Source organism: Conyzicola sp., from assembly GCF_046714715.1.
GTDB lineage: Bacteria > Actinomycetota > Actinomycetes > Actinomycetales > Microbacteriaceae > Conyzicola.
This window is the reverse complement of the sequence record NZ_JBKKAD010000018.1, coordinates 1-55987: the sequence shown is the minus strand read 5'-3', so window position 1 is coordinate 55987 and position 55987 is coordinate 1. Positions and strand designations below refer to the sequence as shown.

The window sequence follows — 55987 nt, the reverse complement described above, 5'->3', positions numbered from 1 at the left end:
CGAGCTGCCGCACGCCGCGCGCGTGCGCCGCGCTCCTCGCCGACGCGGCGGGGTCGGCGAGCGCTGACCCCGTGAGCAGCCGCACGAGCGGGTCGATCACCTGCGCGGTATTGCGCGCGTACGACTGGTGGTCGGTGAAGGGATTCGCGGTGTTGTGCACCGGGTGCTCCTCGGGCCCTGTCGCCTCGGTGGCGGGCCCGCCGTTGACCTCGCGCCAGCGGAGCTCCCTCGCCCGCATGCTGGTCGAGACAGTTCCGGCCGTGAACGGATCCCAGACGGCCCAGAGATTGAGCCAGCGCGGCGGGCGATTCAGTCGCGCCCACTCCTCGACCGGGCTGAATCGTGCGCCGGAACCCGCGGACCCCGAACCCGGGCGCCGCACCCCGGCGACGGCCGCGCGCACGCCGGCGAAGCGCCCGCTCGTCCAACGCGGGGCCCCCAACAGCGTCAGCGTGCTGCCCACCGTGACGAACGCGTCGACCGGTGTGCGCGGCTCCCCCGTTGCCGAGTCGAACAGGGTCTGCGCGGCGATCGTCGCTCCCTGCGAGTGGGCGAGCAGCACGACCCGCGTGGCGTCGACCTCGACCCCCTCCGCCCGAGCGAGCAAAGCCGCCCGCACACTCGCCGCCCGCACGCCGTCGCGCACCACCGCGCGCATGGCCGCGGCCCGCACGGGCCGTCTCGTCCACACCGCCACGTCGCCGACGAACTCGGCGAGCCCGCTCGTCACTCCCCGCACCAGGGCCGACAGCCCCGGTACGAGCAGCAGCAGCCCGAGCAGCGGGAACAGCAGTGCAAGCACCAGGCCGACGGCGAACAGCGCCACCCAGAGCGCCGCCACGAGCGGGGCGCTCGCCACACGCCACCACGGATTGACCCAGAGGATGCGGGAGAAGTGCACGCCGAGGCGCAGCAGGGCGCGCCACGCGAAGGAACCTCCCCACGAGAACACCTCGCCGGGCTGCAAGGGCAGGAACGACTCCGCCCAGCGGGCCTCGGTCACCACGAGCACCACCTCGTGCTGGGCACCCTCGTCGCCGCGGAACCGCACGCGTGCATTGACCTCGTCGGGGGAATCGCCCGCCAGCGCCACCCGTTCGAAGGTGACCCCGTCGCCGCCGGACCCGCGTGACAGCCAGTCGAGCCGCCGCAGTAGGGGTTCGGACCACTGGAGCAATGTCTCGCTGCGGCGCTGGGCACCCATCCCGTGCACAACGACGAGGGCGACGACACGTTTGTGCACGGGGCTCATCTCCGACACGCTACGCCCCGGCACGTGCGCGGGTTGGGCTATCGGCTCCCGTGTTCCCATTCCCGCTCCTGGGCGCGCATGGCGGGCGAACGGTACCCGGTCGGACTGCGCACCCCGCCCAGCCACGAGGTCAGGCGTGACGCCTGGTCGTTGAGTGCTTCCCTGGCGCCGGTGGACACCGGCTCGAGCAGGCGGACGCTGACGACCGCCTGCGCGTCCTGTATCCAGCTGCCGACGACCCGCCCGTCGGCCCAGGCCGTGGTGCCCGCGTTGCCCCGGCTGTCGAACAGCTGCGGGCCGCGCCCGCCGAGGTAGAAGGCGCGGCCCTTCCACCCCATGACCGTCGGGTCGAGGGGTGGGAGGAGGGCGGTCCAGGGTGCGGGCTCCGCGACCGCGTCGACGTCGTCACGCAGGATCCAGCCGCGCTGCTCGCCGTCGAGCGTCGCCTGCACGGCGTCGAGCTCTCGGATCGCGAGTCGCACGGCGGCCTTCGTCGCACCGAGCCACCAGACGATGTCGTCCTCCGTTCCGGGGCCGAACGCGCGCAGCCACCGGTGCACGAGCTCGCGGTACCCGTCGGCGGGGTCCATCACGGCCACCTCAGACCCCAGCCATCGCGCCGGCAGAGTCCACAGCGGCCGCGCGGTGGGGAAACTGCCGCTCGACGGTCCGCGCACGATGGTGCCCTCGGCGCCGAGGAGGGTGAGCACCTGCGGTGCCGACCAGCTCTCGTCCGCCGTCGTCGGCACGGTGACGTCGATGAGCGGCACGGCACGGCGCAGCTCCGCCGCGAAGAACGCGCCCGGGCCGCCCGAGAGCGCCGACGTCACCCCCGCCCGCGCGTCCTCGAGCCACGCGCTGCCGTTCGGGGCGATGCCCGCGCGCTCGACGTCGCGAGCCATGCGGGTGTGTTCGGAGGTCGCGACGCGCGCCGCCGCGCTGCCGAGCACGGCGGGCACGAGGTGGCGCGGGAACGCGAACAGCGTGCGCCGCATCGCGAGCTGCGTGACCACGACCCGGTCGTCGTAGAGCGCCCGGTCGATGTCGGCGACCGTGACACGCGCCATCCTCGCCCACGCCGACAGGTAGACGCTCGGGGCGTCGGTCGCGTGCAGCGCCACGACGGCACCCGCTGCCTCCTCGAGCGTCTCGACGCGCGAGTCGCTCGTCAGCGCGTGCCGGGTCGCGAGTCGAGCGCGTCGTTCACCGTCGGAAATGTGCCGCATGATGTCATCCGCCCGTCTTACTGCGTGGTCTCGGTCTCGTCCCGGGAGTCGGCCGAGACGGGGGTGCGGCGCGGGTTAATCGTCACCCGCGCCGCAGGTGTTACTCGGCGGTGTTGGCCGCCGCGACGTCGAGGATCCAGGTCACTCCGAAGCCGTCGGTGAGCATGCCGAAACCGGGGCTCCACGCGGACGCGGCCAGAGGCTCGACGATCGAGGCGCCGGCGGACAGCTTCTCCCAGTAGCCCTGCACCTCGTGCAGGGTCTCCCCGCGCACCGAGACGAAGAACGGCTGGTCGGTGACGGTGGCGCCGTTCTCCCGGTGCGTCGACCCCGCGCTGGCGGCCGACCCTCCCGACTGCCCCGGGATGTCGTAGGCCATGACGCGGAAGCCGTCTTCGCTCTCGACCTGCCCGAAGACGACGCCGTCGGCGCCGGGAAGGTCCTTGGGCATGCCGAAGTCGCCATAGGTCGCGATCGTGACGCTGCCGCCGAAGACGGACTGGTAGAACTCCAGCGCCGCCCGGGCGTCGCCGCGGAAGTTGAGGTGGGTGGTCGTCGTGATGCTCATGTCTGCTCCTAGTGAGAACGGCGCCGGGGTTTTCCCCGACGCTGTCCAGTCTCACAGCCGTATAGGACAGTTTCAGTCCTAGACCTCGCTAAACTCGACGTCATGACGACGACCACCTCGCGCCTGCTGAGTCTGTTGTCTCTGCTGCAGACACGACGCGACTGGCCCGGCGCCGTGCTCGCCGAACGGCTGGGCATCAGCCACCGCACCGTGCGGCGCGACGTCGACCGCCTGCGCGACATGGGATACAGCATTCAGGCGACGATGGGTCCGGATGGCGGCTACCGGCTCGACGCCGGAAGCGAACTGCCGCCCCTGCTCTTCGACGACGACCAGGTCATCGCGCTGGCGGTCGCACTGCGCGCGGCAACCCTCTCCGGAGCGGGCATCGAGGAAGCGGCCGTGCGTGCCCTGACCACCGTGCGCCAGGTGATGCCTTCGCGCCTGCGCCACCGGCTCGACGCCCTCGAGTTCACGACCATCGCGGCCCGCCCGGGTGACGGCGTGCCGGATGCGGTCGCCCCCGACGTACTCGTCGCGCTGTCCACCGCGGCGCGCGCCCACGAGGTGCTGCGCTTCGACTACGCGGGCCGCAGCCCCGACGACGAGCCGGTGCGGCGCAGGGTCGAGCCGCACCACCTCGTGACCTCGCACGGACGCTGGTATCTCGTCGCCTGGGATCTCGAGCGCGACGACTGGCGCCTTTTCCGCGCCGACCGCATCACCCCGCGCAGCCCCGGCGGCGGCCGATTCCGACCGCGCGACGTGCCGGGCGGCGATGTCACCCGGTTCGTGGCCGGGCGCTTCAAGGGTTCCGACGAGACCGACCGGTGGCCCTGCGTCGGCAAGGTCGTGCTGGGGCTACCGGCGTCCGAGGTGCTCCCGTTCGCCGGCGACGGCATCGTCGAGGACCTCGGCCCCGACCGCTGCAGCCTCGAGGTCGGCTCCTGGTCGTGGGTGGCCCTCGCCGCCTCGCTCAACCGCTTCGACACCGACCTCGTCGTCGTGCACCCGCCGGAACTCGCCACGGCATTCGGCTTGCTCGCCGCGCGCAACGCGGCAACAGCGGGCGCGTAGCCCGGGAGGGCACGTGCGCTCGCGTCAGCGCGCCGCCCCCGCGAGCGAGCCGTCGATCGTACCCGCCGGGTCGTAGACGGCGCACGCTATGTCCCGGTCGGAGTATGCGGTCCACGACGACACCGAAGGGAAGTAATAGACGAGCTGCAGGGTGCTCTGACCCCACGGGACCCCGACATAGGCCGAGAACGCCTCCGAGCAGTGCGCGCCCATGGCTCCGTCGAAGTAGTCCTCGCCGGGGCGCACGCCGCTCCAGGCCGGCTCGTCGACGGTGCCGGCCCAGACGACCTCCGCTGCGTGCGTCGTATCGCACGCGACCGGCCGGTCGCGGAGCGACTCTCCCCCGTCGTCGGCCTCGGCGATCTCCCGACTCTCGGGGAGGCAGTCGCCGACGACGTAGGGCAGTGTGGTCGTCGGCGCCGAGAATTCGTTTGCGGGCACGACCACAAACGACCAGACCCCCGCGACCGCCAGCACCAGGGTGAGCGGGATGAGGAAGACACTGACCCTGCGCCCGGCCGATTCTCCGCGGAACGCGCGGGCGAGCGTGGGAGCGACGCCGAGCAGGCTGAGCAGGAGAGCGAAAACGAGGTTCAGCAGCCATGGCGCCCACACGTCGCGCTGAGGGAGGTAGAGGGTGACGAACCAGTCGCCGAAGGCGGGATCCGCAAGCGCCCTGCCGAGCACGAGCATCGACGCCGAGGGCTCGGCGAAGTAGCCGCGCGCGGCGTCGTAGACGAACGCGGCGGTCAGGCTGGCGAAGATGGTGACGATCACGATGGTCAGGACGGCGACCGCGCCCCTCTGTGCCGGCGGCCACCCGGATCCGTAGCGGTAGAGCCGCACGGCGAGCGCGGCGGCAGCCCACGCGACGACGGAGGTAATGAGTCCGAACTGCCAGACGAACAACCAGACCACGATGGTGAGCGGGATCGCGAGACAGGCGTAGGCGATTCCCCGGCGGTAGTTGTCGAGGTGGTGGACATTGTTGTGACGGGAGGAGGTCGACACCGGGCGCTCAATTCTTCGGAAGGTGGTACATCTTCGCGACGAGTCGACCCATTCTCACGTCTGTCTGGCCGACAGCACCTGAACCGACGGTGAACATTGCCGCCTGGCTGCGCGCTGCGATCCGGGGCGGCCCGGGCGGGGGCTTGGCGTCTTCGTTTAGAATCGTGTGTGCCTTCCCAGCCTGACTCCCCCTCCGTTCCCGACGACGCCGCAGCCGCGCCCGGCAGCGCGATCGATCCCGCCGACCTGGCCGTGACGCTGCGCGTGCTCGAGTCCATGGCGGCGATCGACGAGGAACACCCCGACTTCGTCACCGTGCGCCGCGCCACCGCGAAGATGTTCAAGTCGGTCAAGAAGGAACGCCGCCTCGACAAGCGCGCCACCATCGCCGACGCCGACCGCGCCGTCGTCGCCGCCACCGCCACGGGTGCCCCCGACCGCATCGACGACGAGACCCGCGGTGTGCCGATCGCCGCGAGCACCACCGCCCCGACCGCGGGAACGCTCATGAAGCCCCGCAACTGCTACATCTGCAAGCAGCCGTACACCCGGGTCGACGCGTTCTACCACCAGCTCTGCCCCGACTGCGCGGCCATGAGCCACGAGAAGCGCGACGCCCGCACCGACCTGACCGGCAAGCGCGCACTGCTCACCGGCGGGCGCGCGAAGATCGGCATGTACATCGCCCTGCGCCTACTGCGCGACGGAGCGCACACCACGATCACCACCCGCTTCCCGCGCGACGCCGTCAGACGGTTCACGAGCCTGCCCGACTCGGCCGACTGGATCGACCGGCTGCGCGTCGTCGGCATCGACCTGCGCGATCCCGCCCAGGTGATCGGGCTCGCGGAGTCCGTCGCCGCACAGGGGCCGCTCGACATCCTGATCAACAACGCCACGCAGACCGTGCGGCGCTCCCCCGGCGCCTACCAGCCGCTGGTCGACGGCGAGCTCGCCCCGCTGCCCGACGGCCCGCTGCCCGAGCTCGTCACCTTCGGCCACACCAACGACCCGCACCCGCAGGCGCTCGCCCAGTCGGTGACGGCGCACCCCATCCTCGCCGCCGCAGCGTCGCGCGCCGAGCAGCTCACCGAGCTCGCCATGACCGCGGGGTCGTCGTCGCTCGAACGCCTCGCCGCCGGCACCGCGATCGACGCGGGCGGGCTGCTGCCCGACCTGCACGACGCCAACTCCTGGACCCAGCACGTCGACGAGGTCGACCCGCTCGAGATGCTCGAGGTGCAGCTCGCCAACACGACGGCGCCGTTCATCCTGATCTCGAAGCTGCGGCCGTCGATGGCCTCGTCGACCGCGCACCGCAAGTACATCGTCAACGTGTCGGCGATGGAGGGTGTCTTCGGCCGGGGTTACAAGGGTCCGGGTCATCCGCACACCAACATGGCCAAGGCGGCCGTCAACATGCTCACCCGCACCAGCGCACGCGAGATGCTGGAGACCGACGGCATCCTGATGACGAGCGTCGACACCGGCTGGATCACCGACGAGCGTCCGCACCCGACGAAGGTGCGCCTCGCCGAGGAGGGCTTCCACGCCCCGCTCGACCTCGTCGACGGGGCGGCCCGCGTCTACGACCCGATCGTGCGCGGCGAAGACGGCGAAGACCTGTTCGGCATCTTCCTCAAGGACTACAAGCCCAGCTCATGGTGACCCCGGTCGAGTTCCTGAAGGGGGCCGGCGACGGCACCCGCGTCGTCATCCGCTATGCGCTGCACGACGACCCCGCCGGCTCGGCGACCGACGCGCTCGGCTACCTCTCGGGCACAGACGCCACCCACTGCGTGGTCGCGACGGTACGCGGGCTCACCACCATCGCGTTCGCCGACGTCATCGCGGCGAAAGAGGTTCCGCCGCCCCCCGCTCCCCGGCCGCGCTGACGGGAATACCCGTCGCTGCCCGGGGGTTGCCAAGTCCATACGTTTGAATTGACTAGGAGACAGACCATGGAGATCGAACTCGGGCTCGACACGTTCGGCGACGTAACGGACGACGCCGAAGGCCGCCCCCTGCCGCACGCGCAGGTGCTGCGCAACATCGTCGACCAGGGCGTTCTCGCCGATCAGGTCGGCATCGACTTCATCGCCATCGGCGAGCATCACCGCCAAGACTTCGCGGTCTCCGCCCCCGAGGTCGTTCTCGCGGCCATCGCGGCGCGCACCTCGCGCATCCGTCTCGGTTCCGCGGTGACGGTGCTGAGTTCGGATGACCCGATCCGGGTGTTCCAGCGCTTCGCAACGCTCGACGGCGTCTCGGGCGGCCGCGCGGAGGTCATCCTCGGGCGCGGATCGTTCACCGAGTCGTTCCCGCTGTTCGGATTCGACCTGTCGCAGTACGAGGAGCTCTTCGACGAGAAGCTCGACCTGTTCGCCGCGGTGCGCCAGCAGCAGCCGGTCACCTGGCAGGGCAGCACGCGCGCACCGCTCGCCGAGCAGTCGGTCTACCCGCCGGTCGAGAACGGACTGCTCAAGACCTGGGTCGGCGTGGGCGGAAGCCCCGAGTCGGTCATCCGCGCGGCCCGCTACGGCCTGCCGCTGATGCTCGCGATCATCGGCGGAGAACCGCTGCGGTTCGCGCCGCTCGTCGACCTCTACCACCGCGCGCTCGAGCAGCTGGAGCAGCCGACGCAGCCCGTGGGCGAACATTCTCCCGGACACATAGCCGAGACAGACGAGCAGGCGCGCGAGGAGCTCTGGCCGCACTACCGCACCATGATGGCGCGCATCGGAGCCGAGCGCGGCTGGCCGCCCATGACCCGAGCTCAGTTCGATGACGCCGCCTCGCCCACGGGCGCGTTGTTCGTCGGCTCGCCCGAGACCGTCGCCGCCAAGATCGCCTACGCGGCCAAGGGCCTCGGCCTCTCGCGGTTCGACCTCAAGTACGGCAACGGCGGCCTGAGCCACGACAAGCTGATGAAGAGCATCGAGCTGTACGGCACGCGGGTCATCCCGCGCGTGCGCGAGCTGCTCGCCGACTGAGCCTCCGGGGCGACTGCCGGCCGGGGCTTACCGACGGCCCGGCCGGCTGTCACCTCCGGCGGGTGATTCTGGTGCTCGCGAAGTGGACGCACAATGTGCACCACCGCAGGCACAGGGAGCGGGCGCAGACAGCGGGCACGGAGGGGAGCACACGATGGGTCCGGTCGACGTCGTCGTTTTATCGTTCCCGGATCCCGGTCTGATGCCGGGTGTCGCCCCGCTGCTCGAGCAGCTCGCCACGGGCGGCGCCCTGCGGATCGTCGACGCCGTGATCGCCACACGCGACCCGGGCGGAGCGATCACGGTCACCGACCTGGAAGACGACATCGTGCCGCGCTGGTCGACGATCAGTCCCCACCCCCGCCCACTGCTCAGCAGCACCGACGCGCAGCTCGTGGTCGACGGCATCGAGTCCGGCCGCGCGGCTCTGCTGCTGGCGATCGAGCACACCTGGTCGCGCTCGCTGGCACAGCTCGCCGCCGACGTGGGCGGGGTTCTCGAGCTGCACGTGCGCGTCGAGCCCCGCACCGTAGCGGCCGCCTCGCTCGTCGACAGCTAGGAAGCACCGTGCCGCTGTTCAGGAGATTCGGAAGGCCGGGCCTGCTCGGCGAGCTCACCAGCGTCGGAGTGGTCGCCGGTACCGCGTCCATGATCGCCGTCGCCGTCGGCCGGGACCCGGAGGATCGCGCCGTCCCGGAGCAGGTTCCTCCCGTGCACGACGAATCGATCCCGTCGCAGCTCGCGACCCTGAGTTCGCTGTACCGATCGGGAGCGATCAGCGACGAAGAATTCACCCGCGCGAAGAACCGGGTCCTCGGCTGGTAGGCGGCTGGTGAGACCGCGGGTGAGCCGGTGCGGGTGCCAGCGGGTGAGGTTCATCCGTGGCATCTCACCCGTTGAGGGCGAGACACCATCGCCCCCTACCGCGCCGCCCGGGCCCGGTCGTATATTCATCGCATGGTGACGGCGAGCGGTGCACGACTTATCCACGACACACCGGCGACCAAGGTCAGCGTGCCGGTTCTGGTCGGAGAGCTCGTCGACCGCCCACGGCTCTACGACGCGTTGTCCACCGGACTCGACTCCCCCGACGCGACCTTCATGATGGTGAATGCGCCCGCCGGCTACGGCAAGACGTCGCTTCTCGCCCAGTGGTCTGCCGCCGCGAAGAAGGAGGGCGTGGTCGTCGCCTGGTGCGACCTCGACACCGACGACCGGGATCCGCTCGTCTTCTGGGGGTCTCTGCTCGCGGCGCTCGGTGTCGCGGCGGCCGGCAACGACGCGGCCGAGCGCGCCCTCGGCTCGCTCGAGGTGAGCATGGCCCCGCGCCGCCACAGCGAGTTGCTCGCGGGGCTCACCCGGGCGCTCGACCTGCTCGGCCCGCGCACTGCGCTCGTGTTCGACGACACGCACCTGCTCGCCGACGGCCCGTCCGAGGCGGAGTTCATCCGTCTGCTCGGACTCGTTCCGGCGAGTGTCTACGTCGTGTTCGCCACCCGGTCGTCGCTGCTCGAGCAGCGCGCACGGCTGACCAACCGGCTGCGCGAGCTCACCGCCGACTCGCTCTCGTTCACCCGCGCGGAGGCGTGCGCGCTGTTCGACGACGACATCGACGACGACGGCGTCGAGGCCCTGTACGCCGCGTCGGACGGCTGGCCCGCGGCGCTCAGCCTCGCACACGCCGGGGTGGCTCGATCGACCGGCACCTTGGACACCCGGCTCGGCCTGCTCGACCCCGACGTGGTGCACCAGTATCTGCAGCGCGAGGTCTTCGACGATCTGAGTCCGCTCGACCAGTCGACGATTCTCACCGCGGGCATCTGCCCGCTCGTCACGGCGAGCCTCGCGAACGCCGTCTGCACCTCGCTCGACAGCGCCCACGCTCTTCGGCGGCTGGCCAGCAACAACCCCATGCTGCGCCGAGTGTCCACCGACGACCGGGGACGCATCTGGTACCGGGTGCAGCCGCTCTTCCGCTCGTTCCTGCGCGAGAAGATCGTCGAGCTCTCCCCGACCGCCCTGCGGCAGATGACCACCAGCGCCGCGCAGTGGCACATGACCAACGGCGACCCGCTCGTCGCTCTGCGGCTGGCGCTCGACGTGCTCGACGCCGAGCTCGTCGACACGGTCCTGCGGCGCTGCGCCTACGCGCTGGTGGCGGAGGGCCACGGGGTCGAGATGCTCGCGCTCGCCGGCTCCACGACCGGACGCGCGACCGCCGGCCCGTTCGCGAGCCTCATGCTGGCCTGGGCGTCCGCGGACTGCGGCGAGGCCGACCGAGCATCCGAAGCGGTCGCGCGTGTGCGCCCCACGGGTCTCGACGTCGACGACCTGTTCGAGTGGGACTGGCTGCTGTACCTGGTTCAACTGCGCATCGCGCTGCTGCGGGGCGAGTGCATCGACGGGCTGTCGTCGGGGTGGGCCGACAGCACCATGCTCGCGCTGCCCGACGACCTGCGGGAGGCGCTGCACCTCGGCCGCGGTCTCGCCGAGACGCGGGTCGGACAGAACGTGCGCGCGACCGAAGAGCTGGAGGCGTCGCGGGCGATCGCCGAGAACATCGGCGACCTCTCCGTGCAGACGATGAGCGCCGTCGGCCTGGCCGCCACCCGTCTCGCCGCTACCGACCTGCGCGCGTGCCTGCGCCACGCCCTCAGCGCGCTGGAGATCGCCGACCGGTCGCCGGGGCGAGCGTCGAACACCGCCCTCGCCCACGCCCACACACTGGCCGGCTGGGCGAAGTACCAGCTGCTCGACGAGTCCGCCGCCCGCGACCACCTGAGAGCGGCCTCCGATTTCGCCGGCAGGCAGCACATCGACGAGGTCGCGATGGGAACCAGGCACGCTCTGCATGCGGTGACCTTCGATTCCCTGCCCGACAAGCGACGGGCCGCGCAGGACTTCACGACAGCGTGGCCCCCTCCCTACCTCCTCGGGGCACCGCCGTCGGCCGTCGTGTCGTCGTTGCACTTCGGCATCCGCATGTCGCTCACGATCGGCGAGCACCGCTGGAGCGAGCGGCTGCTCGACAGGGCGCGGCACCTGATCGGCGAGGGCCACGACTGGAACGTGGCGTATGCCCTGCTGCTGTACTCGACGGGGCGCCAATCGTCGGCCCGCAGCATCCTGACCCCGCTCTTGCACGAGTCGCGGGGGCCGCGCACGCCGGTCTCCGAAATCGTCGAGTGGTCGCTCGAATCGGTCTTCGAGCACGAGTCCGGCAACGCGTTTCGCGCGCACGCCGCCATGTGCCGGTCGCTGGAGCGGGCGGATGACACGGGGGCACTGGCCGAGGTGGTGCGGCCGGGCGGCGATTCGGTGCGCGCGGTGCTCGCCCACGGGCTGCACCGTTTCGGCAAGCACGATGCCGTCGCCGCGCAACTCCTGGCGCGCGGCCGCGAGACTCTCGAGCCGACCCAGGCCGCCGGGGCCCTGACCCCGAAGGAACGAGAACTGCTCTCCGAGCTGAAGACCCTGCGCACGGTGGGCGAGATCTCCGACGACATGCTGCTCTCGATCAACACGGTGAAGACGCACATGCGCGGCATCTACCGCAAGCTCGGGGTCACGTCGAGGCGCAGCGCCATTGCGGAGGCCGAGCGGCTCGGGTTGGTCTAGCCGCCCCGCCGCAGCGGATCTCGTCCCCCGCCCGGGCTGATAACGTGTCGATCACCCGTGCACGATCTGAGACCCTGGGGGCGCACCACCCGTGAAGCTGTTTTTCGACTGCAGAGCCGTGCGCTGGGGAACCCACGACGGCATCAGCCGCTACTCGGCCAACCTGGTGCGTGAACTGGCCAAACTGACGCCCGTCACTATGATCATCAACGACGAACGCCAGCTCGAGATGCTGCCCGACCTGCCGTGGATCATGGCACCAGCGATGACGAGCCCCAAGGACTCCCTCATGTCGCGCTACCTCAATCCGCTGCATCCGGATGTCGTCTTCTCCCCCATGCAGACGATGGGCTCGCTCGGCCGCAACTACAAGCTCGTGCTCACCGTGCACGACCTGATCTACTACACGCATCGCACCCCGCCGCGGAACCTGCCGCAGGCCGTGCGCGTGCTGTGGCGCCTGTACCACCTGGTCTGGTGGCCGCAGCGGATGCTGCTCAACCGCGCGGATGCCGTCGCGGCCGTCTCACGCACCACCATGGACCTCATCACGCGCAAGAACCTCACGACGAAACCGCTCATCCTCGCGCCGAACGCCAGCTCGCTCGCCGCGGCGCCGGTCGAACCCGCCGCCGCCCGGCCGCGCGAGAAGAGCCACGTCTACATGGGCTCGTTCATGCCGTACAAGAACGTCGAGACCCTCGTGACGGCGATGAACGACCTGCCCGACTACACGCTGCACCTGATGAGCCCCATGCCGGCCGAGACGCAGCAGCGCCTGCGCGCCCTCAATACCGCGGACAACCTGGTCGTGCACGACGGCGCGACCGACGCGCAGTACGTCGAGCTGCTGCAGCGGTCGACCGCCCTCGTCAGCGCCTCGCTCGACGAGGGCTTCGGCATCCCGCTCGTGGAGGCCATGGCGTTCGGCGTGCCCGTCGTCGTGTCAGACATCACGATCTTCCACGAGATCGCCGGCGAGGCCGGTCTGTTCTTCAGGCCGACGGATGCCGCGGCTTTCGCCGCCGCCATCGGATCCCTCGAGGCGCCCGGCGCTTGGGCCGCCCGGTCGGAGGCGAGTGCCGCCCAGGCGGCCACCTGGAGCTGGGAGAACTCGGCCGCACAGCTCTGGGCCGGCCTTCAGGCCGTGAACGCCTGAGATGCGGAGGGGTTTCTTCGGCGCGCGCCAGACGCAGGGCGACCCGGACGCCGGGCCCGCGGCCTCGATCGCCGCGCGCGCCCGAGCCGCGCAGGCACGGGAGTCGGCCGAGACCCTGCGCACGGCCAAGCGCTCGGGCGAGGCGGCACGGCTCGCACTGACCCGCACGGTGGAGCAGAACGAACGCGAGCTCGAACTCGCGCTCGACACCGTCGTGCGGTTCGAGCCGACCACGCTGGGCTTTCTCGCCACCGAGATCGACTCCACCGACCCGATCACCCAGTGGTCGACGCTCGGCCGGTCGCCGACGGCCGACGCCGGGCTGCCGGGCTGGCTGCGCGACCGGTGCCTCAGCGCGAACGCGGAGAGCGTGGTGCTCGACTGGCTCACCTTCCGCGACGTCTTCCGCGCGCATAAGGAGTTCTCGGCGCGCGGCACCGACGACCCGCTGCCGCAGATCTACGAGGCGCTGTCGCTGCAGCCGGGCGAGAGCCTCGCCGTGGAGGGCGTGCTGACGGCGGGCCGGCACGAGTGCGACCGGATCCTGCGGGTGTCGCTCGCGCTGCGCACCGCGCAGCGGGCGGCGGTGGCCCGCGACATCCGCTCGCTTACTGGCTATGCGGCCGCGGATGCCTGGCACGCGTTCGACCGCGCGAACCGGTTCGTCACGGCGCAGTTCGCCGAATGGCTCGTGGCGGAGGCCCCGAACGACGACGAGGTCGCCGCCCAGATCGTGTGCGGGCGGTTCGCGACCGACGAGTTCACGGCAGCGGGACGCAGCACCGGTATCGCGCCGTTCGACCTCGACCCGGCGGCCCTCGTCGCCGACCTGCGGCGCACCGGCGGGCCGGCGCGCTGACGGTCTGACTAGTCGGTCGCCGGTAGGTTCTCGCGCGCCCAGGTCGCCAGTTCGCGCATTGCCGGAACGAGGGCCAGACCCGCAGGCGTGAGGCTGTACTCGACGGCGACGGGAGGACCGTCGGCCACACGGCGTTCGACCAGGGTCGCGCCCGTCAGTTCGGTGAGGCGTTCCGAGAGCACGGAATCGCTGATGCCGCCGATCGCCCGGCGCAGTTCGGAGAAGCCGGCCGGACCGTCGATGAGCGTGCTCAGGATGACACCGTTCCAGCGCTTGCCGAGAAATCCGAACGCCCGAACGATCGCCCCGTCGCAGGCACGCGGCTCGTGGATTTCGATCGGCGTCGTCATCGGCCCAGCATACCGTGCTACCTTCACACTAGTCACTTCGTTTTACCTAGTAGCGACAGAAATGGAAGCACAATGACCGACATCGTCGACCTGCCCACGCACCTCCCCCACCGCCTCGACGATGAGGCCCGCGCCCAACTGTTCACGGACGCCCGCACCGCGAGCTCCTTCGCGCCGACCCCGGTGACCGAGGCCGAACTGGCCGAGATCTGGGACCTCGCGAAGTGGGCGCCGACCGCCGCCAACTTCCAGCCGCTGCGCGTGACCTACGTCAACAGCGAGAGCGGCCGAGCCCGGCTGGTCTCGCACATGGCCGAGGGGAACAAGGCAAAGACCCTGGCTGCGCCGGCCGTCGCCGTGCTCGCCTTCGACAGCAGGTTCCACGAGCACATCCCGACCGTCGCGCCCTTCCGAGCCGCCCTGGTTCCGGTCATGGAGGAGAACGAGGAGATGCGCATCGCCTCGTCCCGCTTCAACTCGGCGCTTCAGGCCGGCTACTTCGTGCTGGCGGTGCGCGCCCTCGGCTTCGCGGCCGGTCCGATGGGCGGCTTCGACGCCGATGCACTCGACGCCGAATTCTTCCCCGACGGACGTTTCCGCTCGACCCTCGTCGTGAACATCGGGCACCCCACCCACGACTCGTACCGCGATCGCGGCCCGCGCCTCGACCACTCCGACGTGGTGCACTGGGCGTAGCCGCGCCTACTCGAGGCGGGTCATCCCGCCGAGGCGCGAACCGGCCGAGGCGGCTTCGTCGTGGGCGAGCGCCAGGTCTTCGCGGCCGCGGTCGATCTGGTCGGCGAGCTCGGGTACCGCCTCGGCGAGGGTGAGGCTCGTGGTGATCACGGTGACCGGCATGCCGAGCGACGTGCCGAGGATCAGCTGCAGTGCGGGCACCGCGTGGTCCCAGCCCGCGGTCGGCGTCCCCTCGTCGTAGGAGACGCCGCGGCTGGTGACGACGACCGCGGGGCGGCCCGCCATCGGCCGCTTATCGCCGGCGGTGACGCCCGGCACGTGGATGTGGTCGATCCAGGCCTTGAGCGTCGACGGCATCGAGTAGTTGTAGAGCGGTGCACCGACGAGCAGGACGTCGGCCGTCAGCAGCTCCTCGATGAGGGACGCCTGCAACGCGACCGCGTCGGCGGGCGGGCTGGAACCCTCGGGCCGGGCGTGCGCGGGCCAGTGCAGCGAGGAATCCGCGAGGTGCGGCAGTTGCGCCCGGTGCAGGTCGCGGTGCGTCACCGTGTTCTGCGGGTCGGCCTCGAGCCATGCGTCGACGAAGGTCTGCCCGATCGCGCGCGAACGCGACGTCTCGAGGTCGGCGGAGGAGTCGAGGTGCAGGAGGTGGGGCATAAGGCCACGCTAGCCGCTCGCGAGCACCGGTTCGCGGCGCGACGTGATCGCCACCCGCACGATCAGCAGGTTGGCGACCACGAGCACCGAGGCGATCACGGCGACGGCCGGCCAGACCCCCGCGGCGTCGAACACGCCGAAGACGAGCAACGGGCCGACCACGGCGCCCACGTCGCCGGCGGTCCTCGTGGCCCCGACGACGACCCCGCTGAACTCGGCGGGCACCCGCTCGCTCATGATCACCGAGGGCACGACTCCCGCGATACTCGAGGCGAGCCCGTAGACGACGATGGCGGAGGCGAAGAACCACGGTCCCTCGGCCACCGCGAACAGCAGCAGCGCCAGCGCGGCGCCGACCGTGGCCGGAACGAGCACCGAGACGCGACGGCCACGGTCGATCACGGCGCCGATGAGCGGCATCGCGGCGAGGGAGGCCAGCGTGGCCGCGGCCAGGGCGATCCCGAGGGTGAGCGGGGTGAGACCGCCCTGCTCGTAGGCGAGCAACGGCACGAGCCCCTGCTCGCCGCCGAACCGGGCGAAGAACGCAGCGAACGAGCCGAGCGCCAGCGCGACGACCACAACGAGCAGGCCCGACGACGCGACGCTTGCGCCACCGCCGGCCGACGGTTCTGCCGGCCGTGCGACCCGGTCGCCGACGCGCAGCGACCGCCAGTAGTGCGCGGCGGGGCGTGCCGCGTCCCACGCGAGACAGAGGGCGAGCGGCACGCTGGCGGCCACGAAGGCCACCTCCAGCGGGAACCACGTGAGCGTCAGACCGCCGACGAACGCGCCGAGCGCGCCCGCCGACATCTGCACCGCGGTGGCCGTGGCCATAACGCGCCCCCGCCGGTCGGCCGGAGCCCCCGCCACGAGCACGGCGAAGCCGATGGTGACCGCGGCGCCGCCCAGTACTCCCGCCACGAGGCGGGCCGCGATCAGCGTGCCGGCATCCGGACTGAAGCCTGTCGCGGCCGTCACCACGACCAGCAGCACGCACACCGCGCGCAGGTACGGCCGCGGCCGCCACCAGCGCAGCGCGAGCCCCGCCGGGATGTTCGCGATCACCCGGCCGAGCCCGAACGCGGCGACGATCACGCCGAGCGTCGCCGCGGTCACGCCGTACCTGTCGACGTAGAGCGGCAGCGCCGGCACGATCGTTCCCCAGGTCATCTGGGTCGAGCCGATGAGGCAGCAGAGCAGCATCGTCTGTTCCCACTGCGACGACGCGGGTCGCGAGCGCGGGGCCCGCCGGCTCACGACGCGAGGTTCTCGCGCAGGGTCCGGCCGGGGTAGGCCTCCCCCATCGTTCCCCTGCGGCGCAGCTCGGGCACGAGCAGTTCGATGATGTCGACGTACGAGCTCGGCATGCTCAGCGGGTTGCCGATCATGTAGCCGCCGCGCGACCCGGTGGCGGCGAAGTTCTCCTCGAGCTGGTCGGCCAGCTGCTCGGCCGTGCCCGACATGGTCGTGTCGAAGCCGACCGCGTGCTTCCAGCCGCGCTCGAAGAACTCCGCCCGGCTCATGTCGTGGTCGGCGCCGAGCTCGGTGACGAGCTGCCCGACGAGCCCCGAGGGCGACGCGCCCGTCGCGACGATCGTCTCGTTCAGGTCGCCGAGGTTGACCGTCGACCCGACCGTGGAGAAGTCGTAACCCGAGTTGTACGACAGGTAGGCGCCCACCGCCTCGTCGCCCCAGTAGGCGAGCATCTCGTTCTTGCGGGCCGCGGCCTCCTCCGCCGTGCGCCCGATCACTAGCTGGGTGGCCCACAGGATCCCCACGTCGGCCGGATCGCGGCCGTTGGCGGCGAGTTCGGCGTCGAGCATGCTGCGGTGCCGGGTCTGCGACGCCAGGTTGCCGCCGAAGCCGAAAATGAGGTCGGCGAACTTCGCGCTCGTCGCGATGCCGCGGGGCGAGTTGCCCGCCTGCACGAGCACCGGGTGGCCCTGGGGGCTCGGCACGCTCGTGAGCGGGCCTTTCACGTCGAAGAACGCGCCGTGGTGGTCGATCGCGTGCACCTTGGCCGGGTCGGCGAACCGGCCAGTCTCGCGGTCCATCACGATCGCGTCGGGCTCGACCGAGTCCCACAGCCGCTGACACACGTCGATGAACTCGTCCATGCGCTCGTAGCGCTGGCCGTGCTCGGGCAGCCTGTCGTAACCGTAGTTCGCAGCATCCGACACTCTCGTCGACGCGACGACGTTGAAGGCGATGCGTCCGCCTGTCACGTGGTCGAGCGAGTTGAGCAGTCGCGCCACATAGAACGGGTGCATAAACGTCGACGAGTACGTGAGCCCGAAGCCGATGTGCTCGGTGACGGCCGACATCGCCGCGATGAACGGGCTCATGTCGTGCCGCGGCCACTGCACGCCCCACTCGACCGCCGCGTCGGTGGATCCGCGCCAGGTGTCGGGCAGGCCCGTGCCGTCGCCGAAGAACAGCATGTCGATGCCGCCGCGCTCGGCGGTGATCGCCAGTTCCTGGAACATGCGCACGTCGGGGAAGGTGCGGCCGGCCCACGAGCCGGGGCGCGCCCAGCGGCCCTCGGTGTGGGTGAACGACAGGTCGAACGCGAGGTGCAGGTGCTTCGGGTCTGATTCGAAGGCTGTGTCGGGGTGGTTCATGCGTGCACGGGCTTTCCGGTGAGGGCGGTTCGCGCTGCCGCAGAAGCGGGGGCGGATGTCGCGAAGAGGGTGTCGAGGTCGGCGCTTGTGACGATCTGGCCGACATTGAGTGCCAGCTGTTCGAGCGCGTTGGTGTTGATGCGCACGTCGTAGGCGGCTGTCGCGTCGGACGGGATGACGACGGGGAAGTCGAGCTGCATGGCGTCGGTCGCCGTCGCGGCCACGCAGCACTCGCTCGTGAGGCCGGTGACCGCCACCCATTCGACGCCCGCGTCGCGCAGCAGCTCCGCGAGACCGGTCTCGAAGAAGCCGCTGTAGACGCGCTTGACCACCCGGATCTCGCCCTCAGCGGGTTCGAGGCCGTACCACTCGGCGCCGGGGGTGCCCACGACGCACGGCTCCTCCGGCGACATGGCGGCGTCGAGGGTCGCGCCGCGCAGCCAGCCGCTCGACCGCCACACCCGGTCGGGCTGGGAACCGAGCTCGATCCAGACGACCGGCACGCCGAGCGCGCGGGCCGAGTCGACGAGACGGCCGATGGTCGCGATCGCGTCGACGATCGAGGCGGATGCCGCCGCGTCGAGACCGTAGTCGCCCAGGTAGGCGGGGTCGGCGAACGAGCGCTGCACGTCGACGACGAGCAGGGCGCCGGGGAGGTTCTCGAGGGCGGCGAGGTTCGTCGCGCCGGTCATGCCTTGGACGACCACGTCTGGGCGGCCCTGGCCGAGTCCTGCGCGCGCAGCACGGGCAGCACGCTCTCGCCGAAGGGAGGCAGGTCTTCGAGGTAGTCGGGGAAGATGATCATCAGGCCGTCGAGTTCTGCGCCCTCGACGACGGTGTTGATGTGACCCACGATCGTGTCGGGCGAGCCGAAGACGTAGGGCGTCTGGAACGCGTCGTGGCCGGTGGCCGACTCCGTCCACGAGCTGACGCGGTCGCGCGGCATGCCCCACGACACGCGCATGTTCGCGAGGGCCTCCCGGTCGACGCCGACGCCGATCTCGTCGACCCGCTTCTCGGCGAGAGCGTCGGTCTCGGCCATCACGACGGTGAGCATGCCGTAGGTCTTCACCTCGCGGCCGAGAGCGGCCGCCCGCTCGTGCACGTCGCGCGAGGAATCGCGCAGCTCCTCCATGGTCGCGCCGGAGAGGAACGCCCCGTTGCTGCGACGGGCCTGGAAGTCACGGCCGGCGGGCGAATTTCCCGCGCTGATGATCGTCGGCGGCTTCACCGGGTGCGGCCGCGATTCGGCGTCGGTGAGGGTGAAGAACTCGCCGTCCATCGTCACGGAGTCTTCGGTCCACAGCCGCATGACCGCCTCGGTCCACTCGTCGACCATGCGGTAGCGGGCCTCCTTCGAGAGCGACGCGTCCCACTCCCCCATCTGCATGAACTCCTCGGCGTAGGCGCCCGACACGATGTTCATGCCGGCCCGGCCGCCCGAGATCTGGTCGATTGTGGTGAACATCTTCGCCGCGACGACGGGGTTGTGCACGTTGGCGTGCACCGTGGCCCAGATCTTGACGCGCGACGTGGCCTCGGCGATGCCGGCCATCATGGTCATCGACTCGAGCGTGCGGCCCCAGTGGTCGGTGGAGCCCCCGAATCCCTTCCACTTGCCCATCGACATCACGAAGTCCATGCCGGCGTCTTCCGCCATGATGGCGGCCTTCTTGTTGTAGTCGTAGCTGCCGTCGGGGTGCGGGGCGGTCTCGGAGACCAGCCAGCCGCCGTTGGCGATGGGGAGGAAGATGCCGTATTCGCGTTCAGTCATGGTGCGTTCTTTCTGTGACTCGGGAGCGGGAGTGTGCCCTTCGACGGGGCTCAGGGACCGGGGTTGCCCCAGGGACCGGGGTGGGCCCTGCGACCCTTCCGTCCCTGAACCCGTCGAAGGGAGGTCGGACGGCTACGGGGCCGGCCAGATGAGCGTCGTGCCGTCGTAGATGTTCTCGATGAAGGTGGTGTCGAAGTACGACTGCACGTCGGCGGGCGCCTTCGTGATCTGGTCGGTTTCGACCAGGAAGTCGCTGATCGCGTCGACGTTGGCGGTGTCGACGAGGCCGACCGGGCGGTCGGCCGGCTGGTTCTCGGTGATGATCTCCGACTCGGTCTCCCAGATCTTGATGTTGTGGGCCACGTCGTAGCCTTCGCCCGACAGCACCGACGCGTACTCGACGCACTCCTCGGTGTTCTCGTCGCAGTAGTCGATGGCGTGCAGGCTCGCCCGCATGAAGTCCTCAACGGCCGTGGGGTTCGCCTCGGCGAAGGCGGGATTCACCGCGACGGTTCCGAGCGAGCTCGGCACGCCGAAGTCGAAGGGCCGCCACACTGTCACGTCGAAGTCGGCGGCTTCGAGCAGGTTGGGCTCGTTCGAGATGAAGCCGGTGAGCGAGTCGACTTGGCCGCGCGGCAGGATCGTGGGGTCGTAGCCCACGACGACCTGCTGGATCGACGCAACATCGACGCCGGCGTTGGTGAGCATCGCCTCGACGGCGGGCGGCATGTTGCCCTTCTGGCCGAGGATGGTGCCGTCGAGCTCGGTGAGGTCTTTGACGTCGGTGTTGGTCATCAGGATCTCGAGCCCGACGTTGGAGAGGGTGGAGATGCCGAGGATGTCGATGCCGTTGTCCTGGGCCTGGATGAGGTTCTGCTCGCCGACGCCGGTGAACGTGACCTGGCCGGAGGCGAGCAGCTGGGCGTTCTCGCCCGTGTCGCCGGTTCCCGGCTGGATGTCGACGTCGAGGCACAGGGCGTCGAAGTAGCCGAGTTCGTCGGCGGCGACGGTGTTCAGAATTGACGCGGACGCCTGGTAGAAGTAGCCGGTCAGGAAGTTGATCTTCCCGGCCGCCTTGTTGAGTTCGCAGCGTTCGGCCGAGATGGCGCTGCCCTCGGATGCCGCGTCGGCCGAGGTCTCGGACGGTGCGGATGCGGTGGGGCTGCAGGCGGTGAGGCCGATCGCGACGGTGGCGATCACCGTCGCGGCGATGGCCAGTCTGGTGCGTGCGGGCATAGCTGTCTCCTTGAGATGGGTGTGAAGGGATGCAAGCGGTGGTGCGGGTGGGAAGGGTGCGGCGGGTGTCAGTTCTTCTCGCCGATCATCGACTCGTGCCAGTGCAGAACGCGGCGCTCGACCGCGGTGATGATGGCCAGCAGCACGGAGCCGAGGATCGCGAGGCAGAAGATCGCCGCGTAGACGACGGGCAGGCGGTTGTTCGACGACGCGATGCTGATGACCGTTCCGAGTCCCTCCGCCGCGCCGGGGGCGGCGAGTTCGGCGACGACGGCGCCGATTATGGAGAGCGGGAACACGATGCGCAGCGACGTGAACAGGAAGGGCAGCGCGCTCGGCATCCGCACGTGCCAGAGCATCTCGATGCGCGAGGCGTGCAGCGTCGAGAAGACCTGCACGACCGACTGGGGCACCGAGCGCAGGCCGGTCGACACGTTGATGAGGATCGGGAAGAAGCAGATGAGCGCGGTGACGATGAGTTTCGGCTCGGGGCCGAACCCGAAGGCGACCACGAGCGCGGGGGCGATGGCCACGAGCGGCGTCACGTTGAGCACGACCGCCACCGGCATGATGGCGCGGCGGGCGATGGGCAGCTCCGAGATCAGGATCGCGAGCACGTACGACGCGACGAAACCGATGGCGAGACCCATCAGGGCCACCGACAGCGTGACCCACGCGTTGTGGAGGTAGAAGCCCGGGTTGCCCGCGAGCGCCTCCCCCACCGCGGCGAGGGGCGGCAACAGGTAGGGATTGTCCTTCGCGACGAAGTTCCAGGCGAGCCCGAGAACGACGACGAGCACGACCACGGGGAGCCAGTAGGCCGGCTTGACGAACGAGAACCGCGCGGGGATCGCCGCGGTCTTCTTGCGTGGGAGGTCGCTGGCCGCCGGCGTCGGATCGACGCGGGCGGGGACGGTGGGGGTTGTGAGTGTCATTGGTCGTTTTCCCGTCGCTAGGCCGCGCTCGACGCCGGATTGCCCGCCGGGCTCTCGCGCCACGCGGCCTGGAGGTGGTCGCGGATCGTGTCTTCGAAGTAGTGGAATTCGGGCGTCTTCAACATCGCCTCACTGCGCGGGCGCGGCAGCGTGATGTCGACGGATGCCGTGACCCGGCCGGGACCGGACGACATCACGAGAACCTTGTCGGAGAGCCGCACGGCCTCGGTCACCGAGTGGGTGACGAAGACGACCGTGGTGTTCATCTGGTCCCAGATGTCGAGCAGTTGCCCCTGGATCGACTCGCGGGTGAACTCGTCGAGCGCCGAGAACGGCTCGTCCATCAGCAGCACGTCGGGCTGCACGCCGAACGCGCGCACGATCGCGGTGCGCTGCTGCATGCCGCCGCTCAACTGGGCGGGCAGCTTGTGCACGGCGTCGCCGAGCCCTGCCTTCTGCAGCAGGTCGCGCATATCCGGCGCCGCCTTCGCGACGTGGCCGCCGATCTTCTGACGTCTGCGGTCGGCGCCGGTGTTGACCTTCGCCGGGAGGCTCACGTTCTTGAGCACGTCGAGCCAGGGCAGCAGGGCCGGCGTCTGCGGAACGAGCCCGATCATCTTCGCGGCGCACGCCCGTTCGGGCGTCACACCGAAGACGCTGACGTCGCCGGCGTCGGCCTCCTCGAGTCCCGCGATGAGGCGCAGCAGTGTCGACTTGCCACAGCCGGAGGGGCCGATGATGCTCACGAACTGACCGCGCTCGATCGTGACGTCGACGCCGTTGAGGGCGACGTGCTGGCCGGCGCCCGCACCGTAGATCTTCACGGCCTTGTCGATGCTGATCGTGTCGCTCGCGGGCGCGGGGATGTGTGTGGACATGGCGTTAGACCAACTTCCTGAACTCGCGGTTCTGATAGACGAGGGGTTCGACCCCTGAACGCAGCACGTCGTCGACGTGCACGATGATCATGAGGTGGTCGCCCACGGTCCACCGTTCGTGTACGCGTCCGACGATGGATGCCGCGGCGCCCGTCACGACGGGAACATGGTCGTACTCGTGGTGCAGTTCGACCGCGGCGAACTTGTCGACGCCCTTCGTGGCGAAGTGCTTGGCGATGTCTCCCTGTCCGTCGGCCAGGATATTCACCGCGAGGTGCGTCGTGCGGGCGAAGGCCGGGTAGCTCTCGGCGGTCTCGGCGAGGAATACGGCGACGAGCGGCGGCGACACCGAGACGCTCGTGAAGCTGTTGGCGGTGAATCCGTAGGGCGTGCCGTCGATCTTGGTGGTGACGAGGGTGACCGAGGTCGCCATGCCCGCGAGGGCCCGGCGCAGTTCGCCCGCGTCGAATCCGGGAGGTGATTCGAGATAGCTGCCGGATGACTCGGCTATCGCGGTGTCGACGTTCGTCATGCCACCACCGCCGTGAAAGCTCCGAGGATCGCCGAGCGACGGTCGATCCACTCGGCGATCGCGGCATCCCGCTGCGTCTCGTCCGCGGCGACCGCGTCGGGCAGGAACAGGCCGCCGAGCGGGCTGAGCGCGCCGAGCTCGTCGAGTACGGGCTGCAGGTGCGTTCCACCGGCGAGCGAGTGCTGCGGCGACGCGGCGATCGTCAGCGGCACGGTGAAGGTCGAGGTGAGCGCGCCGGGGCCGTACCCGTCGAGGAACGCCTTGAGCAGGCCGGTGTACGAGCCCTTGTAGACCGGTGTGGCGACCACGAGCAGCTGCACCGTGGCGAGCCGGGCCCGCACGTCGGCCACTTCGGCATCGGCCTGGTCGAGAACGCGGCCGCCGAACTCGGCGAGGTCGACCACGCCCGAGTCGGTCGCGCCGATCACGTCGGCACACTGCGCGACGAGCGACCGGGTCGCTGCCAGGGTCTTCGATCCGGCACGTGGGTTGCCCACGAGACCGCTGATCAGGAAATTCACTTGTGCCTCCAGGGCTCAGATCCGTCGATGAGAGAAGGAGAGCGAACGGGTGAAGAGGTTCCGGTTGCGAGAGAGTGTTCTCGAGACTGGAAGCTAATGGCCCGCGGAGGTCCGTAAGTGAGACAGTACAGAAGGCGTGTTACGCGAAAGCGACGGATTCTGTTTCGCGCGCGTAAACACTCGCCCTAGGCGGTGAGCAGGTGCAGCGAGCCGTCGGTGTGGAACGAGTAGACGTCGACCTGCTGTGCCTTCGCGGCGCCGAGCGGCCACGAGGCCGCCGTGAAGAACCGCGCCTGCGGCTCGGCGACGCAGAGAACCAGCCGGGGCCTCGTGGGCAGAACCCCGCGCAGCCAGACGAGTTTGAACATGTCGGCGAGTGCCCCCATGCGGTGCGTGGAGCGAGCCTCGCCGAGATAGGGGACGAGCTGCACGAGCACGCTCTCCGCGGTGTCGATGCCCTCGACTTCGACACGCAGGTTTCCGGGCAGCTGCAGGGTGCGCGGCTCGAGCTCGACCTTCAGCAGGGCACCGAGAGCCCTGAGCATGGCGTGCTCCGTCGACTCTTCGGAGATACGGCCCGTCGTTCCGATGTGCCCCACCCTGTCACCTCGCAGTCTCTCGGGTCTTCGAGGCACGAGCGTACGCCGCCGACGTTTCGCCGATGTTTCCCGCGGGGATTCGAACCCCTGACCCCCTGGTGCTTCCAGCGGATTTGAGATTCATCAGCCTCGAACCGACAGTTCGACATTTATCGGACGAATTATTGGTCAAACGGTTCTTTCACAATCACGTTTTTATGTTGCGATGCCCGATTACGTCGCCATCGGTGGATTTAGACCATCCTCGACAGCGCTGAGCGGTCGAATAAGCGTCGACCACTCACACGGACTGCACGTAGCGGCTCGCGCTTCGGTTACGCCGCGAGCCTGAGCTATGGGACCAACGACCACCAACTGCCCACGAGTGCGGCGCACTAGAACCACGCAACCTTGACCTTCTTTCAGTTCGTGAGTGTGGCCCCATATTCGGTTGGCGATGACAGCACCTTCCTGAGACAGAGTCCGGAGCCCTCCACGGCCTTCGTGCACCCGGCAGAATAGTGAGATGAGTCGCGCGCAGATGATCGTAGATCGCCTAGTTGGCGTCGCCACGGAGGACGGGTTCGATGCGCACTCAGTGCACGTCCTCATTGATGATGAGACTGCCGAGTATCACTGGAGCGACGATGTTCGCCGAGATGTTCATTCGGTGACCAAAGGCGTGTGCGTTCTTGCGGTCGGGATTGCGGCAGACGACGGAGCTCTCGATATTGATGCGCCGGTAGCCAGCTATTTACACGACTTCGCTCTTGGAGAGGGCGTCGACAGCGTTACTGTCCGGCATCTGCTCAACATGACGAGTGGCATCGACTTTCCGTGGTCCGAGACGATGATGACGGACTGGCCCGATCTCGCACGCGAGTTTCTTGCCCGTGCTTCGCGTGGACGGGTATTCCAGTATTCGAACGCGAGCACATACACCGCGATGCGGGTGCTGGATGCCGTTGTCGGAGACGTGCCTCAATGGCTCGATCGGCGACTGTTCGGGCCGCTCGCTATCGAAGCGCCCGCCTGGGAGCGGTGTCCGAACGGCTGGATTGTTGCAGGCGGGGGGCTGCACTTGCGCACGACCGAGCTCGCTCGGATAGGGCGGCTTATCCGCGACCACGGAGTGTGGCGATCAGAGCGCCTCGTGTCCTCGGACTGGGTTAAAGCGATGCACGCTGACTGGTTTGAGCGTGGACAAGGGTATGAGTCCTCATACCGCCGCTATGCGCTCGCCGGCTGGGATGGGCCCGGCGCCGCATGGCGTCTGCACGGTGCGCATGGGCAGTTGCTGGTATTCCTCGGCGATGCCGTGGTCACCATCACCGCGAATGATCATTTCAAGGCAGACAGGATGGCCGAGCGCATCGTAACGACGCTGGAGCAGTTGGGAAGCTGACACCGCCCGCGTGGCTCCCGGGGCGCGAGCGCGGCACGGCGGATGGATCAGAGCGTCAGAGACGCCGCCCGGCGCATCGATATCCTCTAGCTCTCAACGGACGTGATGTCTTCCGAGGGGCGTGACCATTGGCTTGCCTGACACCGGGTCGGTGATGATTGTGCTGCGCAGGCCGAAAACCTCTTCGATGAGCGTGCTCGTGACGACCTCTGACGGAGCGCCCATGGCGAGGACTTTGCCATCCTTGACCGCTACGAGGGTGTCCGCGTAGCGGATGGCGAGGTTCAGATCATGCAGCACTATAACGATCGTTGTGCCTTGGCGGCGATTGAGGTCGGTGAGCAGGTCGAGCACCTCTACCTGGTGTGCGATGTCGAGGAACGTCGTCGGCTCGTCCAGCAGCAGAATGTCGGTCTGCTGAGCAAGCGCCATGGCAATCCAGACCTTCTGGCGCTGGCCACCGGAGAGCTCGTCGACGCTGCGGTCGGCGAGGTCGGCCACGCCGGTCGCCTCCAGCGCTTCCACGACGGCCCTGTCGTCGTCGGTCGTCCACGACCGGAACAGCTTCTGGTGCGGATGCCGTCCGCGCCCGACGAGGTCGGCGACGGCGATTCCCTCCGGCGCGATCGGCTGCTGAGGGAGGAGGCCGAGGGTGCGTGCCAGCTGCTTGGTGTGCACCTCGCTGATCTGTTTGCCGTCGAGCACGACAGCGCCGCTGGTCGGTTTGATGAGCCGCGCCAGCGTCTTCAGCAGCGTCGACTTACCACACGCGTTCGCCCCGACGATCACGGTGATCCGCCCGGCCGGCAGTTCGAGGTCGACGCCGTCGACGATGGTCGTGCTGCCGTAGCCCGACACCAGGGCGTCGGTGGTCAGGCGATGCTGGGCACTCATGAGGATCCTCCGCGGCGGGATGTGCGAATCAGTAGGAAGAGAAGATAGGGGGCACCGAGGATGCCGGTGATCACTCCGACCGGGAACCGGGTGTCGAACGCGAACTGGCCGATAAGGTCGGATGTGAGGACCAGGCAGGCCCCCATGAGGGCCGCCGGGATGGTCAGCGAGGAGCCGTGACCGACCAGCCTGCTCACGATGGGGCCGGCAAGGAACGCCACGAAGGCGATGGGTCCCGTGGTCGCGGTCGCGAAGCAGGTGAGCGCGACCGCGGCGAGGATGAGCAGGATGCGGACGTGGTCTACCCGCACGCCCAGCGATGTCGCCGCGGCGTCGCCGAGTTCCAGCGCTCGCAGCTGCCGTGAGAGTAGGGCGAGTAGTGGCAGCAGCACTGCTACGGCGATGCCGAGAGGGAGGACGTTCTCCCAGCGGGAGCCGTTGAGGCTGCCGGTGAGCCAGCGCATGGCGACGGCGACGTCCCATTGGGCGGCCCGCTGGATCGCGTAGGAGACGACCGCGTCGAGCATCGCGCCGATGCCGATGCCGATGAGGATGAGTCGGCCCCCGGTGGACTCGCCGCCTCGGGCGGCGAAGTAGATGGCTGCGGCCGTGGCAACGCCCGCGATGAGAGCGGCGAACATGGTGGCGGTGCCACTCCAGTGCAGCACGACCAGGCAGAGCACGGCGGCCGCGCTGGCTCCGGCGCTGATGCCGATCACGTCCGGGCTGGCGAGGGGGTTGCGCAGCATCGTCTGGAACGTCGTGCCGGCGGCGCCGAAGGCGAGGCCGGCTAGGGCTCCGATGAGCGCGCGCGGGATGCGCAGGGTGCCGACGGTGAAGGATGCTCCGGGCACGCTCTCTCCGCGGAGGACGGCGAGTATGTCCGAGACCGGGTAGATCGTGTTGCCGACCATGATCACGGCGGCCACGAGCGCCAGTACAGCGACGGCGAGGACGAGGATGACGATGACACGACGACGGGAGCGGCGGATGCGGCCGGCACGGACCAGCGCCGTGCGCGCAACGAGATCGGGAGTTGTAGGGAGAGTGGTCATCAGATCGCCCTCATCCGGCTGCGGCGGGCGATGATGACGAGGACGGGAGCGCCGACGAAGGCGGTGACGATGCCCGCTTCGGTCTCGCCGGGGTAGCCGACAAGGCGTCCGATGGTGTCGGCGAGCGTCAGCAGGATGGCGCCGCCCAGTGCCGAGAGCGGCAGCATCCATCGCTGATCGGGGCCGACGAGCATGCGCACCACGTGCGGAACCATGAGACCGACGAAGGCGATGGGACCGGCGACCGCGGTGACAGCGGCGCAGAGTACCACGCCCGCCACCGCGGCGAGTAGCCGGGTGCGACCGACGCGCACGCCGAGCCCCACGGCGACGTCGTCGCCGAGTGCCAGTGCATTCAGAGCGGGTGCGCAGACGAAGGCGACCAGGCTCCCCGCCACGAGCAGGGGGGCGATGACCGCCATCGTTCCCCAGTCGGCTCCGCCGACGCCGCCGACCTGCCAGAAGCGGAAGGTGTCCATCGCTGCGGTGCGGGGCAGCAGGACCGCGCTGACCAGGGAGCCCAGCGCTGCCGTAGTCGCCGCTCCCGCGAGCGCCAGTTTGATGGGGGTGGAACCGCCGGGTCCGACCGAGCCGACGTTGTAGACGAAGATCGCCGTCAGGATGGCGCCCCCGAGGGCGAGCCAGAGGAACTGGTAGGGCGAGGTGATCCCGAAGAATGCGATTCCGCACACGACGGCGAGAGCGGCGCCGGTGTTGACTCCGAGTATCCCGGGGTCGGCGATGGGGTTGCGGGTGATCGCCTGCATCAGCGCACCCGACAGCGCGAGCGCTGCCCCGGCGATGATGGCGAGCACAGTGCGAGGGATGCGTTCCTGCACCGCGATCGCCCCGATTTCCGCCGACGTGCGCCCCTGCGCCCAGGAAGTCAATCCGTCGAATATCTCTGCCGTCGAGACGGTCCGCGATCCGAATGCTAGGGAGAGCAGGAGTGCGATGGCAACGCCGAGGATCAAGCCGACTACCGTCAATGCGCGCCGCCGCGCCGGCACCTGAGTGGCGGCGCGGCGGGGGTCCTCGCCCTTAGCTTGTACTGAGGTCACTTCGCGAGCGCGACGGCACCGTCCAGGAGGGCGACGTAGTCCTCCAGCATCCACGGGATCGACAGCGCGGTTGGGGTTACGGCGCCACTGAGCGCATCGCCGGATCCGACCGAGACGACAGCACCGTTCTGTACAGCCGGCAGCGTGTTCCACAGGGGGTCTGCCTGCAGCGCTTCGAGCAGCTCGTCGCCGTCGCCGTAGCTCACGATCACGTCGATGTCCGCCAGCTGATCGGCGTTCTCGGCGCTGATGTCCTGGTAGAAAGTGTCGACGTCACCGGCAAGCTCGGGAAGGTCGAAGCCGAGATCGGAGAGGAAGGCAGTGCGCGAGTCACCCTGACCATAGATCGAGATGGTGGAGAGGTCGGCGGCGCTCATATAGAAGAACGCCGCCTTCTTGCCCTCGAATGTTGAGTCCGCAGTCGCGTCCGCGATCTGCTGGTCGAGGGAGTCGACAAGCTCCTGGCCCTCCTCGGCGAGCCCGAGGGCAGCGGAGTCGGTGAGGATGACGTCGCGCCACGGGGTGAGCCACGCAGCATCGGGGTAGGCGACGGTCGGCGCGATCTCGCTCAGAGTCGCGTATTCTTCCTCGGTGACGCCTGAGTAGCCCGCAAGAATGGCGTCGGGCTGGGTGTCGGCGATGGCTTCGAAGTCGGTGCCGTCTGCGGTGGAGAACACCACAGGCTCGTCAGCGCCGAGTGCGTCATAGGCGTCCAGGGTCCATTCGTAGACGCCGAGTCCGTCACTACCGTCCATCGACCAGGTCTGGTCATCGACGCCGACGGGGGCGACACCAAGCGCGAGCGCAACGTCCTGGTTTCCCCAGCCGATCGTGGTGACACGTTCGGGCTGCTTCTCGATCGTCGTCTCACCGAGCGCGTGCTCGACGGTCACGGGAAAGGCTCCGCTGGCGCTCGAATCCGGGTCGGTATTCTCCGCAGCGGAGGTGGAGCAGGCGGCAAGGCCGATGGTGAAGACGACGGCCGCGCTGAGGCCGAGAAGTCGGGAAATTGGCATAGGAATCCAAAGTTCGTGTTGGTAGGCGGTGGGAACCGAACGCGAAAGCGTAGAGGTATTGGTAAGCCTAACCTAACAACTAGCTCGCCCTCGACCGACGCGGAGACATCAGTAGACGAGACCTTGCCGAAGCTGGCGGCCGCAGTTTCTGCCGTTCGGTGGCGGTATCAATTGCCTTTCAGAGGCGGGCGAGGGGGCGTCCTGACCCGGTTCTCGTCACCTCATCCTCGCAGGATCGACCGAGTCCGCGAATCGCCGCCTTGCAGCAAAAACCGGAGGCTTTCCGAAGTCACGATCCTTGGCCGTGCGGCCGGAGCCGCGGTACTGCGTCATGGGCAACGTGAGCCGTGCGTTGCTTTTGCACGATGGGCGGAATTGCGTTTCACACGTATCTACGCGTGCCAAACTGTCGCCCCATACAGAAAACGGCCATTTCATCATCCTCTCGGATTTTGAAATGGCCGTCTGACCTGTACTTTATGTGGATCCAAGGGGATTCGAACCCCTGACCCCCTGCATGCCATGCAGGTGCGCTACCGGGCTGCGCCATGGACCCATTGTTCAGTTCGTGTTTTCTTCTCTCTCGAAAAGGCAACTTGTAAAGATTACTACATAACTCGACCACTCCAAACCGTCCCGACGCGAATCCGAAACATAGACGAGGCACACTGGTCGGATGAGTGCCACACCGATCACCGTCTCCGTCACGCGAACCGTCGCCCCCGAGCGTGCGAAGGAAGCCGCGGCGTGGGCGCGGGCGGGGCAGGAACTGGCGAGCGCTAGCCCGGGTTACCTGGGTTCCGGCTGGATTCGCCGCGACCCCGAGTCATCCGAATGGCACATGCTCTATCGTTTCGCCGACGAACCGAGCCTGTCGACGTGGGAGAAATCCGCCGAACGCGCCTGGTGGGTGGAGAGCGCGATCGGGTTGGTCGAGGAGTCGTCGGTCGAACGCCGCACCGGTATCGAGGGCTGGTTCGACCAGCCGGCGTCGGTCGAGGTGATCGCGCAGACCCCGCCCTCTCCCCCGCGCTGGAAGCAGATGGTCGCGATCTTCGCGAGCTTCCTGCCGCTGAGCCTCGTGGTCAACTGGCTGCTGTCGTTCGTGAGCGACGGGTGGCCGCTGCCCGTGCGCGTTCTGGTACTCACGGTGATCGTCACGCCGGTCATGACCTACCTGGCGCTGCCCGCGGTCACTCGACTGCTCCGGCCGTGGCTGCTCAAAGGCGGCGCCCGGCGCGCTGGTTAGGGTGGAGGGATGACCAGGTTGTCGAGAACACCTCCCCTTATCGGTCTCAGCCTGCTCGCCGCAGCCGCTCTCGCCGGCTGCACGCCGGGCGCCCTGTCGAGCGACCCCGGGCCTACCCCGAGCGCGACCGACGACGGATCGGCTGATCTGCCCATCGACGTCGACGACATACCCACGTGGGCCGCGCAGGCCGTTCCGCAGGCGGGCGACCCCGGCTACGTCGGCGGCTATTCCGGCTGGCTCAGCCGGCAGACCTCCCCCGCCCTGTCGTCGTTCGCGAGCCAGCTGCCGGCCGGCGACTACACCGTCACCGTCGCCTGCAACGGCGACTCTGCCATCGAGGTCACGCTGCTCGCCGACAGCAACGCCCAGATCGCCACCCAGGCGATCGACTGCGCTGGCGCCACGACCAGGTCGTTCGCCGCGACAGTGCCGCCGGCGGGCTTCAGCACCGAGATCACCCTCGATGCCGAGCCCGTGATCTACGCCATCGCCTTTCAGGCCGCTCTGTAGAGGTCTCGACGCAACGAACGGATGCCCGCCCCGCCGAAGCGGGACGGGCATCCGTCGTACAGAGCGATCTACTTCGCGACGGGTACGACGAGGCCGTCCCAGGTCTCGTTGATGTAGTCGGCCGTCTCCTGCGACGTCAGCAGCTCGTAGAGCTTGGCGACGCGGGGGTCGCTCTCGAGCTCCTCGGTGGTGGCGAGCACGTTCACGTAGGGGCTGTCGCTGCCCTCGATCAGGATGGCATCGTCGGCGGTGAGGCCGGCGGGCAGCGCGAACGAGATGGTGACGAAGGCCGTGTCGACATCGGGCACCGACTGCGCCAACGTGGCGTTCTCGATCTCGACGAACTCGAAGTCGCGCGGGTTGTCGGTGATGTCGCCGAGCGTCGTCGGCGCCTCGGTCGTCTCGATGAGCCCCTCGGCGGCGAGGATGAGCAGCGCGCGGCCCTCGTTGGTCGGGTCGTTCGGGATGGCGATCTTCGCGCCGTCCTCGAGGTCGTCGAGGCTCTCGATCTTGTCGCTGTAGAACGCGGCGCTCGGCAGGTAGACGTCGCCGACGCTCACGAGGGAGTCGTCGGACGCCTCGTTGTAGGTCGCGAGGAAGTTCGCGTTCTGGAAGAGGTTGGCGTCGGTCGACCCGTCGCTCACCGACAGGTTCGGCGTGTTGTAGTCGGTGAACGGCACGAACTCGATCGTGAGCCCGGCGTCTGCCGCGAGGTTCTCCTGCACCCAGGTGAGGATGTCGCCGGCGGGCGTCTGCAGGGCGCCCACCTTGATCGTGCCGAGGTCGTCCACGTCGGGGTTGGTGGAGGCCGGCGCGGCGGACGAGCAGGCGGAGAGGCCGATTGCCAGAACTGCGGCGGCAGCGGCGGCACCAGCAAGGCGCGCGCTGCGGTGGGTGATACGCATGTGATTCTCTTCTCTTGGATGTCGGGTGTTGCGATCGCGGCCGTGATGCTGACTTCGGCCGCTGGGGAAAACTAGTCGGTGCCGACGACGGGCCGCAGGTCGGCTCTCGCGGCGACGGCCTTCGCCCTGCCGGTGTCGGACGCCGTGCGGGCGTACTTCTTCGCGAAGTGGGTGGCGATGGCCGCGAGCGACTGCACGATGATGAAGATGATGATGATGACGGCCACGATGTGGATCGTCGAGTACCGCTGGTAGCCGTAGCGGAACGCGACGTCGCCGAGACCGCCGCCTGCCACGGTGCCCACCATCGCCGAGAAATTGATGATGGATGTCACGGTGGTGGCGAGTCCGAGCAGCATGCTCGGCAGCGCCTCGGGCACGAGCACCTTGCGCACGATCTGCCATCGACTCGCGCCCAACGAGTTCGCGGCCTCGGTCAGGCCGGGGTCGACCTCTTTGAGGGCGATCTCGACCATACGGGCGAAGAACGGGATCGCCACGAGCGACAGCGGAACGATCGCCGCGGTCGACCCGATGAAGGTGCCGACGACGAGGCGGGTGAACGGGATGACGGCGATCATCAGGATGATGAACGGGATCGAGCGTCCGAGGTTCACGATGAAGTCGAGCACCCGGTTGATCACCCGGCCGGCCGTGCGCGACCCGAACGGGGTGGCGAACAGCCCGCCCCTCTCGGTGCCGACCAGCAGGACGCCGAGCGGGAGGCCGACGATCACGGTGACGACCAGCGCGATGGAGACCATGTAGAGCGTCTGGCCGGTGCCGATGATCAGCACGTCGACGAGGTCGCTCCAGAACTTCGGGTCGGAGGTGTCGTTCATGCTGCGTCCCTTACGAGTTCGACCAGGAGGCCCTGCGCGCGCAGGTCGGCGATGGCGGCCGCCGTCGTCTGGGGCGACCCGGGAAGCTCGAGGCGGGTGCGGCCGGCCTGGTTGCCGGCGATCGTCTCGATCGTGGCCCCGAGGATGCTCACGTCGATCGCGTGGTCCCGCGCGAGTTGCGCGATGACCGGCCGGTCGGCGGAGCCGCCGCTGAAGGTGATGTCGACGACGGTGCCGGTCGTGCCGGCCGGGATCTCGCCGAGCGGGAAGAGATCGTGGGCGAGCCGCGAACCCGGGGCGGAGATGAGCTCGACGAGCTTTCCCTGTTCGGCGATGCGGCCGCCCTCGATAAGAGCCGCAGAGTCGCACACCGTCTTCACGACGTCCATCTCATGGGTGATGAGCAGCACGGTGAGGTCGAGTTCGCGGTTGATGGTCTTGAGCAGCTCGAGGATCGAGCGCGTCGTCTCCGGGTCGAGCGCGCTCGTGGCCTCGTCGGAGAGCAGCACGCTGGGGCGGCCGGCGAGGGCACGGGCAATGCCGATGCGCTGCTTCTGACCGCCGGAGAGCTGCGCCGGGTAGGCGTTCTCCTTCTCGGCGAGGCCCACGAGTTCGAGGATCTCGCCGGCACGCGCGCGGCGTTCTCGACCGTCGACGCCGATGACCTCGAGCGCGAGCTCGACGTTACCCCGCACCGTGCGGCTCGACAGCAGGTTGAAGTGCTGGAAGACCATTCCGATGCTCTGCCGGGCGATGCGCAGGTCGCGGTCAGTGAGAGACGTGATCACCCTGCCGTCGACCGTTATGGTGCCGGCATCCGGCCGTTCCAAAAGGTTGACGGTGCGGATGAGAGTGCTCTTGCCCGCACCGCTCTGCCCGACCACGCCGAAGATCTCTCCGCGGCCTACCTCGAGGCTGACGTCATCGAGGGCCAGGGTGCGACCGTCGCCCGTGCCGAACGACTTGCTGACGTGGCTGATCGATATCATGCGCTACCCGGGTTCGTATGGCGGAAAATCGCCACGCACCTTCGAGCGACGGAGGAGATCAGTGTGACCCGAGCGGGCGCGCCGGGCAAATTCGTGTTACGCCGTGTGTCTGCCCGCGCGCTAGTGGGGGCGGACTACTCCGCGGTCTCGGAGACCGGCTCGTCGACCGCTGCGGCACCCGCGACGTCGAGGGCGATCGTGGGGCAGTCTTTCCACAGGCGCTCGAGCGAGTAGTACATGCGGTCTTCCTCGTGGAAGACGTGCACGATGACGTCGCCGAAGTCGAGCAGAATCCACCGGCCCTCAGCGCGACCCTCGCGGCGGATGGTCTTCGCACCGGCCTCGAGCATCTTGTCTTCGACCTCGCCGGCGATGGCGACGACGTTGCGCTCGTTGCGGCCGGTGGCGATGAGGAAGACATCGGTGAGGGGAAGCGGGCCGGACACGTCGAGGGCGACGATGTCTTCTGCCTGCTTGGAGTCGGCGGCGGCGGCCGCCACGTTGACGAGTTCGCGGGCGCGAGGAGAAGCGGTCACTGGGTCCTTAAGAGTGGGGTGTGTGAAGAGTGATTCACGGCTAGAAGATGCGGAAGACGAATCCGGCGATGAGCAGGCCGACGACGGCGACCGCCATAACGGATGCGGTGACCAGGAGCACGTTGAGCATGCGGTTGCTCTGCTTGCGTCCCAGTTCGATGCCACCGCGGGTGGCGGTGTGGCTGCTGACCGCGGTGATCGCACGCACGGGAGCAGAGTCGGTGTTCGCGACCTCGTTGTCGAAGGCGTCGAAGAGGTGATCGACCTCGGGGTCGTCGTAGTGGCGCGAGTCGCGGCCGGTGGTGCCGACGCTGCCGGGCAGGTTGATCGTGCCGGTGACCATGATCTCGCCCGTGGCGTTGAGCACCGAGGAGAAGTCGTCGCGCTGCGGGATCATCGGCAGCACGAGGGCGTTGGTGGTCGTCGCGACGTTTCCGCCGCCGACATCGCGGCTGAGGGTGTTCTCGAACGGCTGGTTCTCGTCGTCGAGCTCGGCCTGGCGCGACCAGTGGCCGATCGGGGGCGTGTAGGCCGCGTCGGGGTCGGACGAGGGGCTGGGAGTCGACGGGGCGCTTGCCGGGTTCACGAGGAACGAGAACGGGGTGGGCTTCGCGGCCTCGTCGGCGGGCTTCGCGGGCGCGTCGGCCTCGGGCGCGGAACGCTCGATGTCGACGGGTGCCTCGGCCTGCGGGGAACGGGTGAGGGCCTCGAACTCGGCCATCGCGTCGGACAGCGCGGACTGCGGCGCCGCAGCCGGCTCGACGAGCGGCGGGATGAAGACGGAGCCGATGGGCGTGCTGGCGGCGGGCTGCTCGGCCTTCGCCTCCTGCTCTGGCTCCTGGTCGTGCTCGGGCTCCTGGAAGCGCATCTCGACGTCGGAGGTCTGCGGTTCGAGGGCCGAGGTTGCGGAGTCGGTCACGTCGGCGGCCGCTTCGGGAGCGGCCTCGGGGGCCGGCTCAGAGCTGGATGTCTCGGCGTCGGGTGCCTCGCTGGTGGACGCTTCGGCGGATTCGGCAGCTTCGGCGGCGGCACGCATCGCACGCCACTCGCGGCGGCTCAGGGTGCGCTCTTCTTGGGCGATCGCTACAGGAGCGACGGGGGCAACAGGCTCGTCGACCTCGACCGGCTCGCCGAGGGGAATCTCGGTCTCGTCGGCGACAGGTGCCTCGTCGGCGGCAGGCTGCTCGTCGGCTGCAGGCTGCTCGTCGGCTGCAGCGGGCTCGGGCTCGAGCAGATCGGAGAAGAGCGAGTCGAACGAAGGCTCGGCCGCGTCGGCGGGTTCGTTCTCGACGGGCGTCGTTTCGGGGCGGAAATCGCTCAGCTGAAATCCGGTGTGACCGTCGTCGTCGTTGGTCGCCTCGACCTGGCCGGCGAACGGGAATGCCTTCGGAATCGCGGAGTCGGTGAGCGCGGGCGTCTCGAGCGAGTCGCTGTGCTCTGCGGAGTCGTTGTGCTCTGCGTCGCCGTGCTCTGCGTCGTCGTCCTGCTCCACCGGAGTCACGACGGCGTCGGTCTGGGAGGTGTTCGTCACCTCGACCAGACCCCCGGCGGCTGCGGCGCGGGCGCGGCGGCCCGAGGGCGCGCGGTCGGCCTCGGCGGAGTCGTCGATTTCCTCCGCGTGGGAGAGCTGCTGGCGAAGTGCACGCCTCGACAGTGGAGGCTGATCCTGAGAGCTGGTCATTAAATACTCCGATACAAGTGGTGTTTGGAGATGTACTGAACTACACCATCGGGAACCAAATACCAGACCGGGAATCCCCGGCTCACCCGGCTTCTGCAGTCTGTAGAAGAGATAGCTAGCGCCGGAACTTCTAGCAAGCTTACGCCCTGCTCAGGTAAACCGGAAATGGTCAGGGGGTGTCCCGGACGCGACACGGCGACGAAATGCGCGAGCGGCCAGACCTGTTCGACGTCTTTCCACTCGAGGATCTGCGCGATCGCGTCGGCGCCCGAGATGAAGAAGATGTCGGCGTCGGGCCGGGCGGCGTGGATATCACGCAGCGTATCAATCGTGTAGGTGGGCCCCGTGCGGTCGATATCGACCCGGCTCACCGTGAATCGCGGGTTCGCCGCGGTGGCGATCACGGTCATCAGGTAACGGTGCTCGCCCTCGGTGACGGCGTAGTCCGACTTCATCCACGGCATGCCGGTGGGCACGAAGATCACCTCGTCGAGGTCGAACTTCTGTTGCACCTCGCTTGCGGCGACGAGGTGGCCGTTGTGGATGGGGTCGAATGTCCCACCCATTACACCGACGCGAGCCCGGCGCGCAGCGCCCTCGACCACGCGCGGCCCCTAGTGGCCCGGCGTGTGCTGGTCGTCGTGCGCGGCGTTGAACTTGTCACTGTGACGGTTCGCGACGTCGCGGTAGCTCCACACGACGACGCCGAGTGCCACGAACACCGCGACGGCAATGCCGGCGTATCCGAACGGGCTCATGGGCAGCTCGTTGTGAGCCGACTCTTCAGCGGCGGTAATCAGGCTGGTGATCAGCGACATGTGGTTCTCCATTCACGACGTTCTAAAGCTTAGCCGCGTGCCTGACCGCTGCCGCGCACAACCCACTTGGTGCTGGTCAATTCGCCGAGCCCCATCGGGCCGCGAGCGTGCAGTTTCTGCGTCGAGATGCCCACTTCGGCCCCGAAGCCGAACTCGCCTCCGTCGGTGAACCGGGTCGACGCGTTGACCATCACCACCGCAGAATCGACCTCGGCGAGAAAACGTTCGGCGTTGCCGAGGTCGTTGGTGATAATCGACTCGGTGTGGTGGGTGGAGTAGTCGCGGATGTGCTGCATCGCCTCGTCGAGGTCGCCGACGACACGCACGGCGAGATCGAGCGACATGTACTCGGTCGACCAGTCGGCGTCGGTGGCGGGCACGACGTCGGCGAAGATCGCGCTCGTGCGCTCGTCGGCGTGGATGGTGACGCCGGATTCGCGCAGTTTCGCGAGCACGGGGGGCAGCAGTCGAGATGCGGATGACTCGTGGACGAGCAGTGTCTCGAGGGCGTTGCACACGCTGGGTCGCTGCACCTTGGCGTTGTGCACGATGTCGACGGCCATCCGCTCGTCGGCGCTGGCGTCGAGGAAGACGTGCACGACTCCCGCGCCGGTCTCGATCACGGGCACCTTCGACTCGGCGACCACCGCGTTGATGAGGTCGGCGCTGCCGCGTGGGATGAGCACGTCGACATACCCGCGCGCCTGCATCAGCTGCTTCGCGCCCTCGCGACCGAACTCGTCGATCGTCTGCACCGCGTCGACCGGAAGGCCGGCCTCGGCCAGGGCTCCCTGGATGACGTCGACGAGAACGCGGTTGGTGTTCTCGGCCGCCGACCCCCCGCGCAGCACCACGGCATTGCCGCTCTTCAGCGCGAGCGCCGCGATGTCGATCGTGACGTTGGGGCGGGCCTCGTAGATCGCGCCGATCACCCCGAACGGCACGCGCACCTGAGTGAGCCCGACGCCGTTGGGCAGCGTGCTTCCGCGCACCACCTCGCCAACGGGGTCGGTGAGCGCGACGATCTCACGCACGGCGTCGGCGAGCGAGGTCAGACGGGCGACGTCGAGGCGCAGCCGGTCTTGCAGCCCGGCGGAGAGCGCGTTCTCCCGGCCGTTGGCCAGGTCGAGGTCGTTCGCCGCGATAACACGGTCGGCGTTGGCGACCACGGCCCGGGCGATCGCCTCGAGGGCCGAGTTCTTCAGGTCGGCCTTCGCCGTGGCGAGCACCACGGATGCGCGGCGTGCGGCCTCGAGCTTCTCGGTGAACGATGTGGTTGCGACGGCGGTATCGGTCATAGCGCCCAGTGTACGACCGGCGGCAAGGCGCTGGCGCGGCCTGCGTCTCGGGCCGAAACAGCGCTAGATGCGCTTGGCCTCGAACCAGGTACCGACGGCGGCGCCCGAGAGCGCCGGGCCGACGTCGCCCGTGGAGGCGAGCAGCACGGGTGTACCCGAGGCGGCGGCGAGCTTCGCGGCTGCCACCTTGGTGCCGGCTCCCCCGGTGCCGACGCCCGCGGCACCGATGTCGCCGAACTCGACCTGGCCGAGGTCGTCGTCGAAGGCCACCTCGGTGATCTTCACGGCGCCGGGGTCGAGCGGCGGGCGTGTGTAGAGCGCGTCGACGTCGGACAGCAGCACGAGCAGGTCGGCGTGCACGAGCTGGGAGACGAGCGCCGCGAGCCGGTCGTTGTCACCGAACCGGATCTCGTGCGTCGCGACGGTGTCGTTCTCGTTGACGATGGGCAGGATGCGCAGGTCGAGCAGGCGCTCCATGGCCCGTTGCGCGTTGCCGCGGTGGGTGGGGTTCTCGAGGTCGCCCGCCGTCAGCAGCACCTGACCGGCCACGATCTTGAAGCGCCGCAGGCTGTCTTGGTAGCGGTAGATGAGCAGGTTCTGCCCCACGGCCGCCGCGGCCTGCTGGGTCGCGAGGTCGGTCGGGCGGGAGTCGAGGTTGAGAAACGGGATGCCCGTGGCGATGGCACCCGACGAGACCAGGATGACCTCGCAGCCGCGACCGTGCGCCGCCGCGAGAGCGTCGACGAGCGGAGTTATCTGCCCGACGTTCTCGCCGCTGATCGACGATGATCCGACCTTGACGACGATGCGCTTGGCCGTGGCGATCTCGGCACGGGTGTGGATCTGATTAGTCACGGTCGTCCGCGGCGTCACGCTCGACGGCGAAGCCCTCGTCGTCGTTCCAGACGCCACCCTCGCGCTCGCGGTCGAGCTCGGCGCGTGCGGCCGTCTTGGCGTCCATGCGTTCGAGGTAGTTCGCGCGACGGGTCTTGCTCGTCAGGCGGCGGCCTTCTTCAAGGCGCGGGTCGGTACCGCGCGGGCTCGCGACGAGTTCGGCCGCGGATGCCACGGTGGGCTCCCAGTCGAAGACGACGCCGCCTTCGGCACCGATCATGACGGTGGAGCCGGGCACGGCACCCGACTTGAACAGCTCGGTCTCGACGCCGAGCTTGGCCAGGCGGTCGGCCAGGAAGCCGACGGCCTCGTCGTTGGTGAAGTCGGTCTGCTGCACCCAGCGCTCGGGCTTGGTGCCGATGACGCGGTAGACGTTGCCGAACGACCCGCCCTCGACCTTGATGACGAACTCGACCTCGTTGACGGCGCGCGGGCGGATGACGATGCGCGGCTTGGCGATCTCTTTCGCCTTCTCGACGCGGTCGGCCTCGACCAGTTCGGCGAGGGCGAACGAGAGCTCGCGGAGTCCGGCGCGCGAAACCGCGGACACTTCGAAGACGCGGTAGCCGCGGGCCTCGAGGTCGGGACGCACGAGGTCGGCGAGCTCTTTGCCCTCGGGAACGTCGGTCTTGTTGAGCGCGATGAACTGCGGGCGGTCGAGCAGCGGAACCTGGCCCTCGGGAACGGGGTAGGCGGCGAGTTCGCCGAGGATGATGTCGAGGTCGCTCATCGGGTCGCGACCCGGGTCGAGCGTTCCGCAGTCGAGCACGTGCAGCAGCGCCGAGCAGCGCTCGACGTGACGCAGGAACTCGAGGCCGAGGCCCTTGCCCTCGCTGGCGCCCTCGATGAGGCCGGGGACGTCGGCTACCGTGTAGCGCGTCTCGCCCGACTCGACGACTCCGAGGTTGGGGTGCAGGGTGGTGAAGGGGTAGTCGGCGATCTTCGGCTTGGCCGCCGACATTGCGGCAACCAGGCTCGACTTTCCGGCCGAGGGGTAACCGACGAATGCGACATCCGCGACGACTTTGAGCTCGAGACGCACCGCGCCCTCGAAACCGAGGGTTCCGAGCAGTGCGAAGCCCGGCGCCTTGCGCTTGGTGGAGGCGAGGGCGGCGTTGCCCAGACCGCCCATTCCGCCCGCGGCAGCGACGTAGCGCATGCCGTGTTCGTTCATGTCGAGGATCTCGTTGCCCTCGGCGTCTTTGACGACCGTGCCGACGGGGACGAGCAGAACCATCTCGTCGCCGGAGGTGCCGGCCTTGTGGTCGCCCTGTCCGGGCTGTCCGTGGTCGGACTTGCGGTGGGGCGAGCGGTGGTAGTTCAGCAGCGTGGTGGTCTGCACGTCGCTGACCAGCACGATGTCGCCGCCGTTACCGCCGTTACCGCCGTCGGGGCCCGCGAGCGGCTTGAACTTCTCGCGCTTTACCGACACACAGCCGTTGCCGCCGTGCCCTGCGCGAAGGTGCAGGGTTACCTGGTCGACGAACGATGCCATGAGATTTTTCCTTGATAAACCACGTTAGGGGCGAGCCGAAGCTCGCCCCTAACGCTAAGTTGCAATGCAGCTGACTACGCAGCCACCACGATGTTGACGACCTTGCGGCCACCCTTCACACCGAACTCGACCGCACCGGCGGTGAGGGCGAACAGCGTGTCGTCGCCGCCACGGCCGACGTTGGCGCCGGGGTGGAAGTGCGTGCCGCGCTGGCGGAGGATGATTTCGCCGGACTTGACGACCTGGCCGCCGAAGCGCTTGACGCCGAGGTACTGCGCGTTGGAGTCGCGACCGTTACGAGAGGAGCTTGCGCCCTTTTTGTGTGCCATGAGTTGTCAGCCCCTTAGTTAATCGAAGTGATCTTGATACGAGTCTGCTCCTGGCGGTGGCCCTGGCGCTTCTTGTATCCGGTCTTGTTCTTGAACTTCTGGATGACGATCTTCGGGCCGCGGAGGTCGTTCAGGACCTCGGCGACGACCTTGACGTCCGCAAGCGCTTTCGCGTCGTGCGTGATCTTGTCGCCATCAACGAGCAGCACCGGGGCGAGCTCGACATTGCCGTCTTTGTCAGCCTGGATGCGGTCGAGGACGACAATCGTGCCGACCTCTACCTTTTCCTGCCGACCACCGGCGCGCACAACTGCGTAAACCACTTGGTAACCCTTACTTTCGGAAGCTTATGGCGATCTTTCGCGGCCTCAGGCCAGCGCACACCAAGGGCCAAGACTACTCGATCTACATAGCCGCGGTCAAACCGTGATTATGGCGGCGAGTCATCGCCGGGTTTCAGACTCGAGAATCGTGGCCGAATTGAGTGTTAACACTAACCTGCCCGGAGCGCGAGCGGGTCGAAGACACACGCCGTGTCTGTGAATTGCCGTGTTTGTGAATTAGAGAGCGGATGCCGCGGGTCGGCCCTTCGAGACCCAGAACCAGGCGAGGAATCCGGCCAGAATCACGAGCGGGGTCACATTGATGAAGGTGTAGAGACCGGCCTGGGCCGTTCCGAAGACCGCATAGGCGAACGACTGCTGGCCCGAGAAGATGCTGCTGCCGGAATAGACGGCGGTGAAGACCAGCACCAGGGCCGCGGCTATGGCCGCGGCCACGAGAGAGCGCACGACGACGCGGGGCACACGCAGCTCGGGCACGAGGGGAACGAGGAGCCAGAAGGCAAGGAACACGCCGATGGCCGCGGGGATCACTGTCGTTCCGAGTTCTACGAAGAGCTGCCCGAAGGGCGCTAAGACGTTGCCCGGGTCGTACCCGGTGTTGATTCCACCGGCGCTGGAATAGGCGACGTTGCTGAAGACCGCCACGAACGTTCGCAGGATCGCCTGAACGAGCATGACGATCCCGACGATGCCCGCCGCGACCCCGGCGGGAACCGCGTTCGCCCTCGTTGCCCGTGCCTGTAGCGACTGCGCCATCCGATGCCCCCGTTGTGTTTAGAATCAGCCCATGACCGTGCTGATCGACCAACCCATCTGGCCGGCACACGACACTCTATGGGCACACCTGGTCAGCGACCACTCGCTCGACGAGCTGCACGCGTTCGCGGCGCGTGCGGGCATTCCGCGGCGCGGCTTCGACGGCGACCACTACGACGTGCCCGCGCGCAAATACGACGAGCTCGTGTCGCTCGGCGCCCTGCCCGTGACGGTGCGCCAACTCGTCACCCGGCTGCAGGCGAGCGGGCTGCGCATCAGCCAGAAGGAGAAACGCGGGCTCTAGCGGCATCCGGCGTCGGCGGCCCGGTACAGAATGGGAGCATGCCCGGCCGATTCGTTTTCACCACCGACCCCGACGAGCTCGTGGCGATGCTCGATGTCGACCGGCAGGCAGACATTCTGCCGCCCGCCTCGCACAACATCGCGCCCGCCGACCGGGTGATCGTCATCATCGACGCCGTGAACAAAGACGCGTCGACCGAAGGATACGACCCCGAGAATCCGGCCGTGTTGCGCCGCCTCGAGTCGGCCAGCTGGGGCCTCGTGCCGGGGGGTGCTCCCGACGCCGCCGTGGGCGCCACCATGTTCGACGCCCCGGTCGAGCAGGTGCTGGCGAACCCCGCCTTCGCGCCCGCTGCGCAGTCCCGCCGCGCGGCCATCCCGGCGACGGGGTACTACGTGTGGCATAAGGGCGCCGACGGCACCTCCTCGGCGCAGTTCGTGCACTCCCCCGACGGCGAGCCCCTGCTGTTCGCGGGCCTGTACGAGTGGTGGAAGAACCCGGCAGCCGCCGCGGGCGATCCCGCGCGCTGGCTGCTCTCGACGGCGATACTGACCCGCGCATCCGCCGGCCCGCTCGCCCTCATCCACGACCGCATGCCCCTGCTGCTCGAGCCCGGACTGCTCGAAGACTGGCTCGACCCGCGCACGCCGGGGTCGCCCGAGCTGCTCGGCGCGGTGTCCGACGCCGCGGCCGACCTCGCCGACGAGGTGGAGTTCTACGAGGTCAGCAAAGACGTCGCTTCGGTGAAGAACAACTCCGAAGCGCTCATCCAGCCGGTTTAGAGCGCCTTTCTAGCGCCGCAGTGTCACCACTGCAGGGCGAAGCCGGCCACGCTCTTGACCTGTGCGCCCGATGCGAGGTCGATGATCACGGTCGTGACGCTCGTGGAGCGGTCGTTCACCGGGTAGCCGTCGCTCGCGCTCGACTCGACGTTCGGCACGACCTCGACCGCCACGAACTGGTCGTTGGGCGAGACGGAGAAGTCGCCGATGCTGCCAGCGTGATCCACCGTGCGCAGCAGTTCGCGCGAGCTCGACCCGTCGTCGGCGACGAGCAGGTTCTCGAACACGTTGGCCTCGTAGTCGACGAGCACGACGTGCTGCACGAGTTCCGTTCCGCGCATCAGCTGGAACTCCCCGGCCAGCGGCTGCACACCGTAGATCGGCGAGGGCGCGAACTCCTCGTCGGCGAGGTCGGTTATCGACAGCACGGCCGGCCCGAACGCGTTGGTCACCCCGAGCCGCGTTCCGTCGGTCGAGAGCGATTCGAGGCTCGCGAAGCTACCCAGCGGCGTGACCGCGCCCGACGCCGTGTCGACGAGCAGCACACCCTCGTCGTCGCGGTTGTGTGCGGCGAGTGTGACTCCCCCGGGCACGAAGAACCAGTTGCTGACCGCGAGTGGGGCTCCGTCGAGGCCGGCGACGGGCACGATGTCGCGGCCCAGGTCGAGGTTCAGGGTCATCAACGTGTCGTCGAACGCTCCGTCGGTGCTCGAGAACGCGAAGCCGATTGTGACGCCGTCGTCGGCGGCGTGAAGGTTCTCGATGACACCGGGCGCGGGCAGGCCCAGCGGCTCCACTCCCCCGTCTTCGAAGCTGACCAGGCTGAGCGCACTGGTTCCGTCACCCTGGTCGGTGGACACTGCGGCGCTCGTTCCGAGGAGAGCGAATTCCTGGATGCGCGGGGCCGAGTAGACGACGGTGCGCTCGACTCCCCGGGCCTCGGTTCGCACGATCTCGTCGACGGTCTCACCCCGGTCGAGGTAGTAGAGCGGCTGCGAGCCCGTGGTGAACTCGTAGCTGAGGGTGGATCCCTGGTCGTCGAACTCGCTCGTGACGCCGTCGACCTTCACGACGTAGCGCGCGTCATAGAGCAGCGGCTGCTCGAACTGCACGGCCACCACGGCACCCGAGGTGGTCACGGTGAAGTCCGCGGCGGGCGTGATGGTGACGTCGTCGGGGCCGACCGCGGCGAGCGGCTGGTTGGCGAACAGCCGCAGCTGCTGGCCGCTGCGCGTCGTGACCTGTTCGGTGTCGACCTGCGCGCTCGAGAGTTTGGGTCCCTGCACGTAGCCCAGCGCAGCGAAGCCGGCGCAGAGCAGTGCGAGTACCACGACCACGGTGGTGAACGTGCGTCGGAACCGGGAAGCGGTCGGAAGCTCAGTAGAGATAGGGCTCTCCCGGCTGTTCGACGACCTCTACCGTGTCGGGCACGACGGCGATCGCCTGCTGGCTGACTCCGCTGGGGTTGGTATCGAACCCGCCCGTGACGCGCACCCACTGGTCGACGGCCACGTCGTCGGCCCACCCGGGGGCGTAGACGGGCACGCCGATCGGCTGCGCGTCGACGGCACAACAGGTGATGACGAACCGCGACACGAAGAACATGTTCTCCGGATCATCCGGATCTGCGCTCACGAAGCCGACGATGTCGACCGGCTTGCCGCTGAAGACCGACAGCTCGCTCGTCTGCCGCAACAGCGACGACCACTCGAGCACGGTGAACTTCGCGAACGCCGCGTCGGTCGTCGACGCCACCGAGGCGACCGACTGGGCCTGGTCGCCGGCCAGTCCGCCGTTGTTGATGGCGCGCTGCTCGAGCGTCGCGCTCGACAGGGTCGCGGGCGGAACAACGATGATGCCGGCGGCGATCACGAGAGAGAGCACGGCGGCCGCCCCCGACACCACGTTCTGCCGCCGGGACGGTGGAGCGTCATGGTCGTGGGGCTCGCGCAGGAACGCGCTCGCGGCGACGAAGACCAGGGCGACGACCGCCATGATGACGGTGAACAGCACGTAGCGCGGGTGGATGTAGAGGATGAGCTGGTTGGTCAGCGCGAGCCAGATGGTCGCGACGACGACGACGCTCATCAGGGCCACGCCCCGCCAGCGCTGCACGGCTCTCAGGAGGCTAGGCGACATAGTTCACGACCAATCCGATGAGCGCGCTGAGGAGCGCGACGACGACGGTGAGCTGCACGAGGGTTCTCACCGTGAAGGTGGTGCGCAGCAGGGCGAGCATCTTGATGTCGATGATCGGCCCGAAGACGAGGAAGCTGACGATCGATCCCGGCATGAACGTGGACGCGAACGGCAGGATGAAGAAGGCGTCGACGTTCGAGCACACCGAGATCACGAACGCGAGCAGCATCATCGCGAGGATCGACCAGAGCGGGTTGCTACCGAGGCTCACCAGCACCGAGCGGGGCACGAGCGACTGGATGGCGCCGGCCGCCACCGCTCCGATGAAGAGCGCCGGCAGGATGATGCTCGATTCGCGGCGGAAGAGCGAGACGCTCTCCTGCCAGCGGGAGACGCCGTGGTCGTGCGCATCCGGCACGCGGCAGATTGCGGCGAACTTGTCGGTCAGCAGCGAATCCTGGTTCGGATGACGGCTGAACAGCCACCCGATCAGGTTCGCGATGACGAAGCCGCCGACGATGCGGCCGACGAGGATGTGGTCGTCCCAGCCGAAAGCCTGGTGGGTGGTGATGATCGTGATCGGGTTGATGATGGGCGCCGCGAGCAGGAAGGTCATCGACTCGGAGACGGTGAAGCCCTTGACCATGAGCCCGCGCGCGAGCGGCACGTTGCCGCACTCGCAGACCGGCAGGAAGACGCCGATGAACGAGATGGCGGCGCGGCGCAGGAACGGGTTTCGGGGCAGAACCCGCATGATCCACGAGTCGGGAACCCACACCTGCACCGCGATCGAGAGCACGATACCGAGGATGACGAACGGCATCGACTCGACGATGACGCTGATGCTGAGGGTGAGGAAGTCCTGCGCCTTGTCAGGCAGGGCGAGCGCGCTCTGGTCGGCGGTGATGGCCCGCACGACGAACAGGGCGGTGATGCCGACGATTCCGATGCCGAGCCAGGCGAACTGGCGGCGGCGGGCCCGCGACTCGTCGCGACCGGGCGGATGATCGTGGCCGGCATGTGCGCCGCGGTCGCGACGGCGGGCATCAAGCTGGCTACTCACTCGGGAAGCCTAACCAGAGCTGGCTGAGAGAACACGCTGACTCCCCGGACGCGACGAAACCCCGCCGGACGGGGCCGGCGGGGTTTCGTGTGTCGATGACTAGTCTTCCGTGACCGGAGCGCTCACAACGGCGCCGGCGCTGCCGGCACGACGCGAGGTGCGCGAACGGCCCTGACCGGGCTGCTTCGGCTCGGGAAGAGCCTCGAGCACGGAGTCGAGGATCTGCTCGGCGTCGCGGTTGTTCATGCGGCGGCTCGCGCGGGGTGCCTTCGTGACCGGGATGTCGAGGATCGCGACGGGGGCGTCGGCCTTCGACTCCTCGGGCGCGGCTGTCGCTACGGGCGCGACGGCTTCCGTGCGCTCGGCGGCGGGGGCGGCGGCCTCGGCGATCTTCGCCTCGAGCGGGGCGTCGACCTCGGGGGTCGTCGCCGCGATAGTCGACTTGGCCTCGGAGGATGCCCGGCCACGGCCTGAACGCGTCCTGCCCTGCGTGGGCTGCTGCGCTGCGGGCGCCTCGACGGGCGTTTCGACGGGCGTTTCGACGGGCGTTTCGACGACCGTCGCTGCGGGCTCGGCCGCAGGCGTGGCGGGCGCTGCGGGCGCGCCGGCGTTGCTCGCGTTCGCCTGCGCGGCTACCGTGCGGGCGGCGATCTGCGCGAGAGCGTTGCGGGCGTCGTCGGTGATGGCGTGGGTGCCGGTTCCGGGCGCCTTGGGCGGCGAGCTCACCTGCGGCTGCTGCTGGTTCTGGCCGCCGTTGTTCTGGCCGCCGTTGCCGTTGTTGCCGCCGTTGCCGTTGCCGTTGCCGCCGTTTCCGTTCGACGAACCGTTGCCCTTGCCCCCGCGGCTGCGACGGCCGTTGTTGACCTCGGGCTGCGGTGCCTGCTGGATGCGGTGCTTCGTGACGGGGTCGTGGTGCACGATCACGCCGCGGCCGGCGCACTGCTCGCACGGCTCGCTGAACGTCTCGAGCAGGCCGAGGCCCAGCTTCTTGCGGGTCATCTGCACGAGTCCGAGCGAGGTGACCTCGGCGACCTGGTGCTTGGTGCGGTCGCGGCTGAGGCACTCGACGAGTCGGCGCAGCACGAGGTCGCGGTTCGACTCGAGCACCATGTCGATGAAGTCGACGACGATGATGCCGCCGATGTCGCGCAGCCGCAGCTGGCGCACGATCTCCTCGGCAGCCTCGATGTTGTTCTTGGTGACCGTCTCTTCGAGGTTTCCGCCAGAGCCGACGAACTTGCCGGTGTTGACGTCGACGACGGTCATGGCCTCGGTGCGGTCGATCACGAGCGAACCGCCGGAGGGCAGCCAGACCTTGCGGTCGAGCGCCTTCTCGATCTGCTCGTTGACACGGTAGACGTCGAACGGGTCGTTGGTTCCCTCGAAGCGCTCGACGCGGTCGATGAGGTCGGGGGCGACGCCGTTGAGGTAGCTCTGGATGATCTCCTGAGCGTCGTCGCCGTCGATCACGAGCTTCTGGAAGTCCTCGTTGAAGACGTCGCGGATGATCTTGACGAGCAGGTCGGGCTCGGAGTGCAGCAGCGCGGGAGCGTTGGCCGTCTCGATGAGGCGGCTGATCTCGGCCCACTGGCTGGTGAGGCGGCTGACGTCGAGCGTGAGCTGCTCCTCGGTCGCACCCTCGGCCGCCGTGCGCACGATGACGCCGACGTTGTCGGGCAGAACCTCTTTCAGGATCTTCTTGAGACGCGCGCGCTCGGTGTCGGGCAGCTTGCGGCTGATCCCGCTCATCGAGCCGTTGGGCACGTAGACGAGGTAGCGGCCGGGCAGCGAGACCTGGCTGGTGAGGCGGGCGCCCTTGTGGCCGATCGGGTCCTTCGTGACCTGCACGAGGACCTTGTCGCCCGGCTTCAGCGCGAGCTCGATGCGACGGGCCTGGCTCTTGCCCTCGGCGGAGTTCTCCGCCGCGGCATCCCAGTCGACCTCGCCCGAGTAGAGCACGGCGTTGCGGCCGCGTCCGATGTCGACGAAGGCGGCCTCCATGCTCGGCAGCACGTTCTGCACGCGGCCGAGGTAGACGTTGCCGATGAGCGACATGTCCTGGCTCTTCGCCACGTAGTGCTCGACGAGAACGCCGTCTTCGAGAACCGCGATCTGGATGCGCCCGAACTTGGAACGCACCACCATCACGCGGTCGACGCTCTCACGGCGGGCGAGGAACTCGCTCTCGGTGATCACGGGGCGACGACGGCCGGCATCACGGCCGTCACGGCGGCGCTGCTTCTTGGCCTCGAGGCGGGTGGAGCCCTTGACGCGGGTGGGCTCGTTGCTGAGAACGGGCTCGGGGCGCGGCTGGCGCACGCGGACGACGGTGCCGGGGGCATCGTCGCCGTCGCGGGCCTCTTCGCCGGGGCGACGGCGCGAGCGGCGGCGCACGGTGCCCGACTCGTCGCCGAGGTCGTTGCTCAGGTCGTCGGTGCGCGCGGCCGAAGCGTCGGCGTTGCGCGACTGGCGCGGCTGGCGTGCGGGGGCGCGCTCGGGCAGAACCGCGCTCTCCGGCGGCGCCTGGAACAGCAGCGACGTGGTGGGAAGCGCGGCACGCTTGGGGGTGTCGTCGGTCTCGGCGTCGGCCGTGTCATCCGTCGTCTCGACCGCGGGGGTCTCGGCGACGGCCGGCTTGCGGGTGCGCGTGCGCGTGGCGGCCTTCACGACGACCTCGTCGACGATGATGTCGTCGACAGGTGCGGTCACGGGCGGCTCTTCGGCGACGGCTGCCGCTTCGACGGGCGCGGGCGGCGGGGTCACGGCTGCCTTGCGGCTTCCGAACAGTCCTTTGCGACGCTTGGGTTCGATGTTGTCTTTGTCATTCACCACTGGCGGTGTACTCCTAGGCCCTGGTGGGAAACCGCGCCGCCCACCGGGTACTCTCTCGTTCGCGCTACGCCTCAGCGATCACGCTGCAAATTCTTCAGGTCAAGAACCGGCATGGTGTGGCTGGCGACCCTTCTCTGGTCGTACGTGTCAGCCACTGTCTGCTCTGGTTCCACTGTCTGTGTTGCACTGACTGTCACTCAGCGCTTCGGAACTCGCTATCCGACTGGCCGTCATCCGATCAACTCGGATGTTCGGCACTGGCCCGGATTGTCGCCCGGTAAGCCTTCTTTGGCGCCAGGTCGAGCGCGGCTCGGCTGGCTGTATCCGATTATCGCACGCATTCCCAGTCAGACGTGATTCGACGCGTGCCATAATCTGCAGCGTGCCAGAGACCCCAGCCGCCAAGCGTCCCGTCGTGCTCGCGATCTTCCTCATCGTGGCGGGTGTCATCGGCTGGTACGCGGCCTTCGCGCTGACGCTGGAGAAGTTCACGACGCTGACCGATCCGACCGAGGCGCTCGGCTGCGACTTCAGCATGCTCGTGCAGTGCCGGGCGAATCTCGAGTCGTGGCAGGGGTCGCTGTTCGGCTTTCCCAACCCGATCATCGGGCTCGCCGCCTGGATCGCCCCGATCGTCGTGGGCGTGGCGCTGCTGTCCGGCGCGCGGTTCGCCCGCTGGTTCTGGGTGGCGTTCAACCTCGGCATCGTCGCGGCCCTCGCGTTCGTGATCTGGCTGATCACCCAGAGCGTCTTCGTGCTCGGCACCCTCTGCCCGTGGTGCATGGTCACCTGGAGCGTGACGATCCCGCTGTTCTGGGCCGTGACGCTGTACAACCTGAGGGAGGGCAACCTCCCCGTGCCCGCCGCGGCCCGGCGGGTGGCGGGCGCCCTGTACGGCTGGGTTCCCGCGATCACGCTCGCGAGCTACCTCGTGGTCGCCGTCGTCGCGCAGCTGCGTCTCGACGTTCTCGGCAGCCTCTAGCCCCGCTCGCGCCACGCATTCAGCTACCGCATAGCTACCGGGGCCATCCTGTGCTGGGCCCCACCCGCAGACCATCGAGAGGAACCGATGAGCAACACCGCAGACGGCAAGAAGGCACGGCGCGAACACGCCCGCGAACTCGCGAAGCAGGAGCGCGAGGCAGCCCAGCGCCGCAAGAAGCGCAACCGGGTGTTCGTGCAGGGTGGAGTCATCGTCGCCCTGCTCGCCGTCGTGACCGTCGTCACGCTCGTGATCGTCAACGCGACCACCACCACGACGATCAATCCCAAGAACATGGCGAGCAACGGCATCCTGTTCACCGGCGACGGAACGACTCTCGCACCGGTCACGACCAAAGCCCTCGCCCTCGACGCCGATCCGGTGGCGACCGACACGTCGGCCCTCGACGCCACGGTGAACATCGTGACCTACATCGACTACGCCTGCCCGATCTGCCAGACCTTCGAGACGACGAACGCCGAGCAGATCACCGGCTGGGTGACCGCGGGTGACGCGTCGCTCGAGATCCACCCGATCTCGATCCTCGACCGGGTCTCGCTCGGCACGAAGTACTCGTCTCGTGCCGCGAACGCCGCGGTCTGCGTGGCGAACTACGACCCCGACCAGTACATGGCCGTGAACGACGCCCTGTTCGCCCAGCAGCCCGAGGAGAACACGAGCGGTCTCGACACCCCGGCCCTGAAAAAGCTGGTGGCGGATGCTGGCGCCGACAGTGACGACGTCGCGTCGTGCATCGACGACAAGACGTTCGCCGACTGGGTCACGAGTGCGACCGACCGGGTGACCTCGGGCGAACTCGCGAGCGACACCGTCACCGAGTTCGTCGGCACGCCGACCGTGCTCGTGAACGGGCAGCTGTACCAGGGCGCGGTCGACGACGCCGAGGCGTTCGCCGCCTTCGTGTCGTCGGTCGCGAGCGAGGCGACAACGCCGGCCGAGTAACGGCGGCGCCGGTCAGTTCAGACAGTAAAAGAGCCGATTCCGGCTAGATGAGCCATCCGCGGAGGCGTCATCTGGCCGGAATCGGCTCATTTGGGCTGGGTTAGAGCCGAGGCCGGGCTAGAACCAGAGGGCCAGTTCGCGCTGCGCCGACTCGGCGGAGTCGCTGCCGTGCACGAGGTTCTGCTGCACCTTCAGGCCCCAGTCGCGGCCGAGGTCGCCGCGGATCGTTCCGGGCGCGGCGCTCGTCGGGTTGGTCGCGCCGGCGAGCGAGCGGAAGCCCTCGATGACGCCGTTGCCGGCGACGCGGATCGCGACGATCGGGCCGCTCTCCATGAATTCGACGAGGGGCTCGTAGAAGGGCTTGCCCTCGTGCTCCGCGTAGTGCGCGGCGAGCAGCTCGCGGCTCGCCTCCACGAACTTGATATCGACCAGCTGGTACCCCTTGGCCTCGATGCGGCGCAGGATCTCGCCGGTCAGGTTGCGGGCCACACCGTCGGGCTTGACGAGTACGAGTGTTTCTTCGACGCTCACGTGTTATCTCCTGGGTTGGGGTGTTCGGCCGCGAATGCGGCCTTCTGGTGGTCGATCTGGCGTCCGCGAACAAAGCAGAAGATCCAGATCCCGAAAAAGCAGGCCGCGATGAAGAACATCAGCGGCACGAGGAAACCGGTGGCGAGCAGCACGAGCTGCAGCGCCCAGCCGAGCCAGACGCCCCACGGGTAGCGCAGCAGTCCGCTGGTGAGGAAGAGCGCGAGGATGAGCAGCGCTCCCCCGCCGAACGCCAGGCCCGGCTCGAGCGACTTCAGCCCGTAGACCACGAGGGTCACGAAGAAGACGAGCACGGCCTCGAGCGCCAGCACGATCGACAGCAGCATCTCGGTGACCGAGCGCTGACGTCGCGCGCGCGGCGCACGGGCGGGGCGCGGCTGTTCGGTCATCGCTTCCACTTGCTCACTGTGGCGAGGGTGATGGCGTCGCCGACGAGGGTGATCGACCCGGTCACGAGCACGGCGCGCTTCTCGCCCTCGGCCGCCCACTCGCGGGCCGCCTCGAGCGCGGTCTCGGCCGACTCGTCGGTGTAGACCTCCTCGGTGTGCTCGCGCACGATGTAGGCGAGGTCGTCGGCGGCCACGGCGCGGTCCGACTCGGACTGCGTCACATAGAAGCGGGTCGCGATCGGGGCGAGCGCGGCCACGATGCCGTCGGCGTCCTTGTCCTGCAGCACGCCGATCACCACCGCCACCTCGTCGAAGGTGAAGTAGCTGCCGATCGCCGCGGCGAGTGCCGCGGCGCCGTGCGGGTTGTGAGCCGCGTCGACGAGAACGGTCGGCTCGGTGCCGACGATCTGCAGCCGGCCGGGCGACGTGGCGGTCTGCAGTCCCTCGGCGAGCACGTCGCCGACGAGCGGCTGGCTGCCCCCACCCAGGAACGACTCGACGGCGGCGATCGCGACGGCGGCGTTCTGCGCCTGGTGGTCGCCGAACATCGGCAGGAACAGGTCGGGGTAGCTGGCCGCGAGTCCCTTCACCGAGATGACTTGGCCGCCGACTGCGACGGTCGTCGACTCGAGCGAGAACGCCTCGCCCTGTTGCGCGAAGGTGGACTCGGTCAGCTCCGCCGCCCTCTGCAACTCGGCGAGGGCATCCGGGCTCTGCGACGCAGACACGACGCTGGCGACGGGCTTGATGATTCCCGACTTGGTCTTCGCTATCTCGGCCACCGTGTTGCCGAGACGCTGCGTGTGGTCGAGGGCGATCGGCGTGAACACGGCGACCTGGCCGTCGGCGACGTTGGTGGAATCCCACTCGCCGCCCATGCCGACCTCGATCACCGCGACGTCGACGGGGGCGTCGGCGAAGCTCGCGAAGGCGAGAACGGTGAGGGCCTCGAAGAAGGTGAGTTCCGACTCGCCCGCGCCCGCGAGTTCCGCGTCGATGAGCAGCAGATAGGGCCGGATGTCTGCCCAATTCTCAACGAGCGCCCGGTTCGAAATGGGCTGGCCGTCGATCACGATGCGCTCGTTCACGCGGGTGAGGTGCGGGCTCGTGAGGAGACCCGTCTTCAAGCCGTAGGCGCGCAGGATGCTCTCGGTGATGCGGCTCGTCGAGGTCTTGCCGTTGGTGCCGGCGATGTGGATCACCGGGTAGGCGCGGTGCGGGTCGCCGAGCAGCTCGACGGCGCGGCGCGTGGGCTCGAGGCGCGGCTGCGGGTTGCCCTCGCCGATGCGCGCCAGAAGCTCGGCGTAGACGTCGTCGGCACCCGTCTGGTACTCGTTGTCGTCGAAGTCGTACTCGGAGTCGTCGTCGAGGTTGGTTCCCTCGTTGCCGCCCTGTAGGAAGTCGGGGAGGCCCGAGCCGTCGTCGACGAAGTCGGGCTCCTCCTCGGGCTCTTCTTCGTAGCCTTGGTAGTCGTTGTCGCCGGGGTTGTCGTTCTTAGACATCTACTGATGCCGCCTTCCACAGATCGATAACCAGTACACCAGTGTTCGCGTACTGCTGGGGAACCAGGGTGGTGCGCTGCGAACCGGCCTGCGCCTCGGTCGCGGCGGAGACCGCGGGATCCTCGGTGAGGAGTATCTCGAACTCGGTCGCGAGCGTGTCGGCGGCGATGGTCGCCTCGAACGCGGTGATCGCGGCGATGTCGTCGTCGCGGTCGCCCCGGATAGTCATCGAGATGCGGTCGCTCACGTTGAGCCCGGCGGCCTTGCGGGTGTCCTGCACGGCGCGGATGATGTCGCGCGCGAGACCCTCGGCCTCGAGGTCCGGCGTGGTCTCGGTGTCGAGGATCACGAACCCGCCGTCGGCGAGGAAGGCGATCGCGTTCGCCTCGTCGGCCGACTGCAGTTCGAGCTCGAACTCGGCGGGTAGCAGCTCGACGCCGCCGACCACGACGGTGTCGCCCGTGGCCTGCCAGTCGCCCTCGCGGGCGGCCTTGATGACGGCCTGCACCTGCTTGCCGATGCGGGGGCCGGCCGCGCGGGAGTTGACGGTGAGCTTCTGCGAGATTCCGAAGCGCTGGAAGCTGTCGGGCTCGAGCGCGCTGAACACGACGTTCTTGACGTTGAGCTCCTGCAGCAGGATGTCGCCGAACTGGCCGAGGGCCGCGCCGTCGTCGCTCACGACGGTGAGCTGCGCGAGCGGGAGGCGCACGCGACGGCTCTTCGCCTTGCGCAGCGAGAGTCCGGCGGACGCGATCGCCCGCACCCGGTCCATCGCGGTGACCAGCGCGTCGTCGGCGGGGAAGACCTCGGCGTCAGGCCAGTCTTCGAGGTGCACGCTGCGGCCGGCCGTGAGGCCCTGCCAGATCTCGTCGGCCACGAGCGGGATGATCGGGGCGGCGACGCGGGTGAGCGTCTCGAGCACCGTGTAGAGGGTGTCGAACGACTCTGTGTCGTCGCCCGTCCAGAACCGGTCGCGGCTGCGGCGCACGTACCAGTTGGTGAGCACGTCGCCGAAGTCGCGCAGCTTGAGCGCCGCCGTCGGACTGTCGAGGGCCTCGAGCTCGGTCGTCACGTCGACGACGAGCTGGCGCGTCTTGGCCAGCAGGTAGCGGTCGAGCACGTTGGTGGAGTCGGTGCGCCAGGTAGCGGTGTAGCCCTCCGCCGACGCGGCGTTGGCGTACAGCGTGAAGAAGTAGTACGTGCTCCACAGCGGCAGCAGGAACTGCCGGGTGCCCTCGCGGATCGCCTCCTCGGTGACGATCAGGTTGCCGCCTCGGATTACGGACGACGACATGAGGAACCAGCGCATCGCATCCGCACCGTCGCGGTCGAAGACCTCCGAGACGTCGGGATAGTTGCGCAGGCTCTTCGACATCTTCTGTCCGTCGCTGCCGAGCACGATGCCGTGGCTGATCACGTTCTTGAACGCCGGGCGGTCGAAGAGCGCGGTCGACAGCGTGTGCAGCGTGTAGAACCAGCCGCGGGTCTGGCCGATGTACTCGACGATGAAATCGGCCGGGTTGTGCGCTTCGAAGAACTCGCGGTTCTCGAACGGGTAGTGCACCTGGGCGAACGGCATCGAACCCGAGTCGAACCACACGTCGAGCACGTCTTCGATGCGGCGCATCGTCGACTGGCCGGTGGGGTCGTCGGGGTTCGGGCGGGTCAGCTCGTCGATGAACGGGCGGTGCAGGTCGGGCTCGCCCTCCGCGTTCAGCGGCAGGCGTCCGAAGTCGGCTTGCAGCTCGTCGAGCGAACCGTAGACGTCGACGCGGGGGTACTCGGGGTTGTCGCTCTTCCAGATCGGGATCGGGCTGCCCCAGTAGCGGTTGCGCGAGATCGACCAGTCGCGGGCGTTGCC

General features: G+C 68.6%; 58 protein-coding genes and 1 tRNA gene (1 of these 59 cut by a window edge). 17 read left to right on the top strand and 42 right to left on the bottom strand.

The window, feature by feature from the left end; genetic code table 11:
* The 3 genes from ACLQ6X_RS01945 to ACLQ6X_RS01935 all read right to left on the bottom strand — a co-directional run.
* Positions 1–1252, bottom strand: the 5' portion of a protein-coding gene (locus ACLQ6X_RS01945) for a hypothetical protein (RefSeq protein WP_411698476.1). The gene continues 407 nt to the left of window position 1, outside the view; only the first 1252 of its 1659 coding nucleotides appear in the window; its start codon is at positions 1250–1252; its stop codon lies beyond the left edge, outside the window.
* A gap of 38 nt (positions 1253–1290) precedes the next feature.
* Entirely contained in the window at positions 1291–2478 is a 1188-nt protein-coding gene (locus ACLQ6X_RS01940; RefSeq protein ID WP_411698475.1) for a winged helix DNA-binding domain-containing protein, read from the bottom strand.
* Between the two features lie 100 nt (positions 2479–2578).
* A complete protein-coding gene (locus tag ACLQ6X_RS01935) occupies positions 2579–3046 on the bottom strand; it encodes a VOC family protein (protein WP_411698474.1) in 468 nt (155 codons plus the stop codon).
* A 102-nt stretch (positions 3047–3148) separates the two neighbouring features.
* Here ACLQ6X_RS01935 and ACLQ6X_RS01930 point away from each other — a divergent pair, with 102 nt between their 5' ends.
* Complete coding sequence (locus ACLQ6X_RS01930; RefSeq protein WP_411698473.1) at positions 3149–4123, top strand: helix-turn-helix transcriptional regulator; 975 nt, start codon at positions 3149–3151, stop codon at positions 4121–4123.
* A 24-nt stretch (positions 4124–4147) separates the two neighbouring features.
* On the opposite strand, the gene ACLQ6X_RS01925 is transcribed toward ACLQ6X_RS01930, so the two are convergent.
* Positions 4148–5134: a septum formation family protein gene (locus tag ACLQ6X_RS01925; RefSeq protein ID WP_411698472.1), complete on the bottom strand. Its 987-nt coding sequence runs from the start codon at positions 5132–5134 to the stop codon at positions 4148–4150.
* A gap of 168 nt (positions 5135–5302) precedes the next feature.
* Between ACLQ6X_RS01925 and ACLQ6X_RS01920 the strand changes: the two genes are divergently transcribed.
* The 8 genes from ACLQ6X_RS01920 to ACLQ6X_RS01885 all read left to right on the top strand — a co-directional run bounded on the left by ACLQ6X_RS01920 (position 5303) and on the right by ACLQ6X_RS01885 (position 13763).
* Complete coding sequence (locus ACLQ6X_RS01920) at positions 5303–6802, top strand: SDR family NAD(P)-dependent oxidoreductase (RefSeq protein WP_411698471.1); 1500 nt, start codon at positions 5303–5305, stop codon at positions 6800–6802.
* The gene (locus ACLQ6X_RS01915; protein WP_411698470.1) at positions 6796–7029 is read left to right on the top strand and encodes a hypothetical protein; all 234 of its coding nucleotides are present in this window, start codon (positions 6796–6798) and stop codon (positions 7027–7029) included. Before ACLQ6X_RS01920 ends, ACLQ6X_RS01915 begins: the two co-directional genes overlap by 7 nt.
* A 66-nt stretch (positions 7030–7095) precedes the next feature.
* The gene (locus ACLQ6X_RS01910; RefSeq protein WP_411698469.1) at positions 7096–8127 is read left to right on the top strand and encodes an LLM class flavin-dependent oxidoreductase; all 1032 of its coding nucleotides are present in this window, start codon (positions 7096–7098) and stop codon (positions 8125–8127) included.
* 154 nt (positions 8128–8281) lie between these two features.
* A complete protein-coding gene (locus tag ACLQ6X_RS01905) occupies positions 8282–8686 on the top strand; it encodes a DUF6325 family protein (RefSeq protein WP_411698468.1) in 405 nt (134 codons plus the stop codon).
* 8 nt (positions 8687–8694) lie between these two features.
* Positions 8695–8952 carry an SHOCT domain-containing protein gene (locus ACLQ6X_RS01900; RefSeq protein WP_411698467.1) on the top strand — a complete coding sequence of 86 codons (258 nt, stop codon included), beginning with the start codon at positions 8695–8697 and terminating at the stop codon, positions 8950–8952.
* Positions 8953–9084: 132 nt separating this feature from the next.
* Complete coding sequence (locus ACLQ6X_RS01895) at positions 9085–11745, top strand: LuxR C-terminal-related transcriptional regulator (RefSeq protein WP_411698466.1); 2661 nt, start codon at positions 9085–9087, stop codon at positions 11743–11745.
* A gap of 91 nt (positions 11746–11836) precedes the next feature.
* Positions 11837–12904: a glycosyltransferase family 4 protein gene (locus tag ACLQ6X_RS01890; protein WP_411698465.1), complete on the top strand. Its 1068-nt coding sequence runs from the start codon at positions 11837–11839 to the stop codon at positions 12902–12904.
* Position 12905: 1 nt separating this feature from the next.
* The gene (locus tag ACLQ6X_RS01885; RefSeq protein ID WP_411698464.1) at positions 12906–13763 is read left to right on the top strand and encodes a hypothetical protein; all 858 of its coding nucleotides are present in this window, start codon (positions 12906–12908) and stop codon (positions 13761–13763) included.
* Between the two features lie 8 nt (positions 13764–13771).
* On the opposite strand, the gene ACLQ6X_RS01880 is transcribed toward ACLQ6X_RS01885, so the two are convergent.
* Entirely contained in the window at positions 13772–14113 is a 342-nt protein-coding gene (locus tag ACLQ6X_RS01880) for a winged helix-turn-helix transcriptional regulator (RefSeq protein ID WP_411698463.1), read from the bottom strand.
* A 72-nt stretch (positions 14114–14185) separates the two neighbouring features.
* On the opposite strand from ACLQ6X_RS01880, the gene ACLQ6X_RS01875 reads away from it, so the two are divergent.
* Positions 14186–14809: a malonic semialdehyde reductase gene (locus tag ACLQ6X_RS01875; protein ID WP_411698462.1), complete on the top strand. Its 624-nt coding sequence runs from the start codon at positions 14186–14188 to the stop codon at positions 14807–14809.
* Positions 14810–14815: 6 nt separating this feature from the next.
* Here the strand turns inward: ACLQ6X_RS01875 and ACLQ6X_RS01870 are convergent, their stop codons facing one another.
* From ACLQ6X_RS01870 to ACLQ6X_RS01820, 11 genes are all read right to left on the bottom strand, one after another.
* A complete protein-coding gene (locus ACLQ6X_RS01870) occupies positions 14816–15466 on the bottom strand; it encodes an FMN-dependent NADH-azoreductase (RefSeq protein ID WP_411698461.1) in 651 nt (216 codons plus the stop codon).
* Positions 15467–15475: 9 nt separating this feature from the next.
* On the bottom strand, positions 15476–16723 hold the full coding sequence (locus ACLQ6X_RS01865; protein WP_411698460.1) for an MFS transporter: 1248 nt from the start codon (positions 16721–16723) through the stop codon (positions 15476–15478).
* Positions 16720–18087 (bottom strand): NtaA/DmoA family FMN-dependent monooxygenase, encoded by a 1368-nt coding sequence (locus ACLQ6X_RS01860; RefSeq protein ID WP_411698459.1) that lies wholly within the window; start codon positions 18085–18087, stop codon positions 16720–16722. Before ACLQ6X_RS01860 ends, ACLQ6X_RS01865 begins: the two co-directional genes overlap by 4 nt.
* Positions 18084–18779 (bottom strand): cysteine hydrolase family protein, encoded by a 696-nt coding sequence (locus ACLQ6X_RS01855; protein WP_411698458.1) that lies wholly within the window; start codon positions 18777–18779, stop codon positions 18084–18086. Before ACLQ6X_RS01855 ends, ACLQ6X_RS01860 begins: the two co-directional genes overlap by 4 nt.
* Positions 18776–19861: an LLM class flavin-dependent oxidoreductase gene (locus ACLQ6X_RS01850; RefSeq protein ID WP_411698457.1), complete on the bottom strand. Its 1086-nt coding sequence runs from the start codon at positions 19859–19861 to the stop codon at positions 18776–18778. The genes ACLQ6X_RS01855 and ACLQ6X_RS01850 overlap by 4 nt, the downstream gene beginning before the upstream one ends.
* A gap of 132 nt (positions 19862–19993) precedes the next feature.
* The gene (locus tag ACLQ6X_RS01845) at positions 19994–21097 is read right to left on the bottom strand and encodes an ABC transporter substrate-binding protein (protein ID WP_411698455.1); all 1104 of its coding nucleotides are present in this window, start codon (positions 21095–21097) and stop codon (positions 19994–19996) included.
* A gap of 68 nt (positions 21098–21165) precedes the next feature.
* Entirely contained in the window at positions 21166–22032 is an 867-nt protein-coding gene (locus ACLQ6X_RS01840) for an ABC transporter permease (RefSeq protein WP_411698454.1), read from the bottom strand.
* A 17-nt stretch (positions 22033–22049) separates the two neighbouring features.
* Positions 22050–22910, bottom strand: a complete 861-nt coding sequence (locus ACLQ6X_RS01835; protein ID WP_411698453.1) for an ABC transporter ATP-binding protein — start codon at positions 22908–22910, stop codon at positions 22050–22052.
* Between the two features lie 4 nt (positions 22911–22914).
* Positions 22915–23442: a flavin reductase family protein gene (locus tag ACLQ6X_RS01830; protein WP_411698452.1), complete on the bottom strand. Its 528-nt coding sequence runs from the start codon at positions 23440–23442 to the stop codon at positions 22915–22917.
* Positions 23439–23963: an NADPH-dependent FMN reductase gene (locus ACLQ6X_RS01825; RefSeq protein ID WP_411698451.1), complete on the bottom strand. Its 525-nt coding sequence runs from the start codon at positions 23961–23963 to the stop codon at positions 23439–23441. The genes ACLQ6X_RS01830 and ACLQ6X_RS01825 overlap by 4 nt, the downstream gene beginning before the upstream one ends.
* Before the next feature lie 185 nt (positions 23964–24148).
* Positions 24149–24508 (bottom strand): hypothetical protein, encoded by a 360-nt coding sequence (locus ACLQ6X_RS01820; RefSeq protein WP_411698450.1) that lies wholly within the window; start codon positions 24506–24508, stop codon positions 24149–24151.
* Between the two features lie 559 nt (positions 24509–25067).
* On the opposite strand from ACLQ6X_RS01820, the gene ACLQ6X_RS01815 reads away from it, so the two are divergent.
* Positions 25068–25946 (top strand): serine hydrolase domain-containing protein, encoded by an 879-nt coding sequence (locus ACLQ6X_RS01815; RefSeq protein WP_411698449.1) that lies wholly within the window; start codon positions 25068–25070, stop codon positions 25944–25946.
* Between the two features lie 93 nt (positions 25947–26039).
* Here the strand turns inward: ACLQ6X_RS01815 and ACLQ6X_RS01810 are convergent, their stop codons facing one another.
* From ACLQ6X_RS01810 to ACLQ6X_RS01790, 5 genes are all read right to left on the bottom strand, one after another.
* Positions 26040–26840, bottom strand: a complete 801-nt coding sequence (locus ACLQ6X_RS01810; protein ID WP_411698448.1) for an ABC transporter ATP-binding protein — start codon at positions 26838–26840, stop codon at positions 26040–26042.
* A complete protein-coding gene (locus ACLQ6X_RS01805) occupies positions 26837–27895 on the bottom strand; it encodes a FecCD family ABC transporter permease (protein WP_411698447.1) in 1059 nt (352 codons plus the stop codon). The genes ACLQ6X_RS01810 and ACLQ6X_RS01805 overlap by 4 nt, the downstream gene beginning before the upstream one ends.
* Positions 27895–28905, bottom strand: coding sequence for a FecCD family ABC transporter permease (locus ACLQ6X_RS01800; RefSeq protein WP_411698498.1), 1011 nt, complete (start codon positions 28903–28905; stop codon positions 27895–27897). The genes ACLQ6X_RS01805 and ACLQ6X_RS01800 overlap by 1 nt, the downstream gene beginning before the upstream one ends.
* 47 nt (positions 28906–28952) lie before the next feature.
* A complete protein-coding gene (locus ACLQ6X_RS01795) occupies positions 28953–29972 on the bottom strand; it encodes an iron-siderophore ABC transporter substrate-binding protein (RefSeq protein WP_411698446.1) in 1020 nt (339 codons plus the stop codon).
* 482 nt (positions 29973–30454) lie between these two features.
* Positions 30455–30528 (bottom strand) — tRNA-Ala (locus ACLQ6X_RS01790).
* A gap of 120 nt (positions 30529–30648) precedes the next feature.
* Here ACLQ6X_RS01790 and ACLQ6X_RS01785 point away from each other — a divergent pair.
* Together ACLQ6X_RS01785 and ACLQ6X_RS01780 are read left to right on the top strand one after the other, a co-directional pair.
* Positions 30649–31221 (top strand): antibiotic biosynthesis monooxygenase, encoded by a 573-nt coding sequence (locus tag ACLQ6X_RS01785; RefSeq protein ID WP_411698445.1) that lies wholly within the window; start codon positions 30649–30651, stop codon positions 31219–31221.
* A gap of 9 nt (positions 31222–31230) precedes the next feature.
* The gene (locus tag ACLQ6X_RS01780) at positions 31231–31734 is read left to right on the top strand and encodes a hypothetical protein (RefSeq protein WP_411698444.1); all 504 of its coding nucleotides are present in this window, start codon (positions 31231–31233) and stop codon (positions 31732–31734) included.
* Positions 31735–31802: 68 nt separating this feature from the next.
* Here ACLQ6X_RS01780 and ACLQ6X_RS01775 read toward each other — a convergent pair whose 3' ends face one another.
* The 13 genes from ACLQ6X_RS01775 to ACLQ6X_RS01715 form a co-directional block, all read right to left on the bottom strand.
* The gene (locus ACLQ6X_RS01775) at positions 31803–32639 is read right to left on the bottom strand and encodes a MetQ/NlpA family ABC transporter substrate-binding protein (RefSeq protein WP_411698443.1); all 837 of its coding nucleotides are present in this window, start codon (positions 32637–32639) and stop codon (positions 31803–31805) included.
* Positions 32640–32710: 71 nt separating this feature from the next.
* Positions 32711–33481, bottom strand: coding sequence for a methionine ABC transporter permease (locus ACLQ6X_RS01770; protein WP_411698442.1), 771 nt, complete (start codon positions 33479–33481; stop codon positions 32711–32713).
* The gene (locus ACLQ6X_RS01765; RefSeq protein WP_411698441.1) at positions 33478–34470 is read right to left on the bottom strand and encodes a methionine ABC transporter ATP-binding protein; all 993 of its coding nucleotides are present in this window, start codon (positions 34468–34470) and stop codon (positions 33478–33480) included. Before ACLQ6X_RS01765 ends, ACLQ6X_RS01770 begins: the two co-directional genes overlap by 4 nt.
* 134 nt (positions 34471–34604) lie before the next feature.
* Positions 34605–35006, bottom strand: a complete 402-nt coding sequence (gene rsfS / locus ACLQ6X_RS01760) for a ribosome silencing factor (RefSeq protein WP_411698440.1) — start codon at positions 35004–35006, stop codon at positions 34605–34607.
* A 40-nt stretch (positions 35007–35046) separates the two neighbouring features.
* Positions 35047–36687 carry a hypothetical protein gene (locus tag ACLQ6X_RS01755; RefSeq protein ID WP_411698439.1) on the bottom strand — a complete coding sequence of 547 codons (1641 nt, stop codon included), beginning with the start codon at positions 36685–36687 and terminating at the stop codon, positions 35047–35049.
* The gene (nadD, locus tag ACLQ6X_RS01750) at positions 36687–37292 is read right to left on the bottom strand and encodes a nicotinate-nucleotide adenylyltransferase (RefSeq protein ID WP_188509709.1); all 606 of its coding nucleotides are present in this window, start codon (positions 37290–37292) and stop codon (positions 36687–36689) included. Before nadD ends, ACLQ6X_RS01755 begins: the two co-directional genes overlap by 1 nt.
* Before the next feature lie 9 nt (positions 37293–37301).
* Positions 37302–37517, bottom strand: coding sequence for a hypothetical protein (locus ACLQ6X_RS01745; RefSeq protein ID WP_411698438.1), 216 nt, complete (start codon positions 37515–37517; stop codon positions 37302–37304).
* A gap of 17 nt (positions 37518–37534) precedes the next feature.
* The gene (locus tag ACLQ6X_RS01740; RefSeq protein WP_411698437.1) at positions 37535–38803 is read right to left on the bottom strand and encodes a glutamate-5-semialdehyde dehydrogenase; all 1269 of its coding nucleotides are present in this window, start codon (positions 38801–38803) and stop codon (positions 37535–37537) included.
* A gap of 63 nt (positions 38804–38866) precedes the next feature.
* On the bottom strand, positions 38867–39658 hold the full coding sequence (proB, locus tag ACLQ6X_RS01735) for a glutamate 5-kinase (RefSeq protein ID WP_411698436.1): 792 nt from the start codon (positions 39656–39658) through the stop codon (positions 38867–38869).
* Positions 39651–41192: a GTPase ObgE gene (gene obgE, locus ACLQ6X_RS01730; protein ID WP_411698435.1), complete on the bottom strand. Its 1542-nt coding sequence runs from the start codon at positions 41190–41192 to the stop codon at positions 39651–39653. The genes proB and obgE overlap by 8 nt, the downstream gene beginning before the upstream one ends.
* A gap of 74 nt (positions 41193–41266) precedes the next feature.
* Positions 41267–41521, bottom strand: coding sequence for a 50S ribosomal protein L27 (gene rpmA, locus ACLQ6X_RS01725; protein ID WP_411698434.1), 255 nt, complete (start codon positions 41519–41521; stop codon positions 41267–41269).
* Between the two features lie 14 nt (positions 41522–41535).
* Positions 41536–41844 (bottom strand): 50S ribosomal protein L21, encoded by a 309-nt coding sequence (gene rplU, locus ACLQ6X_RS01720; RefSeq protein ID WP_184236398.1) that lies wholly within the window; start codon positions 41842–41844, stop codon positions 41536–41538.
* A gap of 237 nt (positions 41845–42081) precedes the next feature.
* A complete protein-coding gene (locus ACLQ6X_RS01715; protein ID WP_411698433.1) occupies positions 42082–42621 on the bottom strand; it encodes a hypothetical protein in 540 nt (179 codons plus the stop codon).
* Between the two features lie 31 nt (positions 42622–42652).
* Between ACLQ6X_RS01715 and ACLQ6X_RS01710 the strand changes: the two genes are divergently transcribed.
* Together ACLQ6X_RS01710 and ACLQ6X_RS01705 are read left to right on the top strand one after the other, a co-directional pair.
* Complete coding sequence (locus tag ACLQ6X_RS01710; protein WP_411698432.1) at positions 42653–42925, top strand: DUF4031 domain-containing protein; 273 nt, start codon at positions 42653–42655, stop codon at positions 42923–42925.
* Between the two features lie 38 nt (positions 42926–42963).
* Positions 42964–43707, top strand: coding sequence for an SOS response-associated peptidase (locus ACLQ6X_RS01705; RefSeq protein ID WP_411698431.1), 744 nt, complete (start codon positions 42964–42966; stop codon positions 43705–43707).
* A 23-nt stretch (positions 43708–43730) separates the two neighbouring features.
* Here the strand turns inward: ACLQ6X_RS01705 and ACLQ6X_RS01700 are convergent, their stop codons facing one another.
* The 4 genes from ACLQ6X_RS01700 to ACLQ6X_RS01685 form a co-directional block, all read right to left on the bottom strand.
* Positions 43731–45044 carry a hypothetical protein gene (locus ACLQ6X_RS01700; RefSeq protein WP_411698430.1) on the bottom strand — a complete coding sequence of 438 codons (1314 nt, stop codon included), beginning with the start codon at positions 45042–45044 and terminating at the stop codon, positions 43731–43733.
* A 40-nt stretch (positions 45045–45084) separates the two neighbouring features.
* Positions 45085–45822, bottom strand: coding sequence for a TIGR03943 family putative permease subunit (locus ACLQ6X_RS01695; protein WP_411698429.1), 738 nt, complete (start codon positions 45820–45822; stop codon positions 45085–45087).
* A gap of 13 nt (positions 45823–45835) precedes the next feature.
* Positions 45836–46909, bottom strand: a complete 1074-nt coding sequence (locus tag ACLQ6X_RS01690) for a permease (protein WP_411698428.1) — start codon at positions 46907–46909, stop codon at positions 45836–45838.
* Positions 46910–47008: 99 nt separating this feature from the next.
* A complete protein-coding gene (locus ACLQ6X_RS01685; RefSeq protein ID WP_411698426.1) occupies positions 47009–49741 on the bottom strand; it encodes an Rne/Rng family ribonuclease in 2733 nt (910 codons plus the stop codon).
* A gap of 382 nt (positions 49742–50123) precedes the next feature.
* Between ACLQ6X_RS01685 and ACLQ6X_RS01680 the strand changes: the two genes are divergently transcribed.
* On the top strand, positions 50124–50723 hold the full coding sequence (locus ACLQ6X_RS01680; RefSeq protein WP_411698425.1) for a vitamin K epoxide reductase family protein: 600 nt from the start codon (positions 50124–50126) through the stop codon (positions 50721–50723).
* 87 nt (positions 50724–50810) lie between these two features.
* On the top strand, positions 50811–51686 hold the full coding sequence (locus tag ACLQ6X_RS01675; protein WP_411698424.1) for a DsbA family protein: 876 nt from the start codon (positions 50811–50813) through the stop codon (positions 51684–51686).
* A 117-nt stretch (positions 51687–51803) separates the two neighbouring features.
* Here ACLQ6X_RS01675 and ndk read toward each other — a convergent pair whose 3' ends face one another.
* The 4 genes from ndk to ACLQ6X_RS01655 form a co-directional block, all read right to left on the bottom strand.
* Positions 51804–52217, bottom strand: a complete 414-nt coding sequence (gene ndk / locus ACLQ6X_RS01670; protein WP_411698422.1) for a nucleoside-diphosphate kinase — start codon at positions 52215–52217, stop codon at positions 51804–51806.
* Positions 52214–52624 carry a DUF4233 domain-containing protein gene (locus tag ACLQ6X_RS01665; RefSeq protein WP_411698497.1) on the bottom strand — a complete coding sequence of 137 codons (411 nt, stop codon included), beginning with the start codon at positions 52622–52624 and terminating at the stop codon, positions 52214–52216. Before ACLQ6X_RS01665 ends, ndk begins: the two co-directional genes overlap by 4 nt.
* Entirely contained in the window at positions 52621–54126 is a 1506-nt protein-coding gene (locus ACLQ6X_RS01660; RefSeq protein ID WP_411698421.1) for a bifunctional folylpolyglutamate synthase/dihydrofolate synthase, read from the bottom strand. The genes ACLQ6X_RS01665 and ACLQ6X_RS01660 overlap by 4 nt, the downstream gene beginning before the upstream one ends.
* Positions 54119–55987, bottom strand: a 1869-nt coding sequence (locus ACLQ6X_RS01655) for a class I tRNA ligase family protein (RefSeq protein ID WP_411698420.1), incomplete at its 5' end; no start/stop codon positions are given. The genes ACLQ6X_RS01660 and ACLQ6X_RS01655, both read right to left, overlap by 8 nt.

Bases quoted from the DNA above. Each gene is read 5' to 3' on its own strand.
- ACLQ6X_RS01940 (WP_411698475.1), bottom strand. From the start codon at position 2,478: ATGCGGCACATTTCCGACGGTGAACGACGCGCTCGACTCGCGACCCGG.
- ACLQ6X_RS01935 (WP_411698474.1), bottom strand. From the start codon at position 3,046: ATGAGCATCACGACGACCACCCACCTCAACTTCCGCGGCGACGCCCGG.
- ACLQ6X_RS01930 (WP_411698473.1), top strand. From the start codon at position 3,149: ATGACGACGACCACCTCGCGCCTGCTGAGTCTGTTGTCTCTGCTGCAG.
- ACLQ6X_RS01915 (WP_411698470.1), top strand. From the start codon at position 6,796: ATGGTGACCCCGGTCGAGTTCCTGAAGGGGGCCGGCGACGGCACCCGC.
- ACLQ6X_RS01910 (WP_411698469.1), top strand. From the start codon at position 7,096: ATGGAGATCGAACTCGGGCTCGACACGTTCGGCGACGTAACGGACGAC.
- ACLQ6X_RS01905 (WP_411698468.1), top strand. From the start codon at position 8,282: ATGGGTCCGGTCGACGTCGTCGTTTTATCGTTCCCGGATCCCGGTCTG.
- ACLQ6X_RS01895 (WP_411698466.1), top strand. From the start codon at position 9,085: ATGGTGACGGCGAGCGGTGCACGACTTATCCACGACACACCGGCGACC.
- ACLQ6X_RS01885 (WP_411698464.1), top strand. From the start codon at position 12,906: ATGCGGAGGGGTTTCTTCGGCGCGCGCCAGACGCAGGGCGACCCGGAC.
- ACLQ6X_RS01880 (WP_411698463.1), bottom strand. From the start codon at position 14,113: ATGACGACGCCGATCGAAATCCACGAGCCGCGTGCCTGCGACGGGGCG.
- ACLQ6X_RS01875 (WP_411698462.1), top strand. From the start codon at position 14,186: ATGACCGACATCGTCGACCTGCCCACGCACCTCCCCCACCGCCTCGAC.
- ACLQ6X_RS01870 (WP_411698461.1), bottom strand. From the start codon at position 15,466: ATGCCCCACCTCCTGCACCTCGACTCCTCCGCCGACCTCGAGACGTCG.
- ACLQ6X_RS01860 (WP_411698459.1), bottom strand. From the start codon at position 18,087: ATGAACCACCCCGACACAGCCTTCGAATCAGACCCGAAGCACCTGCAC.
- ACLQ6X_RS01855 (WP_411698458.1), bottom strand. From the start codon at position 18,779: ATGACCGGCGCGACGAACCTCGCCGCCCTCGAGAACCTCCCCGGCGCC.
- ACLQ6X_RS01850 (WP_411698457.1), bottom strand. From the start codon at position 19,861: ATGACTGAACGCGAATACGGCATCTTCCTCCCCATCGCCAACGGCGGC.
- ACLQ6X_RS01845 (WP_411698455.1), bottom strand. From the start codon at position 21,097: ATGCCCGCACGCACCAGACTGGCCATCGCCGCGACGGTGATCGCCACC.
- ACLQ6X_RS01840 (WP_411698454.1), bottom strand. From the start codon at position 22,032: ATGACACTCACAACCCCCACCGTCCCCGCCCGCGTCGATCCGACGCCG.
- ACLQ6X_RS01835 (WP_411698453.1), bottom strand. From the start codon at position 22,910: ATGTCCACACACATCCCCGCGCCCGCGAGCGACACGATCAGCATCGAC.
- ACLQ6X_RS01830 (WP_411698452.1), bottom strand. From the start codon at position 23,442: ATGACGAACGTCGACACCGCGATAGCCGAGTCATCCGGCAGCTATCTC.
- ACLQ6X_RS01820 (WP_411698450.1), bottom strand. From the start codon at position 24,508: ATGCTCAGGGCTCTCGGTGCCCTGCTGAAGGTCGAGCTCGAGCCGCGC.
- ACLQ6X_RS01815 (WP_411698449.1), top strand. From the start codon at position 25,068: ATGAGTCGCGCGCAGATGATCGTAGATCGCCTAGTTGGCGTCGCCACG.
- ACLQ6X_RS01810 (WP_411698448.1), bottom strand. From the start codon at position 26,840: ATGAGTGCCCAGCATCGCCTGACCACCGACGCCCTGGTGTCGGGCTAC.
- ACLQ6X_RS01805 (WP_411698447.1), bottom strand. From the start codon at position 27,895: ATGACCACTCTCCCTACAACTCCCGATCTCGTTGCGCGCACGGCGCTG.
- ACLQ6X_RS01795 (WP_411698446.1), bottom strand. From the start codon at position 29,972: ATGCCAATTTCCCGACTTCTCGGCCTCAGCGCGGCCGTCGTCTTCACC.
- ACLQ6X_RS01785 (WP_411698445.1), top strand. From the start codon at position 30,649: ATGAGTGCCACACCGATCACCGTCTCCGTCACGCGAACCGTCGCCCCC.
- ACLQ6X_RS01780 (WP_411698444.1), top strand. From the start codon at position 31,231: ATGACCAGGTTGTCGAGAACACCTCCCCTTATCGGTCTCAGCCTGCTC.
- ACLQ6X_RS01775 (WP_411698443.1), bottom strand. From the start codon at position 32,639: ATGCGTATCACCCACCGCAGCGCGCGCCTTGCTGGTGCCGCCGCTGCC.
- ACLQ6X_RS01770 (WP_411698442.1), bottom strand. From the start codon at position 33,481: ATGAACGACACCTCCGACCCGAAGTTCTGGAGCGACCTCGTCGACGTG.
- ACLQ6X_RS01765 (WP_411698441.1), bottom strand. From the start codon at position 34,470: ATGATATCGATCAGCCACGTCAGCAAGTCGTTCGGCACGGGCGACGGT.
- ACLQ6X_RS01755 (WP_411698439.1), bottom strand. From the start codon at position 36,687: ATGACCAGCTCTCAGGATCAGCCTCCACTGTCGAGGCGTGCACTTCGC.
- ACLQ6X_RS01745 (WP_411698438.1), bottom strand. From the start codon at position 37,517: ATGGAGAACCACATGTCGCTGATCACCAGCCTGATTACCGCCGCTGAA.
- ACLQ6X_RS01740 (WP_411698437.1), bottom strand. From the start codon at position 38,803: ATGACCGATACCGCCGTCGCAACCACATCGTTCACCGAGAAGCTCGAG.
- obgE (WP_411698435.1), bottom strand. From the start codon at position 41,192: ATGGCATCGTTCGTCGACCAGGTAACCCTGCACCTTCGCGCAGGGCAC.
- rpmA (WP_411698434.1), bottom strand. From the start codon at position 41,521: ATGGCACACAAAAAGGGCGCAAGCTCCTCTCGTAACGGTCGCGACTCC.
- ACLQ6X_RS01715 (WP_411698433.1), bottom strand. From the start codon at position 42,621: ATGGCGCAGTCGCTACAGGCACGGGCAACGAGGGCGAACGCGGTTCCC.
- ACLQ6X_RS01710 (WP_411698432.1), top strand. From the start codon at position 42,653: ATGACCGTGCTGATCGACCAACCCATCTGGCCGGCACACGACACTCTA.
- ACLQ6X_RS01705 (WP_411698431.1), top strand. From the start codon at position 42,964: ATGCCCGGCCGATTCGTTTTCACCACCGACCCCGACGAGCTCGTGGCG.
- ACLQ6X_RS01675 (WP_411698424.1), top strand. From the start codon at position 50,811: ATGAGCAACACCGCAGACGGCAAGAAGGCACGGCGCGAACACGCCCGC.
- ACLQ6X_RS01665 (WP_411698497.1), bottom strand. From the start codon at position 52,624: ATGACCGAACAGCCGCGCCCCGCCCGTGCGCCGCGCGCGCGACGTCAG.
- ACLQ6X_RS01660 (WP_411698421.1), bottom strand. From the start codon at position 54,126: ATGTCTAAGAACGACAACCCCGGCGACAACGACTACCAAGGCTACGAA.